Origin of the sequence: Chryseolinea sp. H1M3-3, assembly GCF_029360725.1 — a bacterium.
In the GTDB taxonomy this organism is placed as follows: Bacteria; Bacteroidota; Bacteroidia; order Cytophagales; family Cyclobacteriaceae; genus Chryseolinea.
The window spans coordinates 115,343-173,013 of record NZ_JARKMY010000019.1 but is presented as its reverse complement, the minus strand read 5'-3'; the positions used below and the strand labels follow the sequence as shown (position 1 = coordinate 173,013).

Here is a 57,671-nt window from a genome sequence, read left to right as displayed (position 1 = left end):
CTTCGACAGCATGGGATGAACTTTCTCTATCTTTTGAATCGCATTGCGAATCCTCCAGGTCACGGCCGACCGCGTTTTATCAAGCGTGTCGTTTGATTTTCTGATTTTGCCCTTGAGGCCTAATGATGACGTGAGATGATCGACAATGTCGTCGTACTCCTTGTGCAAGTTTGCCGTTCGTTGAAGATCATTATTATTCTCCGACCATTGGATTTCTTCTTTTAATTCAAGGATTTTCTTTTGGTACGATCGTTTGGCTTTTTCATCGAATACCAGTTCTGCTTTCGTTTCGAGCCCACCGCCCATGAGTTCGGTACAATGAAACTGTTGCTCGGGATGTGCTAATAACTTCGCCAGATCGAAAAAGCCTTTTATCTCTGTCATCAAAACAACTTTTCCATCGTAAGAAATTTGCCAGATTTCGTCTTCTTTAAAAAAGAAATTATTTTCCGGAGGCGTTGTCTTCAAAAATTTACGCTCCGGAGCTATAATTTTCTTTCCGGCGATAAACTCCCAGAAGGGTAACAAGCGTGTTTTATTTTTAAATGGACTTACATTGATGATCCACTGTAATCCTTTTGCCGAATCTGCATTCCCTTCTTTCAAAATTTTCCTTTGAAATTCCTGAAGAAACTTTTGCCACCACCCGTGCATATTATCAAAATCCTGAAGCTCATAATAAGCGGCGGCCATCATTGCCGTAAAATCAACCCAGGTAACGTTGGCCACCAATCCTAGCGCAATTGATTTTTCGAACTCGCCTTTTTCAAAAGCAATCAAAGCGCCAACTTGGTTATAACAATGTGAATTTGTTGGGTTCAATTCCAATACTCTCCGGTAAAGTTCTTCGGCTTCCTTTAAATTGCCCAGGAATACGAAACAAGATGCTATCTGAATTAAATTTTCGGTATCATTTGGATTGAGTCGAAGCGCCAGCCTCAAAAAGTGCTCCGCGATCTCGTACTCGGCTTCATACAAGTAAATCCTCCCCAACACCAATGCTGCCACATTATCCTGATCGTTCAACTCGATAGCCTTTTTTGCCCATTCGAATGCTCCTTGCTGGCAGACGTCCCATCGTTCCCATAACTGACAACTCCACTCATTGAAGTAAGTGAGCGACATACCCGAATAAGCCAATGAATATGAAGGGTCAATTTCAATAGCTTGTTGAAAATGAGCGCGTGCTTTTTCGTCTGCTTCTAAAGTTCCTTTTTTTAACTCCTCCATTCCATACAGCCAATGTTCATAAGCCGTGAGGTTAACGGGTGATTTTTTTCGAAGCCGGACAAGCAGATCACGATTAAGCTGTAATTGCAATGTTGAAACAATCTGTTTCAACATATCTTCCTGAATAGAAAAAATCGCTTCTTTATTGCCTTCAAATCGTTCTGCCCAGGCTATATGATTATTTTGATTGCAAGTAAGTTGGGCGTTGATCTTGAGAATATCATTTTGATAACGAAAAGATCCTTTGATACTATAGTCTGTATCCTGGTTTCGAATAGCCTCATTCGCAATGATTCTGAATTGCTGAAAGCGTGATAACTCAGTCACCAGGTCGATGTAAAACGATTTACAAAAAACCTCCATCCCATTGTGGTCGGTCAGGTTCTCAAAGGGGAAAATCGCAAGACTTATTTCACTCCGCCGGGTATCTTCCACAACTCAACGTTTCTACAAAGGTGCTAAAAAACTGATATACGTTTCATCATACCAGGAAGTTATGCCTAATGTGGAACCAGTTAGGTTACGCGGGCGGAGGTACTTTTGCTGCCAGCGATTTTTTTTGAGTGAGTAATCCTGACCAGTTCAAACAACGCGGAGTGGCCCAGAAATTCATCAGATATATTTTGGGCCGTGTCGTTTTGCCCTGGGAACGTGTACAGTTGCGTTTATCACACCTTTTTGATGTGACCGGCAATGGCGAAGAAAACAGTCGTTAACGCTTACTGTATCATTTCGAAGGTGTCGAATTTTTGTTGATCATCAACCGGAGCCCCGAGTGTATCGCCAAAGGTCATTAAATGCAGCGGTAGCCAGACGATGAACTTTGCGTAATTGCCCACCTCCGATTCGACTTCTATCTTTCCGTTCAATGCTTGCACAGACTTCTGAACGATGTAAAGACCAAGCCCGTTGCCTTTGGAATTTACATGCCCTTTAAAGAACATATCAAAAAGCCTGCTGTTAATCGTTTCTTCCACCCCAATACCATTGTCATAAACACTGATCTCCACTCCATTATCTTTTATGGAAGCAGATAGCGCCACCGTGGCATTCTTAGGATCTTTCATTACTGCATAAAACAAAGCATTCTCCACAAGATTGGCCAAAATCGTCTCCACTAAATTTGGATAGGAAAACATCACTAAATCAGCCGGACAATTTACAGTGAACGTTACTTTATGTTCATCGATGACCTTACCAAAATTTGCCCGGACGTTCTCCAGTAAATCCAATAGGGTGATGGAAGAAAAATTGGTAGGTTGATTGATTTCACTGATAATACTAAGTTTTTTGAGGAGCTTGTCCATAGAAGAGGTAGTGAGCACAACCCTTTCAACCAACTCCTTGGATTCGCCATTCGATAAATGCAAAGCAATGTTACAAAGGCCAATGATGGAACAAACAGGCGAACGCAAATCGTGTGAAGCTCTGTACAAGAATGTGTCGAGCTCTTTATTTGCTTCCTCAAGCAAACGTGTCCGCTCAGCTACCAGGCTTTCCAGGTTTTCGTTGATCCTGTTGATCTCACCATTCACGCGGACCAGTTCTTTCTTCTGTTTCCTAAGTTTATCACTAAAGTATACCAACATCAAACTAAGTATGGTGAAAAAGAACAATACCCCAAGGGTGATGAATAATTTCTGTCTAAACGCCTTTTGCTCTTCCAGGCGTTGCGCTTCACTGACGAAGAGTTTATTTTCCAAGTCTGTAACATCAAAATACTTTTCCTTTAATGAATTGATGAGACTTTTATAGTCATTCTGATTTTTGTAAAATTTCCCTTCATTTTGTATCAGCAGACTTTCTAGTCTGGTTAAGTCTGATAAAACATTCATGCGCGTTGTTTCATCAAGATTTGAAATACCCGAAGCAAGTTTTTCCTGAATGATCTGGATCTTTTGATCAAACTCAGATCTTTGTAATTCCAGCGTCTGGTTTTCTTCCTCCGCGCGCGATAATAGATTTTTAATATCATCACTTACATAAGAGGAGTCGGATATTTTTCCCATGAACTTAAGGTCACTGGGTTTTCCGGAGTTCTGCAACTGCGCCACCAATTGATTGAACTTTGCGTCGATTTTTTGCCTGGCCTCTTCGCTCATATCTTTGATCTGATAGTTTTTGAAGATGGCATAGAAGACGGTAAGCGATTGAATTGAGTCAAGCTTTGACAGATCAAAGTCATTAAAATAAGATACCTTTTTCTGTTGTTTCGCTTCTTCGTTTGCATTCTTTGCATTTGCTACCTGGAGGGTCAAGATATGTTTACCGTCTACCATGTCTAGTTTCACAACTTTAAAATCCGGAACTGAAAATTGGTTCAACGAATTTATTTTTTCATCCAGTGCCAGTGGAATTTCAAGTGCACCTGAACTGTTGGTAGTAAGCGAAATGGTCTTCCGCCCCTGGTATGTCACGTTTACATTGGGCAGCGGTTTGTTTTTTTGATCCTGAACGATGACGGCGCTAAGGTGATAACTTTTATTCCGGATAATTATTTCCAATATACCTTTGCTGTAATTCCATGAGGCGGCTTCCATTTTCTCGTCTTTTACTGTAATTGACTTGATTGGAAAGTCATCATCAAGCAGTTCAGCAAATGCCGATCCTTTATTCCCGATTGTGATGTATCCTTTGCCATTGATCGAGACATCAAGATTTTTAAAAGGTGCAAGACTTTGGTCAAATGTTTTAATTTGCACCATCTGCTTCTTCTGCGCGTGCGAAGGCATTGCGACGACAAAAGAAATAATTCCGATCACAAACAACGTCGCTCTCAACGGGTTTACGTTCTTGCCTTCTTCTGATTTGCTCATCTTCATATCAACTTCAGTTTGTGTTCAACTTAAAAGCATCTTTTACAATAACGATCTCATATTCGTGATTAGATCTTTTGTGCTTGGGCAACTCCAAACTGACAAAATTCTCATCGTTATCCTCTCCGGCGACCTTGAGTTTGTACTTGCTGTAATAGGGAATTTCTATCGTGAAATTACCATCTGCATCACAGGTCGTTTCCTTTATCGTTAAATTTCGCACGTTGTCAATGAGTGAAATTTTTGCATTTGATATTATTTTCAAATCCAGCGAATCGCTCCAACTATGCTCTTTATATTTTACTGATCCGGAAATCGTTATCGGATAGGTTTGTAAGTCCATATCAAATTCGTAGAGGTCATCGTTAAATCCACCGTTGCTTCGGTTCGAAGAGAAGTATCCATGGTTGTTCAAGGAGTCAAAAACAATTCCAAAGTCGTCAAAACTTGAATTTAGCGGATATCCAAGGTTTTGCGGCTCATCCGAATTTGCTGCCAATTCCATTTTAAAAATATCAAGGCCACCTAATCCAGCCTGGCCGTTGGAAGAGAAATAAAGCGTACCATTATGCACGAACGGAAAGACTTCGTCATACGGGGTGTTAATTATCTCACCAAGATTCGCCGGCTTTGTCCACTGATTGTTTATGAGTTCAGTTTTATAAAGATCCTTTCCTCCATAACCGCCTTTCATATCGGATGAAAAAAACAACACTTTGCCATCATCGCTAATAGCGGGGTCGCTGACGGAATACTGCTCGCTATTATAAGGAAATGTTGAAGTTATCTTCCAGTCATTGTTTGTGTATTCCGCGAAATAAAGTTTTAACGTCTGGGGTGCTCCTTTTGCTTTTCTTCCTGCGGTCGAGGTGAACACCATTTTTTTCTCACCGTTATAGAAATCAAGTGGTCCCGCCTGGAAGCCTGTATACTTGGCCTTGTTAAAATTGCTAGGTGTTTCAAAGTAAACGCTGTCATAATTTGTTGTGTCCTGTTTGACTTTGGAGAAATACATTTTATACAATGGCGTGTGTCGTGAGGCATTGAGCTTCTCAACAGGGTTAACACCTTTACGATTGGAAAGAAATACAATGCCGTTTTTATAAGGCACGGCACAAAGTTCACCAAACTGGGAGTTTACCGTCAAGGGTTTTACAGCGTAGTGAGCGGAGTCCTCGAACAAGAATTGAACATTATTTAGCCGCCATATCTTTTTAATAATGAAAGGATCATCCGGAGTGTTGGAGAGATAGTGTTGGTAGGATTCGATGGCCTTTTCGTAATTTGAAATACCTGATTGAGCCTCGGCATAATAAAACAAATCAGCAGCGACGAGCGACGGAAGATGTTTCTCATAAACGCTTATGGCTAAACTATACTGCTTAAGAAAATGATATGACCGGGCAATTTTCAAATCAATCTCCCTGGAAGGAGATTTGCGCGCAATTATCGAATACAGCTCCAACGCTTTGCCATAATTCTCATTTTCAAAATATTCGTTAGCAAGTACCAAATCATTTTTTAACAACGCGAAGACCGTCTCCTGGCAGTGCGATTCGATCGCACTACTTACGACAATCAACACGACGAAATATAATGATCTGCCTTTCATTCGTTATCTCCTACCTTGGTGAGCTTATGTTAGATTGAATGTACCTGAAAACATAACTTACCATCAACTCATGAGAACCGTTGCTCATCTTTGAAATCTCACCAATGGGATGATCGTATGCGTAACCAAACTGAAGCTGGGGTGTGACCTGCGCTTTCATCATAAAATCAATCGACTCACTTTTTCGATACGATAAACCGAGGGTAAGAACCTTCCTATAAATAAAATTTAGATTCAAATCAAAAGACAAGGGAACGCCTTTGAGAAATTTAAAAAGCATGCTAGGTTCCAAATCAATGAATTCCGTAACCTCGAAATTATATTTACTGAAGAGAAAGAAATTCACTTCACGCAGATTGATTTCCATCGTGTCATTAAGGGAATATCTTTCCGGAAGAATTTCTGGCGCGGAAAAACCAACGTGAAGCCTGGGACTTCGGTAATAAATGCCCATGCCTAAATCAAAGGCCGTATATGAGACAGTGGCATCATATAACTTTGGATCTATATTGGAATTACCAGCGAGCGAGCCATAATTGGATTTTCTATTATGGATTCCCGCCTGAATACCCATCGACAAATACGAATTTTTGCTCACCCTCAGATGATAGGCAAAGTTTGAAAGAACGTTAAGGTTTTTGTGTACCCCAATTTTATCGTTGATCAACGTGAAGCCTAAGCCCATGTTCTTTTTCTTGAAGAGCGTATGTGCCGATAAACTTTGCGTGGTTGGCGAATGCTCAATGTTCGCCCATTGCTTGCGTTGAATGAAGGTCAGGTTTAACGCTTCGTCTGCACCTGCGTACGCTGGATTAATTACCAGCCCATTGAACATGTATTGTGTAAACTGCACTTTCTGTTGGGCGGTACATGGAAATACAACTATGAGCAAGATCACCGCTGTCCGCAAAAAATGAGGGATCATATATTTTGGGGATCTGTCCATTACCTTATTAATTCGATGAAACCGGTTTTCTCAAAAACCGACGGGCCGTATCTTACTGAAATCGTGTAAAAGTAGGTCCCGGTTGGCGCCATGTTTCCGTTCTGGTTATACCCTTTCCACACTACACTCTCATTGTTGTAACCTGAGGCTGTAAATATCACGCTGCCCCAACGGTCGACGATAAGAATTTTATTGTTAGAAAACTTTTCAATGTTTGTTACCACCCATTCGTCGTTCACACCATTTCCATCAGGTGTAACCACTTTACCGATATCAAGAATGATTTCTTGACGCGTAACCACTACGTTAAATTTGCATATCGAAATGTTACCAGAGATGTCTTTTGCCTGATATTGGACCTCTGTCGTTCCGACGCTAAAAATATCTCCCGGTTGATGCGAGCTTGTTAACGTTAAGTCCCCACAGGTTGTAGTGGCCGTGGGTGGGTTCCACGATGCTTGCGCTTCACCAACTTCGTTACCTTTCAAATGTATCTCTTCTGGGCAGTTGGCAAGAACAGGCGGTGCTGCGATCTTTACGATTACATTGAATTTACATATAGAAGCGTTTCCGTGCTGGTCCAATGCCGTATACTTGACTTCTGTTGTACCAATTGGAAAGCTTTCACCAGGCGTGTGAGATCTTGTTAATTGCACGGCCCCGCAGTTATCGGTTGCTGTAGGCGCTGTCCATTGAACAATAGCGGAACAATTATCAGATGCTGTCGCTATCACATCTGCATTACAAGAATTAAAGACAGGTGGTAGTTTATCCTCTACGATTACCTTGAATTTACAGGTTGAAGTGTTGCCTCTCCCATCTGAGGCCGAATAAGTGACTTCCGTTGTGCCTATAGGAAAAGTGTCTCCTGAATTATGCGAGCGTGAAATCGTCACTGTACTGCAGTCTGTAACAGTTGGTGGTGTCCAGGTAGCCTTCGCCTGACATGTTTGTCCTGCCTGTACAACCACATCTGCACATCCGGCGAATATGGGCACCGTTACGTCAGAGACAGTAACATTAAAAGTACAAGTAGAAAAGTTTCCGGCGGCGTCAGTCGCGGTATAAGTCACCGGCGTTATTCCGATCGGAAACTTGTCGCCGGGCTTATGGGTGCTCGTCATAGTGACCGATACGCAATTGTCGACAGCCGTCGGTGCGGTCCAATTCACCGTTGCCATACAAGAGCCATCGGCGATCGCGTTAATTCCGGAAGGAGAACAACCTGATATGACTGGTTTGGTATTATCGACAACGGTTACGTTAAACGAACAGGTTGAAGTTCTTCCAATCTCATCGGTAGCGGTATATGTAACGACAGTTGTTCCGACTAAAAAAATGCTGCCCGGACTATGGGTCCTGTTCAAAGAAACAACGCCGCAGTTTCCTGCTATACTTGGGGCGGTCCAGTTTACTGTTGCCCTGCATGAGGCGTTAGCTGGAACAGTGATATTGGTTGGACAACCCGTAATGACTGGGTTTGAATTGTTCGTAACGGTTACCGTAAAAGAGCAGGTCGTGGTGTTACCGTAATCATCGGTCGCCGTGTATACAACCGGTGTAATACCCGTTGTGAAGCTCGCGCCCGGATTATGAGTAGAAGTCAGAACGACCTCCCCGCAATTATCATTAGCAGTCGGTGGTGTCCAATTGACGGGGACGGAGCAGCCAGGCGGATTGAGCACAACCTGAATGTTGGTTGGGCAGCCTGAAATAGTCGGTCGAATATTATCCGTGTCTGCAGGTGAACAACATAACGTTCCACCATTTTTACTTTCACCATTTACGATGGTAAAATTTCCAAAGATGGAGTTTATATATACACTGGCCCCGCAAGTAGTGGGAATCGTTGTTACAGGGAATCCTACAACGTGAATGTCTAAATCATTACCTTGAAATTTTCCATCCCACAGGGAGCCCGTTACTGTGAATGAATTGCCTGTGTTAACCCATCCAAAATAGCGAAGATCCCCGCCGTCATACGCGCTGACGAGAGCCAATGGACCATTATTGCGCAAGGTCAGTTCAATTATTCCACCCTGACAGGTCCCACAAGTATTCACCGGGGGGCAATTACATCCCTGGCTGTAGCCTTGAACAGCTACCAGCATCAGGGAGGATCCGATAATAATCCCTTGAATCAGTCTGGTGAAAAAAGTACGCAACCTCATTATCTGCGATGGAAACAATATTCTTATCTTCTACTAATCAAAGGTGTTTTCACCGAGGGTCAAAAAGTGGAATTAAACCTTCAAATTTTGCCTAATTCCGTTACAATTGCTGGTGTATTTTGAATGCAACAATACATCCGCACAGGGCTGCGATAGTAACTCATTATCCCATTTGCATAGAATCATAATTATCACAAAATCAGACTATTACATCATGAGTGTCGCAGCTCAGTCTAAAATTTAAAAAAGACTAATCCTCCAACGAGCGCGTACCACAACACCACCGATTATTGCCTTTTAGCCATCAAATAGTAACTTCTATTTGGCTAAATGACCTTTCATCGCTGTTTGGAATACATTCACTACTTTACAGTAATCATTCAGGCAAGTCAACTATGTCCCATAAAAATGAAGTCTGAGTAAAGAATGGTACATGGGCCAAGTGTGAAAGCAATATGATTTTGAATACATTGATGCTGTTGAACGAGCAAATAAACCGCACCAAGGCATTTTTTATTTAACGCACACCGAACACAATTTTACCAGCCTTTATGAAAAAACGTACTTTTCTTAAACTTACCTCTACCCTTATGACCGGCACTGTATTGGCAAATATCACTTCGTGCAACCAGGACAAACCTACTGAACAATTAAAAAATTGGGCGGGCAATCTGACCTATAGCACTACGAAAATTGCTGAACCTAAAACGGTAGAAGAAGTACAGGAAATTGTCAGGAAATGCACACGCCTTCGAACGTTGGGCACACGTCATTGCTTCAACCAGATTGCTGACTCAAGGGATAACCTGTTATCAACAAAATATCTCAACTCCCTCGTAACTTTAGATTCTCAGGGGAAAACAGTTACTACCGGAGGCGGTATGCGCTACGGTGAATTTTGTAAACAGCTACATGAGAAAGGGTTTGCCGTTCACAATCTGGCTTCCCTTCCGCACATTTCAGTAGCTGGTGCATGTGCGACGGCAACCCATGGGTCAGGTGTGGGCAATGGTAATCTAGCGACCTCCATTTCCGCGATCGAATTTGTAAGAGCCGATGGCGATGTGGTTTTACTTTCAAAAGAAAAAGATGGTGATCAGTTCCTGGGTGCGGTAGTTGGATTAGGATGTCTTGGGGTTGTCACCAAAGTTACGTTGGATTTAGTTCCGACTTTTTCCATGCAGCAAGAAGTCTATTTGAACTTGCCTATACTACAACTCGAAACCCATTTTGATGAAATTATGTCTGCAGGGTATAGTGTGAGTTTATTTACAGACTGGCAAACTTCTAACATCAACCAGGTCTGGGTCAAACGGTCTTTGAAAGATGGTGAAACGTATGCAGCGCCAAAGGAATTTTTCGGAGCAACATTAGCAACTCGCAATGTCCATCCCATCATTGAGATATCAGCGGAAAACTGCACCGAACAAATGAGTGTACCCGGACCGTGGTATGAGAGGCTACCACATTTCAAAATGGGCTTTACACCCAGCAGCGGAGAAGAACTGCAGGCAGAATATTTCGTGCCCAGGAAAAATGCCGTCGAAGCCATCAAAGCTGTTCAAGCATTAAAGGATGAAATCAAACCTCTCTTGATGATTACGGAAATACGCACCATTGCAGCAGATGATCTCTGGATGAGCCCATGCTACCACCAAGATAGTGTTGCGATACATTTTACATTGAATCAAAACACGGCGGGCGTAATGCGTTTATTACCGAAGATTGAAGAAAAGCTGTCGCCGTTTGACGTGCGGCCCCATTGGGGAAAATTGTTTACCCTGGATCCTAAAGTGCTGCAATCACGGTATGAAAAACTGAATGATTTCAGAGCGTTAATATCAAAATATGATCCTGATGGAAAGTTCCGGAACGAGTTTGTTAACCGAAATATCTTTGGTGTAGCTTGAGCGTTACTTCAACCTTATTGGTTTACTCGTAATGACGGGTAAACCAGGCCTTACGATAGACTTCTAACAACATTGCCACAAAATTTTCACGCATATATTTCTGTAAGGCTGTCCGCTTGTGGACAACGTTTTCTCGGAAGTGATCAAATCATTTGTTCAAAAATGTCTTTACGCTTCTTATTCCATATGGCTTAATGTTTGTAATCCGCACGACGTACGCTTATCTTTTTATTCGACATGTTTAAAAACTTCCTCAAAACAATTCTTAGAAGTCTGTTACGCGAAAAGGGCAACACATTGATCAACATTGCCGGGTTAACCTTAGGCATCACAGGCAGTCTTGTGTTATTTCTAATTATAAAAGAGGGAAACAGTTTTGATAAATATCACTCCAAAAAAGATCGGATTTATCGAATCATTTCAAAGTCTAACGGCAATGATGGCACTAATTTCACGCAAGCGATCCCCCCGCCTCTGCCTGAAGCCTTCAAAGATGAGTTTAATGAGACTGAAGAAGTAGTTTTTATGTCGTATCGCCGAGGGAGTCTGATCACAATTCCCCAGCATGATGGTGATGTGAAAAAATACGAAGAACCTAAAGGCGTCGTATTTACCGAACCTACATTCTTTAAAATTTTCGATAGAAAAATTATTGCAGGCACTGCTGAAAAAGGATTGGATGATCCAAACGAAGCGATCATTTCAAAAGCATTTGCCCGGAAATATTTCCAAACGGAAAATGTTCTTGGTAAAACCGTCGTGCATGATAACATTGAATATAAGATCACCGCTGTAATGGAAGACTTTCCTTCAAATACAGATCTCCCGTTCGAACTTATGTTATCCTACAATACGATTCGAAAATCTTATGAAGAACGTGGATGGCATAACTTGGCGGACACTGACAATTGCTATTTTTTATTAAAGGAAAATTCAACAATTGCACAAGTGGAACAAAAGATTCCTCAGTTCGCAACGAAATATTTTGGCGATGGAGACAGAAATCCGACCGCCAAAACATTTGTGATACAACCGTTATCCTCAATTCATAGTGACATGCGCGGAGGCAATTACAATACAAGAATGCCAAAAGAGGCTTTTTATGTTTTTAGTATAATTGCAATTTTTTTGATCGTTACAGCGTGTATTAATTTTATCAATCTCACAACTGCAGAGGCAATTAAAAAAACAAAAGAGGTAGGTATTCGAAAGATTCTCGGAGGTACAAGGAGTCAGCTGATTCTGCAATTTCTCGGCGAGGCGTTTATTGTTACCTGCATCGCTGCTTCGATTTCGCTCGGTGCAGCACAAGTATTTCTTGTCTTCATCAATACCCTTTTAGAATCTTCGTTAACCTTGAATCTGCTGGAAGATGTGACACTGTGGCTCTTCCTAATTATTTTGATTAGCGCCATAACACTTTTTTCAGGATTGTATCCTGCTTTTGTTGTTTCAGGTTTTAAGCCGGTATCAGCTTTAAAGACGCAGCTTAACAATAAAAATTCTTCGGGCTATATGTTGCGTCGCAGTCTTGTCGTATTGCAGTTTTTTATTTCCCAGTTCTTTATCATCGGTACGCTTGTTCTTTCGAAGCAATTAAATTTCTTTCAGCAACAAGATGTCGGGTTTAATAAAGATGCAATTATTGTTGTACCTATCCCCAGGTCTGAGGAGGCTTCAGGTCCAAATAAAATGCGCTCTTTAAAAAATGAACTACTTCGTTTGCCAAGAGTTGAAAAAGCAAGTTTAAACTATGCGCCCCCTTCATTCCGCGCAGTTAAAAGTTCTTCCATTACGGTCAACGGTGAGCCCATGGAAGTTCAAGTAAAAGAGGTAGACGGTGATTACATTGATTTGTATTCAATTGACATTATCGCTGGAGCAAAACTCGGAGATATCGATAGTGTTACTGCCGCCGTGGTAAACGAAAAATTTGTTCAGCAAGCAGGATTTAAGAGCAATGATGACATCTTGGGAAAAGAGTTTGATTTCTGGGGTAACAATTTACCCATAAAGGGAGTCGTTAAAAATTTCAACACCACATCGCTGGAGCGTGCCATTGAGCCAGTGGTGCTTTTAAATAACATTAACGAATATCAAAGTTTGTCCATCAAAATAAATCCAGTTGATATGCAAGGCACCATAGACGAGGTGAAATCACGCTGGGAAGAGGCCTATCCAGAATATATTTTCAAGTACGAATTTTTAGACGAACAGATACAAAACTTATACAAAGGAGAACGTCGTATATCAACCCTGTTGACAATATTTTCAAGCATTGCCATTATTATCGGTTGCCTGGGTTTATTTGGTCTTGTCTCCTTTATGGCGAACCAAAAAGTAAAAGAAATAGGTGTTAGAAAAGTATTAGGGGCTTCTGTAGAGAGTATTTTGATTCTCTTTTCAAAAGAATTTGTGAAACTCATCCTGATTGGATTTCTCCTGGCTGCACCTATCGCAGGAATACTCATGCACAAGTTGTTGCAAGAGTTTGCCTACAAAATAACCATAGGGCCCTCCATATTCTTGTCGGGAATAGGGATCACGCTGTTGATCGCTTTTATTACAGTAGGCTACCGATCCGCGAAAGCCGCAATGGCAAATCCCGCAGAATCATTGCGAAGCGAATGAGCGTTATTCTTCTTTCAATGCTTTGACAGGATTCGGTATGCAGCTTGTACCCTCTGCGATCGAATACAAAGTAACGACAGCCAAAAATCGAGGCAGATAGTGCTGAACGTATTCTAACGCATACTCCCAAACCGAGTCTCCTATCAGGATTATTTTCATTACTGACAGAATTACAGGTTGCAAACAAAACCTGACGCTAGCTTCGCCTTAACTCCGCCTTAGCTCCGCTGTCAGTATACCTTGGTAGCCGTCATTGCGAAGCAACCAACTTTCCAGCCTACTACTATTCGAGTCGCACGCTTTCAATGGCGAAGGCATGGCTATTCCCCAGTTCATTTTCAGGGATTCCCGGACCGATAGAAATTTGCAGAGACTCTATGTCGTTCAGGTTAAATTTTGTATCGACATCCGGTTCAAAAAAATACGGCAGGAAGGTAGGATACGGCCGCGGCAAGGTAACCAGGTTGACTTTTTTCAGTTCGGATAAGGCAAGCGAATAATCTGCCGAATTTGAGTCGATCTTTATAACGCCACCATACGCCAGTCCTTGCCTGGTAACGAGTGCCAATTGTACCCAACAAGGTTTTGATGTAAGGGATCTTCCATGGAAGACAATTTCATTTTTATCTGCGATGCCGGATCGGCGCCCCACAATCTTATTGCCGAAATAATATCGCATCGAATAATCATGTACACGCTTCGCTTTCGGATTTTCAGGATCAACATCAAATAATTTTTCCAGGTTCATCCTGATCTCCGCTTTACCTGGCTCGGCTTTCGGCACGAATGAAGTGTTTTTATTCCAAGGCCTTGATAACTCATCATTATCAGAGAATGCATTGAAAATATAAATCGGAGCTGATGCCGGAACTACGATTACTTCGTAGGGATGCATGGCGCTAAAATTCCAATCTCCAGGATTTCCATTTTTTGCGCCCGGAAATGTGATGGCCTTTTTATTTTCTTTAACAGTGATAAAATATCTTAAAAACCCTTCCTTCACTTCTTCCGCTGGAATAGTGGTAATGTAGGTATAGCCAGAAACTTTTTTCATATGGAATATTTTAGGCCTCAGCCCGGAGAGAACAGTTATCTCGACGGCTTCTGGTTCATTCGGAGTAGCGATGGTTGCTTCGATCGTCAACGAAGATCCCTCATGAATTTGTGTTGCGGGGGTATGAAGCACATAGGTGGATTCAAGTGTTGACTTGGGTGCGGTGAATTCTTTCAAAAGAATATTCTTCCATTTCGTATTCCCGTTAACACCAGTGTTTAAACCTTTGCGTGTTAGCAGATAAGTACCGGGGGACACATTAAAAGTCTGACCTTGTACTTTAGTATCGGATGCGTTATTATTATTCAATGCACGAATAACAAAATCATTTCCCACATCGGGTAGGTTGATCGTCATCGGCCACGTTCTCCAATTCACGACTGCAACCTTCTTATCCAAGCTGTTTTTCCCAAAGGGATCTTGTATCCATATTGCGTCGGGCATAATCTCCAGGCGCCAGACACCGCTTTCTATTTTATCGACAAAATAAGCACCGGCACCTTCATACATGACAACGGGGGAATTTCCAAAGCCGGCAATTTCCTCTAGTTTATTCAATGAAGAAGGAGCTGATCTTGTATTGTTGGTGTAGATTAATTTTTTGTCCGAAACCATTTCAGCAAGATCTTCTTCATAACTTACCCTGAAAGCGTCAAACTTAGTGTTGGCAGGATATTTCCCAAAATCTTTGTACATCGGAATGGTATGAAACACCTCCGATGCTAATTTCAAACTCAATGCTTTTTGAGGCGTATAGACAAGGTTCATAAAATGGGTATTGTATTCTGTGTTTGCATACGCCATATAGGTAGGATCGTAGGCGAAATGCGTGGCCCACTGCATTCCAGCCTGTCTGAAACTTCGGGCCATAGCCGGATAGATATAAGAACGGCCTACATCTGCCGCATCAAATTCATAAACGATCTTTGCGCCCTTCCTGTATTTTGGATTGTCAGCGAATGCAACGGTATATCTATCTACATTAGGAAGTAAGTTACCACCCAACTCTTTCTGAGCTCCAAGTCCCGTAGGATACCATTGAAAAGTTCCTCCTTGTATACCCGCATTGAAGTATGCGTCAACCAGGTGGATACGGTGACTTATATTATAAAGGATTGGTTTTTTACAATTGGTTTTTCGCATCGAACTAACCATCCGATTGATGTATGTCGTAACCTTTTCAGGTGGATCATTGTGGTGCGGTTCATTGCTGATCTCAAAGGCGATGATGTCGGGATCATCCTTATATGCAATACCTGTATGCGGATTTACGTGATTTAAAAATTGAAATAAGAATTTCTCCTGCGCTTGAATAGCGTCTTCATTGGTAAGACAATCCGCTTTCCCATACTTTCGTGCAAAACCGGGTGTTTTTTCATCTTGCTCCGGATATCCATTTCCCCAAAACGCGATGGGTGTAATAATGAATTTCATGCCTCTCTCTTTCATTTTTTTTAGCATGTAGTCAAACAGTTGCAAATGATCATTGTCCAGGAGATTCCCTACTGTATCGCTAATTTCAGTATCCCAAACGTGCACGCGATAAGCATCAAACCCAAGCCGTGCGAAATGATACACATCATTATCAATCGCTTCTTTATGCGAAATATTTAGTTTTTTCGCTGCGCGATATGCATGCGCAAAGGGTACGGTGTAATTGATTCCGAAACCCTGTACTTCTGCTTTTGATTTGCTCCAACGCATCACGCCTTTGTCATCGACATACACATTACTCCCCGTACCGGAACGTTGTGCCGAACAAGAAATGTAAAAAGAAAATAAAATCAGAACGAAAAATAATGGTCTGCTATTTCGAATAAATGGCTGCATCGTTTCTTTACTTGAAATCATGTTTCATAAAATCAATTCCCTGGATGGTATTCCCATCAAAATCAAAAAAGGTGTTGTTTTCCCATGATGAACCGGTTCCCCAGAGATCTTTCATGTCAGAAGAAATCCATGCCGGTTCCCAGTAGATTACCCCTTGTCCTCCCCCATCCTTGACTTCCTGTGTGATCTTTACCATAAGATCATGTTGTCCCTGTATGGTGTAAGGATAACCGTTTATAGCGGCCTGACTTCCAAACTGATTACTATAGTTATCGTCAAATCCGGTCGTCCAGGGATAAGCTGTTTCCAGAATCATAACGGATTTGCCGTATTTGGTTTTGAACTTGGAGACATTATCCGAAATCAGATCCAGCGAAACCGTTGTGTGCCATATCGGGTAATATGAAAAACCGATCATATCAAAATCCTTAACATTACCCTTTGTCGCATCGGTCATGTTATCAAACCACCATTCAACGTTTTTTGGATCTGCAACATGCAGCAGTACTTTTGTATTAACGGACGTTGATGCGGTAGCATCCTTTACTGCCTTGATTGCACTATTAACGACAATACCCATACGCTGCCATTCACCGTTACAAACATTGCAGGCTGGAAAGCCCGCCGGCGCGTTGGTGTAAAGCATTCCGCAATTGGTTTCGTTTCCGATTTGTACAAGCTCCGGCGCTAAGTTTTTCCCAATAAGATATTGGAATACTTTGAAGGTGTAGTTGTACACGGAATCTTTCAAAACATTGATATCTTTAATCTCCCTCCAGGTTGCCGGGATTTCTTGTTTACCGGGATCAGCCCATGTATCTGAATAATGTAAATCGAGAAGAACCGAAAGTCCTTGCTCCTTCGATAAGGCAATTGATTTGGCAACATCAGCGAGATCGTTGTACAACTGCGTACCTGCTGCTCCGTAGACTTGTTGCGTCCAGATGGGATTATGCCATAATCTCAATCGAACAAGATTCGACCCATGGTCTTTAAAAATCTTATATGGACTTTGTATGACACCTCCGTCTTTATATACGCCTCCATGATCGAGTATCTGATTGACGTACGATAAGTCGGCGCCAAAATAAAATATCGAAGTATCAGGCGTTTCGTCTATCGGAACGACATCCTCCGGGTCGTCTTTGCATGAAAGCGTGAGTATTGCCCAAATCATCAACCCAACTATTGTCTGCATTTTCAATTTCATACTTTTTTAAGAAGCGTGAGGCTATTAGATCAAGCTTTATAAACATTCACTGTTAGGCTTTGATCTACTCCATCCCAACTTTCAAATTATACAAGTCAACCGACATCGTATAGCTGCCCGTCGTTCCGACGAACCTGAAATTTTGATCACCATCGTTGGCATTTTCGAACAGCGCGCTCACCTCGCCATCGTCACCAAAGTGGGGATAGTTTCCAAATCCATTGGGCCAATCCGATTTGTCGAATAGGCGAAAGGTTGCATTGTTTGTGAAATTCGTTGTACCCTCGTACTTGCCTCCACCTAACCAGGTTAATTTGAAAGCGTTGGCAAGATTCCATCCCTGATCCTCACCGATGATATACAAGGTTGGTTCCGTAGCTGATTCAACTGAAATTGTCTTATCATTAATGGATACCATCATCTTATAAATTCCACTGGCTGCCGTAAACAAGAAGTTTGAATCACCATCAGCGCCATCAGCTAATTCTGTGTCAATGGTGCCACCACTAAATGAACTATACCGGAATTGATCGGCGCCCCAATCAGGGTTACTGAAGAATCTGAATTTTCCATTTTGTTGAAATTGTCCGATTACTTCGAATTGACCACCACCAAGACTATGCATTTCCAGCGCACTGTTAAGATCCCATCCTTGCGCATCACCGATGATGAATAGCGTCGGCGCCGATGACGCCTCCAATGCAATGGTTTTGTCCTTTAGAGAAACAGATATCTTATAATAACCCGAAGGCAAACCGAAAAGGAAGTTTGAGTCACCATCCGCCCCATCACCTAACCCCGTGGCTACAGTTCCACCGCTAAAGAAGCTGTATCCCCATTGCTGAGCGTCCCAAGATGGCGTGGCAAAGAACCTGAATTTTCCATTTTCCTGGAAAGTTCCGATGGCCTCATAGGTACCCGGTCCCGTGCTCTGCAATTCGAACGCATTTGCCAAGTTCCAACCCTGTGCATCCCCGATAATGTAGATCGGTGGAAAGGTGGTAGCATAAGGTGTAATCGTGATATTTAGGGGCGATGAGTAAACGGGGTCAATTGCATTGCTGACGACAGAACGAATCCTGAGTTGAACATCAGCTGCTTCCTCGGGTAAGAACCCCATGCCCAATAAAGCCTCGTTGATCTCGCCTACCGTGAGCGTCACAGCGTTGGAGGAGGTCGTCGCCAATTCAACCGAATTGGCAAAATTTTCTCCAGCTTTAGCTATTTCAACGGTCGCGCTGACGGAAGCCGGAAATCCAAAATCAAGCTCCGACCAACTTATCTCTTCAAAGTTTTCATCGCTGTCATCAAACAATAGCGTGAATGAGTTGCCAGACAAATTCTGTATTGAATTAGGTGCAACATTGCTTTTAATGATTGCCTTTTCGCCTTCTTCCTCGCAGGCGAAAAGCGTACAGCATAGAAGCAAGTAGATTGAATGTAATATCTTGTTTTTCATTTGAAGCAGTTTTATTTCTTTTGATTCATCATCTATATGTCGCGGCAACAGTATGGTTGGAATTTTCACCATGCGATCCGCGACTCAGAGAGATTTAATTAATCACCACCACTATAACCAGGGTTTTGTTTTAACGAAGGATTAGCTGCCAAGTCGAAAGCAGGAATAGGAAAGAGATTTCTATAATCTTCAGTCGCACTGCCAGCTTGCGTGTTTCCTTTCCAAGACCATAGATAACCTCCACTCGTTAAAAATCCATATCGGATCAAATCAGTTCTTCTATGGCATTCCCAATACAACTCACGTCCGCGTTCATCCAGGATGAACTGAAGGGTGAGTTGGCCAGCATTAATGTTTCCCGACGCATTTCCATAGGCGCGCTCGCGAATCATATTTACATAATTCAACGCTTGGGCTGATGTACCGCCAGCGCCGCCCCGCAAAACAGCTTCCGCATACATCAGCATAGCATCAGCCAGCCGGAAAATGGGAAAGTCGGTATCTACAAATTCGTTGCTGCCGCCACTGGGAGCATTTCCACCAGCAAGTGTTTTATTGGTGAATTTCCTGACGGCATATCCATCGGTAAAAGTGCCCACGTCTTCAATTTCCAATGTTTGTCCATCGGTATGGAACAGTGCGCGAGAATCTGGCGTACCACTGGGATCAGGAAAAAGGCTTACGAATTCTGGTGTAACGCGATTTTGTGCCCAGCCGCTGGAAACACCAAAATCCGAAGCAACCATATTTCCCCCAATTTGACCATGAATGATGAAACCCATACCGCCATACGTTTGTGTATGGGCTGCATCATGATTGATTGTAAATATTAATTCAGGACTTGTATTATTATCGGCCACGAAATTGTGACGATAGTTGTTGGCAAGTGAGTATGCATTTGTATTGAACAGTTTATTTAATGCTGTTACGCACTCGGTATATTTACTCTGCCCGATATACGTTTCGGCATTCAGATAAAGTTTAGCCTGGAGCATCCAAAGTGCTCCTTTGTCAGCCCGGCCGTATTCAAATTTCGGATCACCCAATTCAGTTTCAATCGCTGCGAGCTCTGTTTCTACATAGGCAAACAATTCCTCCCGATTTGTTTGTCGTGGAAAAAAGGAACCAGGTTTATCGGCGTCGGTTACGAACGGGGGATTTCCGAAAAGGTCTAAGGCATGATAATACGCCAATGCACGAAGGAATCTGGCCTCAGCATTAAATCTCTTTACCTCTGCATCGTCGGAGGCACTGGATGCGCGAATAAATTCGTTGCAATAAGATATGGTCAGCATCATCCTGCTATACAAGGCCCCGATGAAAGAGTTCGTTGGTGTCCAGGTCTGCCAGTGCAATGGTCGTATGCCTCCATCCTCCGCCCAGGAATACACTGCTTCATCTGTCGTTAGTTGCTGCAGGTTCCAGTAGCCCCGAAGATAAACACCAAACCCGACGTCCAGGTTGGAAATATCTGGATCAGTACCGGGGCCGGATTGTCCTGCAACGACAAAACTTGAGTACAATTTCGCCAATCCAATCTTAAAGTCTTCAGGTGTTTTATATGCGTCCACGGAAGTCACGGAATTAGCTCCTAAAGATTTTGGATCCAAGTCATTTATGCATGCGGTCACGAGTGTTAGCATAACTAACGCAGTGACTATTGTTGTGATCGATTTACGTTTCATCTTTAAAGTGTTGAAGTGTTGAGGTTCGAAGTGTTGAAGTAGAAGGCGTTAATACGTGAGGTTGACACCTAGCATAAATACTCTTGCTCTTGGGTAGATGTTGTTATCGATACCGCTACTGGACTGATTCGTGGCTGTGTTCACATTGTTTACTTCCGGATCAAGGCCGCTATAGTCCGTGATGAAGAATGCATTTTGTACGGTAAAGCTCAGGCGCGCTTTTACTTTATCATTGAAAAGCGATTTAACATTATACCCAAGGCTTATATTATCCATTTTAAAAAATGAGGCATTTTCCAGGTAGTAATCTGAAAAGGGTTGAAGCGTTGTAAACTTCGTATCATTAACAGCGCGTGGCAGATTGTTAAAGTATCCTGTGGAGTAATAGAAATTTGCGTAGTTTGCACCGGTCATGATGTTGTTATAGACGTAGTTGCCAATGCTTGCACGTCCTGAGAAATAAAGATCCCAATTGCCGTAATTGATGCGTGAGTTAATACCAATCAAATAATCAGGCTGCGGCTTTTGATAACGGAATTTATTGTTTTCGCTCGCAGTTACTTCGCCACCCAAACCAGTCCTGTCAACATATAGGCCTTCGACAGGAACCCCTTGTTCGGTGTATACTTGCTTGTACACCAGGAACGTATTTACCGGATAGCCGACCTGTATGTTTTGAATAAACCGCTGCAATCCAATTCCACCCACCTGGATTCCAGGATAATTTGGATCCTCTGTTTTCAACAGCTTAGTGATCTCATTTTCATTGTAAGTGAAGTTGAACCCAAGGTTCCATTCAAATTTTTCTTTTCGAACAGGAACTGTGTTGATCGTGATTTCATAACCTTTATTTACCAAGCTTCCCACATTGGTGAGCAGGAAATTCGAAAAGTTGCTACCTGCCGGCACGGGAATGCTGTTGATTAAATCCTCCGTATCCTTTCTATAGAAATCTATAGTACCCGTAATCCTATCATTAAACAAACCAAAGTCGATCCCAACGTCTACCTGGCTCGTTGTTTCCCATCGGATGTTTGCATCGTAGGGTTGAGGGCGGAAAGTATTGTAGAATGTATTTCCAAATTGGTATTGTGAGGTAGAAGAACTCAACTGATAAGTTGATAAATACGGATAAGGAACATTGGTTACATCCTGATTACCTGTAACTCCATAACTCGCCCGCAGCTTTAAGTTGGTAATGGCTTTAACCGGCAGCAGAAATGATTCTTTGCTAATATTCCAGCCAATGGCAGCAGCCGGAAAAATTTTCCATCGGTTATCTTCTGAGAAGCGAGACGATGCATCGTCTCTAAAAGAAACGGTGAGCAAATACTTGTCATTGAAGGAATAATTCAATCTGCCAAAAAAGGAAAGCAAGTAGTTTGGATTTGAAACAAATTTTCTAGGAACTTCGACACTGTCACCGTTGACTACTGCCGTTTGATAATCTGTATAAATGATGGATTCGCCTGTCGGAGCATTGCGTCCGAAGTTGGAGCCATCGCGTTCAAAACTTTGATAAGAATAGCCGGCTGTAATATCAAATCTGCTTTTGCCAATCTCTTTAGTATAGTTGGCATACAGATCCAGCAGCTTAGACTTGTTTTCTCCGGTATAATCAATTCGTTGCCCTCCCCCATTTTCAAATATCCAGGCAGCATTTACAGGAGCGTTGTTATGACCTTTGGACGTTGTGTAGTCCATGCCGGCGTTTAAAGTCAATTTTATCTCGGGCAAAAATCGCAGACGATAATCCAGTTGAAGGTTTGCAAGTCCACGCCACACATACGACCTGTTGTCATTTTGTTCTAACAATGCAACCGGGTTACTGGTAGCAAGTGTCAATGGTTCGCCGTTAGGGTCCAACGTGGTGGCTGAAGCCGGGGCAACCCAGGTAAAGAATCCACCCCAACGTGTGCTTCCATTGCGAACCGGCTGTGTGGGATCAAACGCAACGGCTGCGCCGATGGCTTCGGTGTTGCCAAAGTTTTGCGTGGTGTAACTGCCTTTCATGGTGGCTGTCACCTTCAGATCACCATCAAAGAATGAAGGTGTCAGATTGATGTTAAGGGAGTTTCTGGTAAAATCGGTTGTACGAAGTATCCCCTGCTGATCAGTGTAACCGTATGAAATCCTGTAAGGAAATGATTTGTGGGTTCCTGCAATACCAATATTGTGATCATGTGAAATTGCGTTGCGATAAATCTCGCGTTGCCAATCCGTATTTTCATCACCCATGCGTTGAAGTGCATCGGCTGTTAGTCCTGGAAGATTCTGTGCTAGCAGTGTGTTGCCCAAAGCTCTCATTTCGTCGCCTGTTAGTACGTCAACATATTTCATGGGAGCACTGACGGAGACATTCCCGTTGTAGGTAATCTGTGGTTTACCTTCTTTACCTTTTTTTGTGGTAATGATGATGACCCCATTCGATGCTCTTAATCCATAGATGGCAGTAGCGGACGCGTCCTTCAATACGGTGAAGCTTTCAATATCGTTGGGATTGATTGACGCCAGCTTGTTATCAAGACCTCCGATATTATTGTTGTCGATCGGGAAGCCGTCGATCACAATCAACGGATCCTGGCTTCCACCAATGGATCCGTTACCACGAATACGGATGATGGCACCGCTTCCAGGCGCGCCACTGTTTGTTGAGACTTGTACTCCCGCGATTTTACCAATCATCAGGTCCTGAGGGGAAGACATGATTCCTTTATTGAAGTCCTGCGAGCCAAGCGCCATCACAGAACCTGTAACATCCTTCTTTTCCTGCTCGCCGTAGCCAATGACGACCACCTCCTGCAAAGCACTGACACTGATCTCCATGTTAATATCAATGGATGAGCGTCCACTCACCTGCACTTCCTGCGTCGTATATCCAATAAATGAATAAACTAAAGTAGCATTTTCGTTTACGGTGATGGTGTAATTGCCATTGGTATCGGTAACCGTGCCATTGGTCGTACCTTTTTCTAGAATGCTGACACCGGGTAAAGCGTTGCCATCATCGATGGAGATCACTTTGCCACTAATACGGGCTTGCGAAAAGGCATGCATACTGAAAAAAATGAACAGTACGGTCACGCACATTTTTGTTTTCGGGTAGAGTTTCGCCATATTATTTGGGTTAAGGTTTAGCGCTGATTCAAACGATTTAAAGGTAGTCTCAATCGATTGTGTTTGAGGGCAACAAATCGTACAGAAATGGATAAAAATCCACCATTCGGGGAACGGAATCTTGCTTTTTATAACAAAACAGGGAAAGTGCGGGGGTTGTGAAGTTTCGAAGAGTTGAAGTTGGAGTTCAGATCGTTTAATTTGTTATTTCTTCGGGAATTGAAAGACATTATTATGCGTGTGGCGCCATCAAAAATTTTACCTTAAGTCGCTGACAGATATGCGGTGCCTGGTTTTTATATCGATTTTCCTTGTTACGCTGACCTATAGTTTTGTCGCTGTAGCGGCTGACTCGCTTTTCTTTTCATCCCTGTCCATACGCGATGGATTACCCTCTAATATTATCAGTGCGATAACGCAGGATAAAAATGATTTCATATGGATTGGCACCGCTAACGGACTCGCACGCTACGATGGTTACCGGTTTATCACCTTTAAGAAAGGCGATCCACATTCATTGCCGGCGAATGAAATCAGCTCATTATTAGTAGACGGCGATTTTATTTGGGTTGGTACCTGGAAAGGATTGTGCAAAATCAATACGTTAACGTTCAAAATTGAACCTATCGATATAGGTAGAAATAATGTTATCCGAACACTATACAAAGACAGGGCCAATGCAGTCTGGATTGGAACAGCTACGGGGCTAATCCGATATTCTGCCGGGGAACGACGCGAGTACAATACACAAAACAGCAACTTAAGTCACAACACCATACGCGCGATTCACGAAGATGCGGCAGGAAATTTATGGGTAGGTACTTACGATAAGCTAAATAAACTTGCGCCAGGTAAGCAGACTTTCGTTGCTTTAGATCTGAAAGGAAACTATAAACCGTCTTTGAAAAACAATCTGATCCAGGATATCAAACCTGTGATGTCCGACGATTCCCTTCTTTGGGTTGGGACGGAAACCGGCCTTTGTCTTTTAAATGTATTCACGGGAAATTATCAGCATTTCACGGAGAAAAATACGCCCTTCAGTAATGAGGTGATTAAAAATATTTACACGGACGAACGAGGTGATTTGTGGTTAGGTACGGATTTCGGCCTGAATATTTTCAATCCGGAAAAAGGCACCAACAAAGTTTTATTTCACAATCCACAATTGCCGTACTCCATTGGCAATAATGTTATTTGGCAGATCCGAGAAGATGTAGGTGGCGTTATTTGGTTTGTGACTTCAAACGGACTGAGCAGGTTAAACAAATTCCGAAATTATTATAGCTATCACGAGGTGTCCCATTCGATGGATGGGCAAACGATCGGCAATCAGGTAAAATCCGCGCTCATCTCCAGAAATGGCGCAACCTGGCTTGCTACCTTGCACGGCGTTATACGCATCGATCAGGCTACCGGACAAAAGACAATATTCAGCACACAATCACCGGGAGAAAAAAGAATTTTATTGAACAATGTGTACGCCCTGGAAGAAGATGACGATGGACGTATCTGGATCGGAACTGCAGGCGGCATAAATGTGTGGGATGAATCAGCCCAGAAAATGTATGCCATCACATCCAACGCAACGAATGGGCTAATCACAAACTACATTGCAAAATTCACAAAGGGCACTGATGGATCCTTTTGGGTTAGTGCTTGGGAAGGTGGATTATTTAAAGTCACAGGAAATTTTAAAAACATTTCTTCTCTTCGTTTTGAGTTGGTTGGTGATTTTGGATCAGAAAAAAATGTATCCGGTGGAAATGCCGTTTGGGCCATCAACTACAATGAACTTTATCGGATTGACCTTCAGTCCTATCGCAACAATCGCATTGATCAATTTACCAAAACCTCTGAAAAGCGTGATATAACCTGTTTATACTTTTCACAAAAAGGGAGTCTTTGGGCCGGTACATTGAATGGATTGATCGAATATAAACCTCAACGCGACACTGCAATTTTTCATCCTTTAACAACGGGTAATGACATAACCTTAGCCAGTATAACCGAAGATGCTCAAGGAAATATCTGGGGTGCAGCTGGTGGGTTCATCATAAAATTTGATGTTAAAGATCGTCATACAGAAGTGTTTCCCCTGGATAAAGACATTCCTTTAAAAAGTTTTTTTGACGGATGCGTGGCTACGGCCTCTAATGGTGAGATCATCTTCGGAGGTGATAATGGATATATCAGCATTTCTCCCCTGGTCAGACCGAACATGTATGAGCCGCCGGTGCGTATTACGTCTTTGGAAATCAATAACCGAAAAATTAATGCAGGCGATATCTTAAACGAGAATGTTGTTTTACGCCATGATATTGCCTACACATCCGACATCATTTTAAAGTATTCCCAACGGTCGATTGCTGTTGAATTTTCGGCATTGCACTATTGGCAACCGTCCATGAACATTTATGCATACAAGCTGGAAGGGTTTGACAACCAATGGAATTATGTATCGGGCACGAAAAACTTCGCCGTGTATTCAAATCTTTCTCCGGGCACCTACAAATTAATGGTTCGCGCCACAAACAACTATGGAATATGGAGTGAGAATCAAGCTGAACTTGTCGTACAAATAATGCCCCCGTTATTTCTGAGTCCTGCATTTCTGATTTTATACGGTGTGATTGTAGTCTGTATGATTTTTCTGGCTTTAAGATTTTATTCCACCAAGCTTCATTGGAGGAATGAAGTGAAAATCATGAGAATGGAAAAAGAACATGCCGAAGAAATTTCATTAACGAAACAACAGTTCTTCACCAATATTTCACATGAGTTAAGAACGCCTATTAGTCTAATACTCCCTCCTATTCAGCAAACATTAAAACGTGAAAATCTAGATGAAGAAAGCAGAAGCCTGCTGAAACTAGCCGAAAAAAACTCTTATCGCCTGCTTCGCGTTGTGAACCAAATATTAGATTACAGAAAACTGGAGCACGACAGTCTTGAATTAAAAATTACATGTTTTGATATCACTGCTTTCGCACGCGATCTTTACACCTTGTTTTCCGATAAGGCAACGCGTAAACGAATTCATTTTACATTTAATCCTCGTATAGAAGAATGTAAAATCTGGGCGGACACGGATAAAATCGAAACCATCCTTTATAATCTGCTGTCGAACGCATTCAAATTTACCCCTGCTGAAGGCGCTATAGATTTATCCTTAAAAATTCATCCTGCCGACCCGGAATTTACAAAAGGCTTTGTTGAGATCAAGGTAACAGATACCGGTATGGGCATTACGCCAGAAGATCAGCCTAAAATATTCGATCGTTTTTATCAGGCTACACAAACAAAAAATATTGAAGCTGGTTCAGGAATTGGATTAACATTGGTTTCGGAATACACGAAACTTCATCATGGCAAGGTTAGGGTTGAAAGTGTTGTCGGGAAGGGCTCAACATTTAGTGTATACCTACCGTTAGGAAGCATCCACTTTCCGGTGGACAAAGACGAACAGACGATGTCGGTAAACCTCCTGGCGACTAAAACCAATACTGATGACGAGGGTGATTCAAAATCATATTTATACAATCTTGATTCCGACAAGCCGCTCATTCTGATAGTTGAAGATAATCACGATATGATTGACTTTCTCCGGATAAACCTGAAGGATCACTACAACCTGGTGATGGCAGAAAACGGTGAAGAAGCGCTAACAAAGGCAACCAATTTCTTACCGGAGATTATCATCAGCGATATCATGATGCCCGTCATGGATGGGCTTACATTATGCAGCAGGATAAAAGGAAATCCAAAAACATCACATATTGGAATCATTCTGCTTACTGCAAAAAGTCTGACCTCTCAAAAAATTGAAGGTATTCGCGTAGGCGCCGATGTGTACCTGACAAAGCCATTTGATGTGGAATTATTACAGGCAAGCATTGAACATTTGTTGAAGCGAAAAGAGGAGTTGTCTAACTATTTTAAATCTGAAATTGTAACCCAACCGGCTCCGGGAACAAAAGAAAATGTAGACGATAAGTTCATCAGAAAAGTAGTGAACATTATTGAAGCGAACATTTCGAATCCAGCGTTGAGCGTGGAAATGATCAGCGAAGAGATTGGCATGAGTCCAACACATTTGTATCGTAAGTTGAAATCACTTACGCACTTTTCACCGAAAGACATTATCAAAAAATATCGCATTAAGAAGGCCTCTCTTTTACTGAAAAACAAAGAAGGAAATATTTCCGAAATCATGTACGAAGTGGGCTTCTCCAATTTGTCGTACTTCGCTAAATGTTTTAAAACCGAATTTGGTGTTACACCAAAAGAATATCAGCAAAAGGAAAGCAAGCATAATTTTGATATCCCCGAAAATCTTCAATCTTAATCTCCCCCGGAAAGCAGGGGTACAATTTTAATGCTACTCCCTGACTTCCGGTGTCTCCCGGGCGTTTCTTAAAAAGAAGAGCGCCTTTTGTTAAAATTTTGTGATTTTGACTACGTTTTAAAAGATGAAAATTCAGAAAATAGCGTAGTTTCGCCGCCAGATTCTTTGAAGTACTAACGAGAGAGTGGTGCCGAAATGCACCATTCTTTTTTACACTTTTTACCGGCGTACCACGTTGCTTAAATTATTGATCGTTTCATGAAAATCGTAAAAAGTTTTATAAAGCTAATTTTTGGTATCCCGAGTAGTGATCCAATTCCGCCATTTCAGGCGATCATATTTTTCGTATTGATGACCATTGTGTTGATACTGTTTGTTACGTTCGGATACGCATAAAACAAAAAAAGGAGTTATCTCAATCGTCTATTGTGATTCTCCTTTTTTAATTAAACAACGTTGATTAAAGATAACTTTTCGTCACTCTTTCAATAAATATTCCAGGAACCAAAAAGGCTACGCATACATATTTTACTGATCATGTAAAGGTGCATCGAACCCGCATTCAGGTAAATTCAACGAAATATTACATGTAGGCAAATGCGACTTCTCAGCTAGCGTCTCTTTACACAAAAATCCAGACTTGCATTTTTACATTGCGTTCGATGACCACGAAGGAAAAGAGATCAGGGTATTCTCTGATAACATCAGCAAAACCCTTACGTACAAATCGCAAAAAGAATTTTCTAGTTATTCGTATTGAACGAATACATACGAAATTATCACCCAAGCGATAAATGGATACTTAACACTACCGTGGAGAAGACTATGTACCGCTAATTTTGTGAAGCTAGATATGGACGCGTGCAGACAATGAATGGTGATACAAAAGACTTTAAACTTTCGACGGAAGCAACAAAAAAGATTCTCCGGTCCATGCAAGAGGGACTCATTGTATGCAATTCAGACGATACCATTCAAACCATCAATGAGGCTGCCTTGAAAATATTCGGATTTACTGACGAACTGCAGGTCGTTGATAAGCCCATTACAATATTCTTCGAAAACAATGAGTCGGCATTTTCATTCTTATCAGAACTAGAAAAAGAAAAACAAATAAATCACCGGGAAATAAGCCTGAAGAAGAAGAACCAAACCATTATCTGTGCGCTGTCTGCAACTATCATTTACGATACGGAAGTTGGTGATAAGTTAAAAGCCATTATCCTTCACGATATTTCTGAAAGAAAAAAAACAGAGAAGAAACTTGAGGAGTATGCGGCAAAGCTAGAGAGAAGCAATAAAGAACTGGATCAATTTGCCTATATCGTTTCGCATGATCTCAAAGCACCGTTGCGTGCAATTATCAACCTTTCACAATGGCTTCAAGAAGACCTTGATTCTGTAATAACGGAGGACAGCCGAAAAAACCTGGATATGTTGAAAAACAGAACTTTCCGAATGGAAGCTTTGATCAGCGGTATCCTTGAGTACTCAAAAATAGGCCGGACAAAAGTCGCTCCTGAACTTGTAGACCTCGATGACCTGGTAGCTGACGTCTTAGATTCTTTACTCCCGCCACAGCATTTCACTTTCGAGGTATCGAAGATGCCTACGTTGGTAACACAACGCATATTGTTGTTCCAAGTGTTTTCGAACTTAATAAGCAATGCCATTAAGTATCACGATAAAGAAAAAGGACTTGTTAGAATAAGTTCGTCCGAAACACAAAATGAATACCTGTTTTCCATTGAAGACAACGGTCCAGGTATCAGCAAGGAATTTCATGAAAAAATATTTGTCATTTTCCAAACGTTACAATCACGGGACAAGGTTGAGAGCACAGGAATTGGGTTAACGATCGTTAAAAGAATCATTGAAGAACAAGGTGGAAAAATTTGGCTTGACTCCGAAGTAGGTCAAGGAACCAAGTTTACTTTTCAATTACCCAAAGCAAAAGCAAGCCAAATAATTTTATGAACGAAGTAATAAAATTATTAGTCATTGATGATGACGAGGTCGATCGCCTTCAGTTAAAGCGCTCTTTAACAAAATCTGGCCTACGTTGCGAAATCACTGAGTGTGATGATTTACAAAAAGTGAGTAGCGCAGTCTTGGCTTTTAATTTTGATTGCATTTTTTTGGATTATCTTCTCCCTGGCGAGAACGGCCTTTCTCTCTTAAGGAAGATCAGAAATCTGGGAGTAAATACACCTATTGTTATTATAACATCCCAGGGAAGCGAACGAATAGCTGTTGAGTTAATGAAAGCCGGAGCTTCTGATTACATCGTCAAAGATCAGATTAATGAAACATCCATTGGAAAAATCATTACTACCATACTTCGCGCAAGCATAGCAGAGCGTGAAAAGGAAAAAGCCGTACAAGCCCTTAAAATCAGTGAAGCCAGACTCGCCGAAGCACAACGTATTGCTAAAATAGGAAGCTGGGAAATAGATGTAAGCTCTAGTGCCGTGTATTGGTCGGACGAGACATATATAATTTTTGAGCAATCAAAAGAAGCGTTTGTTCCGACGTTAAGTAACTACGACAAATTTCTCGACCCTGCTGAAATCGCTATCTGCAAGTCAGAACTGGCGCGGGCTCTCCAAGGTAATAACATCAATATCGATCTGACCATTTACGTACCATCGGGGAGCAAGTCAATTAACGTACAAGGCTATGCGGTACAGAATGATAATAATACAGATCTGAAAGTTTTTGGAACCATACAGGATATTACAGAACGAAAGCGCACCGAGCTTGAGCTTTTAAATGCTCGAAAGCTTGCCGAAAATTCTTTAAATGTTAAAGAATTATTTCTCGCTAACATGAGCCACGAGATCCGCACTCCCATGAATGCGGTTATCGGTTTTACCCAGCTACTTTACGAAACTCCGTTGACTAATGAGCAAAAGGGATTTGTTGATGCAATCCGATTCTCCGGTGATAACTTGTTGGTGATTATAAATGACATCCTTGATTTGTCAAAGATTCAGTCCGGCAAAATGAAATTCGAAAAAATCGAGTTCGACTTAATCCGGTTACTGAAAAGTGTTAACACTGCCTTGACCAGTAAGGCTGAGTCAAAAGGGCTCCGGCTTAACCTGGACCTTGACCAAGATGTACCGTCATTTATAATCGGCGACCCCGTTCGACTCAATCAAATTTTAACGAACTTAATAAATAATGCGGTAAAGTTCACTGAGCGGGGTTATGTCGCTTTACAAGTACATGTGAAAGAACAATATGATGAAAGCGTTTCTATCGCATTCAACGTTAAGGATACAGGCATCGGAATTCCACCCGATAAACAAGGTCATATCTTTGAGAGTTTTGTACAAGGCTCAAACGAAACATCCCGCAAATATGGTGGCACGGGACTAGGTCTTACCATAGTTAAAAATTTAATCGAACTTCAAGGCGGAACCATTACCTTGAACAGTACCTCTGGCGTCGGCTCCACATTTACTGTCATACTGTCTTTTGAGAAGGCCAACAATGATAACATCCATGTAAAAGAAGATGTTGATCTCTTCAGCATGGAATCGTTACAAGAGATCGAAAATGCGAACATCCTTGTAGTGGAAGACAATCATGTAAATCAGCTGTTAGTAAAACGTGTGTTGGACAAGACAGGATGCGTTGTGGATATCGTCTCCAACGGACTCGAAAGCATTACGAGTATAAAAACCGGGAAGTATGATCTGGTTTTGATGGATCTTCAAATGCCCGAAATGGATGGCTACGCCGCCACCAAATATATACGAACAAATCTACCGGCGCCGCTATGCGACATACCGATCATTGCAATGACCGCTCACGCGCTCACTTCTGAAATTGATCGGTGTATTGCGATCGGCATGAACGATTACATTTCAAAACCATTTAAGCAAGAAGTCCTGTTTTCAAAAATTGCCAAAATCATTAATAAGGGTTTACATCGAATTCACTTTAATAGAAACAAAATAGCAGGATAGTTTCTAAGCAGGGTCCTCCTATACAGTTATGACGATATCGATACGAACAAAAATCGCAATTGCTCAGATGATACTTATCGTACTGGTGTCAGTATTCATCTATTCGTATTACCCAGACCAGCAGAAGCAATTGGCACTTCGGGCAATTGATGGAAAGATTAAAGGCATAACCAATATGTTTTCTATCGGCGTGGGTATCGGTATGGGTGAAACGGATTTCGTTGCGGTGACAGAAGCGCTGAATTGGGCAAACAGCGATAGCGCTGTAGTTTACATTTCAGTAAGAAGTGAAGGTAATCATTCCATCGCGCTCTTTAATCCAGAAGGAATTAGCATCCCTGAGCAAGTCCAAGAAGCAACGAAAGGAAATCAATTGGTGGAGCAGGACCAAATCATCTATTACAAGACCGATATTATGTATCAACAATTGCCTTTCGGTTCGCTTGTAATAGGCTACTCTCTTAAGCCGCTATACGCCAACCTTACAGAACTTAAAAAAACTACGCTCTACTTTTGCATGTCCCTGCTGATCTGTGGTGTATTGATTTCTTTAGTAGTTGCCCACAAGATCACACAAAATATTACGAAGTTAGATAACGCCGTAAAAGCAATTTCAACAGGCGCGGAAAACGTTCGTGTACAAGTAAATAGCAACGACGAAATTGAAGCTTTAGGCAGGGCATTCAATCAAATGCTTGATAATCTCACAGCGTCGAAAACAGCCTTGGTGGCGTACTCTGCACAGCTTAAAAAACAGAACGAGGAATTAAATCAGTTCTCCTATGTAGTATCTCACGACTTAAAGGCGCCGTTGCGTGCAATCTTCAAGTTATCCGAATGGCTTGAGGAAGACCTCGGCGACAACTTAGATGAGGAACCAAAAAAACATCTTCAAACGCTAAGATCAAGAGTTTTTCGTATGGAAGGACTGATCAATGGGCTTCTGGAATATTCGAAGATTGGCAAGCAAACCTTCCACTTAGAAAAGACGGATACACGTCAAATGATCATGGAGATAATCGAACTTCTCAATCCCTCCCATTGCACTCAAATTATGGTTGCTCCGAACCTGCCGTTGTTCAAAACGAAGAAATTATTATTGAATCAAGTATTTAGTAATCTTATCTCAAACGCTATCAAGTATAATGATAAAAATATCCCAGTTATCACCATTGCCGTCGAGGAAAGGGAAAACGTCTACGAGTTTTCGGTAGCTGACAACGGAATGGGTATTGAGCCCAAGTACCATGAAAAAGTGTTTACGATCTTTCAGACACTTGCCGCACGCGACAAAGTAGAAAGCACCGGTGTGGGATTATCGATTGCTAAAAAATGTGTTGAAGATGTCGGCGGAACAATTCGCGTAGAATCTGAACTTGGCAAGGGTGCCCGATTCATTTTTACATGGCCAAAAAAAATTGAAGCAATAAGAAACAATTTCAACGTACATAAACTTGCGTCATGACAAACTTAATTAATATACTTCTTGTGGAAGACGATGAGGTTGACATCATGAATGTTCAACGCGCATTTCGAAAGAATAAAATAAGTAACCCATTGTATGTGGTGAACAATGGTCTGGAAGCTCTTGATGCTTTGCTAGGACGGCAACCGGGCGCAGAGATTCCTTCACCTGGCATCATTTTGCTGGATATCAATATGCCAAAAATGGGAGGTATTGAATTTCTCGTCGAACTTCGAAAGCAACCAGCTTTGAAAAGCATTAGTGTTTTCGTAATGACCACTTCCAACGAAGAAAGTGATAAAGTGGCAGCATACAATTTAAACGTGGCGGGTTATATTTTAAAACCGCTATCGTTCGAGGGATTCGCCAATGCAGTGGCTACGCTGAGCGCCTACTGGCATCTCTGCGAAATGCCTGTACGTATGCCGAACGACCAGCATGTATAAACCTGTATGGGTATAAGACAGCTTTATTTTTGTGCACTAGTTTTTTTAGCTTCTTCGATTCAGAATCTGCACGCCCAAAATTCTGAATCAGAACTCCGCGCAGCCTATATTTTTAATTTCGCAAAATATATTAAATGGCCCACTGACCATCAGACTTTTGTTATCGGGGTTTATGGCACTGATACAGAAGCTTTCGACGCACTGGAAAGAACGTTAAAAGGAAAAAAAATTGCCGGCAAAGAAATTCAGATTAAAATATTTGAAACTTTTATTGACATCGCTTCTTGCCAAATTCTCTATTGTCCTGATATAGAAAATAAGCGGCTCACTACCCTTCTCGAAATGCTCGTTGGAAAAAGTGTATTGCTTGTCACTAAAGAAGATTTAGTGAAGCGAGGGGCCATGATAAGCTTCATCGTTGAAAACGACAAACTAAGGTTTAAAATAAAAAAAGATGCATTGGACCGAGCAGGTTTGGTGCCGACTGAAGGATTATTGCGCTTAGCTATTTTATTATGACACTATTGAAACAAAAGAATAACAGGCTCACATTAACCATGGATCGCAAAGCGAATTGCAAGAGATTAAAGCTATTGGCCAATAACACTTTCGGTATCAGACGGAACTTTTTGATACTATGGCTCTTTCTATCTTTTATTTGCATAAACGCGCACTCCCAGCCCCAATCAGACTCAGTTGATATTACTAGCCTGAGCTTTGAGGATTTGATGAACGTTACAATCGTATCGGCGTCTAAAAAAGCAGAAACACTATTCAACGCACCGTTGTCGGCATCAGTATTGACCAAAGAGGAAATCAGCCTTTCAGGCGCTACGTCCATTATGGAAGCATTAAGGTTAATTCCAGGCCTTATCGTTCGGCAATTAACCAACGGAAATTATGATATTCATATTCGTGGGCTCGACAACGTACCTCCAAATTCATTACGCCTTAGTTCAACCAATACTACTGCACTGGTCATGATCGATAATCGACCCGTGTACAACTATTTACAAGGAGGTATTATTTGGGAATCACTTCCTATCGACTTAAATGACATTCAAAAGATCGAGGTAATTCGCGGCCCCTCTTCGACCTTGTACGGTCCAAATGCTGTTTCAGGTGTAATCAATATTATTACTAACAAGGTTGAGAAGTATGGATTGCATACCCAGGTAGAAACGCAGATCGGAACGTTACGCACTTCTGTTATAAATGGTGCTGTTGGTTATAGGTTTAATAAAAAACTAACCGCCATCATGTCAGCTAATTTTCAATCACGCGGTCGAGAAATAGTTTACCAGGATCTTCAGAAACAGAGATGGTTTAATACCATCGACTCCTTGTCAACACTTGATCCGCTCCAAGTATATCCACACCCTGATCGTTCATTAATAAAGCATGGCGCAAATGCTTTCATTAACTATACGCCAACCAGCAAAGTTGAATTGAATTTGTCCGCTGGCCTACAAAAGTCGGAAGCACAAACTTGCACCTTCGACAGTTTTGTTTCTAATATCAATACCTTCACTTCAACATCCCAATACGTAGATATAAGGGCCGCAATCTCCAGACTCACCACTCAATTTTCTTTCAACACCGGCAATCAACAGACTGTTTTGGGATTCAAGACGAGTTTTGACTATTACAACACGGATTTATCGTTTGAATATGAATTCAAAATAAAACGCCTTTCCATCAAACCCGCAATTGCATATCGAAGCGCCATTTATGATGACACCAAACGAGGTGACGCTTCAAAAAGAGAAGGAACTATCAATGGAAGGAGGCACATGGAAACCTATGGCGCAACGCTGCGTGGTGAATATAGCTTTTGGAAGGAAAGCGTTCGGCTAACGGGCGGCATACGGGCCGATCAATTCACGTATCCAGGTGATTTATACTGGTCGTACCAAGCTGCATCCAGTATCAGCGCAAATAAGAATAATTTGTTCAGGATTGTTTATTCCAAAGCATTTCGATCTCCATTCATTTATGATACTTACCAGGACCTGTTTCTGACGCTGCCGTTGGGCACTGAGCCTGAAACGTATATGCTAAATAATATGCTTGGAAATAAAAACCTGAATCTCTTAAGTTCCACTATGTTCGAAGTCGGTTACCGGGGTAAAGTATCAGAGAAAATTACGCTTGACATTGAAGGTTATTCTACAAAAACAAAAAACTTCTCAGCGAATATCATCGATACCCCCACAAGTGTAATACCTGATAATTATCCTTTCCTGCTAATTTATGATTCCCATACCTTAAATACACCATTGTCGGTGCGCCAAATGGGCATCACCACATCTATACACATTCAATTAAAAAAATTGACGATAAAACCATTTGTTACCATTCAAAAGACCACCTTACACGACTATACACACTTTACGAATACAAGTGATGCTTCCCCTAGTCCGCTCAATAATTTTGATCCTTTAAACAACAACATATATTCCGGCATGGGTACTGAGATGGACCACAAGTTCACACCAAAAGCTTACGGTGGAATTTATGTTAATTATCAATTCAGCAAGTTTAACGTAAATGTGAACGGATACTATTTTTCCAAACACACTTTTTATCATATCTCGAACTTATTTACTACCGATGGCAGTGGGCAAGGTGAAGTAGAATCGAAAGCAATTATAAATGCCAAAATATCATTCACGCCTATCAAAGCCCTGTCACTTTTTGTCAATGCGAAAAACATTCTCAACAAACAATCGCGTGAATATTATTTGAGTGATATGACACCGGCCATGATATTCGGTGGGCTGTCCTTCAAAATGTAACACGATTATTTAAAAACCACAGCCATCGCAAAACCTGCGACGGCTTTTTTTTCTTGACCCAAAAATATTTTGCGACCTCTTAGGCCTAGCTACAGGCTTGCAGACATACTTCTATGGAGGAAATCCAAAGTAAAGTGTATCTTCATACTTGACATTGTACAGGGTGGTGTAGGCGGATGTTTAATTACCTTTTGAATACTAAAACAGATTATTGTGTTTCCAACAAAACTCTCACTCTTGTTTTTCTTTGCCACCTCTATTGCACTTTATGGACAAACCGATTCGCTATTTCTCTGGCCCAATAAAGTCCCGGGAGAAACCAAGCCTAAAAGCGCGCCTGTACCTACCACGTTAGAGGATGGAAGTATACGCGTGGTAGAAGTGACCAATCCTTTTCTCGCTGTTTTTGAACCAAAAGCGAGTGACAAAAATGGTAAAGCTGTGGTCGTATGCCCCGGAGGCGGCTATGTCCGGCTTGCCGTCCACAAGGAAGGTTACGCCATCGCTGACTGGCTGACAAAATTAGGATACACTGTTTTTGTGTTACACTATCGGGTACCGGACAAGCGAGACGGAGCCCTTCAAGATCTTCAGCGCTCATTGAAATTGATTAGACAAAACGCAGCGCTATATGGTATAGATGCAAAAAGAATTGGCGCTATGGGATTCTCTGCCGGTGCACACGTTGTGGCGCGCGCCGGGATGACTTCAACAACGCAACGTTATCCTACGCAAGACGATTCCGACGAACAATCGGGCACGCCTGATCGAATGATTATCATTTATCCGGGATACCTTTCCGGAGGGCCTAATCGTTCGTTAACGCCAGAACTTCAAGCCACTGGCGAGACCGTTGATACTTTCATTTTTCAAACGATGGACGATGCAAGCGCCCCAAGCGCGCTTGCCTTGGCAACGGCATTACAAAATGCAAAGGCAAACGTGGAATTGCACATGCTTCCAAAAGGTGGCCATGGGTATGGAATGTACCCGGGAAACATCGCTGCCGAGACATGGCCAAAGTTACTGGAGGTATGGTTGAAAGAACACCTTTAAAAGTGTAGAAGTGTTGAGGTGTTGGAGTATTAAAGTTCTTCCTATCGACGTGGGAATCCGCACGTTTGAATAGCGTTACCTGTTATTTTAAGTAGGAATTTGACTTAAGCATTAGAATACCGTATATCGGAGCACGTATACTTTCAAATCTATGTTCATTGGTCACTTCGCCGCTGGGATGATTGCAAAAAAAATTCAACCTGCTACATCGCTTGGAACGTTTTTTCTTGCGGCACAATTTCTTGATTTACTTTGGCCCACATTGTTGGTGTTAGGCGTTGAACATGTTGTGATTTCTCCGGGCATATCGGCGGTCACACCTCTGGATTTTGTCGACTATCCTATTTCGCATAGTCTGCTAGTTGTGCTTGGGTGGTCACTTATTTTGGGAGTTATTTATTATCTAATTACAAAAAATAAAAATAGCGCTTTGTTGTTGGGGGCTCTGGTACTGAGTCATTGGGTACTCGATTTAATCGTTCATATTCCAGACCTACCATTGTACCCTGGTACATCTCCAAAGGTGGGATTCGGATTATGGAATTCACCCGTGCTTACGATATTGCTCGAGGGTCTGATTTTTATCACAGGGATCATTGTTTACAAAAACGCGAAGAAAAGCCAAGGAGAACCAGTGACCTGGAAGTTTTGGAGTTTGATTGGATTTCTTCTTGTTATTCACATTATGAATCTCGTTGGTCCACCTCCACCTGACGTAACGGCGATTGCTTGGGCAGGACACTTACAATGGCTGTTTGTATGGTGGGCATGGTGGGCTGATAAAAGAAGTTGAGATATTTTATTTAGAATAATGATCGTATACCAACTTGGAAATCTTTGCCATGACTCCCTCTAGTTTTTCAACGCTTTCTTTTGTGTTTGATATAAAGAGCGCGATGGCAATGTGACTGCCGTTCGGAAGTGTAATGATGCCAACATCGTTGATGGCAGAGATAAGGCCCGCATCATTGCCGCCCATACCAGTTTTGTGCGCTACCGGGGTGCCAACGGGTAGAAGTCCTTTTATACGTTTGTTGCCAGTAATGGTCTGCTCCATGGTTTCCATCAAAAAATTATGTGTAACAGGTGTAAGAATCTTCCTTTGCGTAAACAGTCCCAATAGATGCGCCGTTGCTGTCGGAGTTGTCCAATTATTGAATTGCATATCCCAAGCCGTATGCATTTCTGCTTCAGTATTTACAATTGCCACGTCCCCTATTCCTTGTCGATGAATATATTCGTTCACTTTAGCAGGACCACCAGCCAAACGGAATAATATATCGCACCCGACGTTATCACTTTGCGATACAGTGTATTGCAACAATTCTCTGATCGTCAATTCGACATCACCCTCCGGATACTTTTTTGCTATCGGGCTCCACGTATCCGGAAAATATTCGGATTGTTTTACCATAATTTTTTGATCAGTCGAGAGATTTCCTTTGTCGACTTGATCGAGAACGGCCAACGCAAGGTGAAATTTATAAACACTCTGCATCGGGAAGTGATCGCCCCCATGAATGGAAAGGGTATCGCCGCTTTCAACATTTTTAATTCCTACTCCCATTTTTCCGTCGACAGAATTAACCAGGTCCAATATATTTTCCCTCAAATCCTTTTGAGCTAAAGCATCACCTCCAAAAATGAATAATGACAGAAACAGGAGTTGGACGGTAAGAAGGCAATTCATGTTTAATTATGTTTTAAAGAATGAGATGGATTTATAAAGAAAGTCCGCAAGCAGTTGTAGCTGATCGTTATGAGAACAATGCCTGTGATGAAGATGAAAGGAATCAAAAAATCAAAGAAGTCTAAGGCGGTAGCGAAAGCAAAATTTTGAAGCCATTCATTCATCAAGTAGAATGTGAACGATGAACCGACAACACCGCTGATTACAGTAATCTTCAGATAGCTTTTTGACAGCAACAACAGGATATCAAAACTTCTGGCTCCGAAAACTTTTCTTACCGCTATTTCCATAAGTCTCTTTTGTACGGCATAATAGGAAAGTGCAAACAGTCCCAGGCAAGATATTGTGATGGCAAGGAGCGAAAAATATTTTGCCAATGATTCAAATTGTTGCACAGGCTGATATTGACGATTATAAGTGGATTCTAAAAAACTATATTCAAAAGGCGTTGACGGAAAAAGGGACTGCAGTTGTTGTTTTGCTATCGCCAAAGCTTCTTCAGTATGTCCTTCCTGAATTTTAAGGGTGAGATACCCTGGCGTAGACGGACGAAAGCTTAACATGATAGGTTCAAACGTTTCTTTGAGAAACAAATGATTGTAATTAGCGAAAACTCCAATCACCACATATTCCTTCAATTGCCAATGAATCCTATGGTTTAAAGCCTCCTCCGGAGAATTAAACTTCAATGTTTGAAGGGCAGCTTCATTTAAAATTACCGTTGGTAGTCCTGAAGGCTTATCAGAAAAATTCCTTCCCGCTATCAGCCGGATATCATAAGTGCTCAAAAAATTTTCGTCAACCTGAAGAAAGAATACATTATTCCCATCAAGTTCAGGACCGACAACCCTTTGTACCCCTCCTGACTTGCTAATTCGTACTCCAGGAATAGTCGAAGAAGAACACACATTTTTAATGAAAGGAGAAGTAAGGAGCCGGGCTTTAAATGCTTCAAGTCGGTCATGATAGGTGGAATCTACCGTACCGGGACTACGGATTGCAACGCACCCGCTAAGCTCCATGCCCAAGTTGGCTTTTTTCATAAATTCAATTTGTTTGTCAATAATTAACGTACTCGAGACCAGAATGAATGACATAATGAACTGGAAATACAAAAGCCCTTTTTTAAAAAAAATACCCTGTGCGGATGACTGATATTTATGAGCCAACAAGCCAACGGGCGGGCGAGATGCTAAAAGCAAAGAGGGGTACAATCCAGCTGCTATACTACCTGCCAGAATGCATGATAAGACTGTTGCTACGTATGGAGTATCCGTTAGCAAAACCTCGGAAACCGGTTTACCTAACCAATTTTCAAAAGGATGCTGAAACAATAATACTAACAAAATACTAAGGCCAAAACTAAAAACATTCATCAATATGGACTCGGCAAAAAATTGTACAACTAAATGACTCCTTGTTGAACCCAACACCTTCTTTACGGCGATTTCATTTAATCTTTCCATCGATCTCGCCAAAAACATATTTATGTAGTTGATCCATTCCATTAGCAATATTGTGTACGCGATGATGGTCAGAAACATGAGTTGTTGGGAAGAGCCGGAAGGTCCAACCTCTTCACGCAATTTCGATTCTAAGTAAATTTGCCTCAGAGGTTGGAGAAAAATGACGATGTGCGAGTCGTTTCCATAGAGCTTTTCTACAAGACCTTGAAATCTGGGCTCCATCCATTCATCCGACAAAACCTGGTTGCTTACTATGTACGTATAGAATTGGCTCCATCCTAAGTTTCCCTCCAGTTGGCTGGAGTTAATGGTTGCATACGAAATCAAATAATCAAAATGGATATGTGAATTGGCCGGCGGATCGGCGACGATTGCCGTGATAACATGATCTTCCTTACGTTGTGCATCTACCTCAATGGACGAACCTAAAATATTACTGTAAGGTAGCGTCCCAAATATCTTTTCCGCGTAAGATTGCGTTATGGCTATTGAGTACGGTTTTGAAAGCGGCTCCGTATGGCCCGCCACGATGGGGAAGGAAAAAATTTTCAAAAAAGCCGAGTCGGCATAAAAACCATTATCGGCATTGCCGGTATATTTGAGTCGCCCCTTTTGAAAAACATTAAACACGCAATAGGGCTTAACAGTAAGCACAGGGACGAAACGGGTGTAGGCGTCAATTTCAGGAAAAGCTTCGGCAACGGCTGGCCCCAGCGCAGGAACGCTCGATGCATAAATACTGGAGTTTTCTCCTTTATAATCAGTCTCGCCCCAATTGAATGCGACGCGGTATATGCTGTCTCCCTTATGGTGAAAAGAATCATAGCTGCGTTCAAACGCCACGTATTCCATAATCAACAGGAAGCTCACCAATCCAACGCTTAACCCACTAACATTGATAACACTAAAAACCTTTCTTTTCGCCAAAGTACGAAAGGCTAATTTCAAAAAAATCCAATGAACAATTTCGTGGGCGACAGGACTCGATTTTCTTTTTGGTTGGTATGGACGAATAGCCCTTAGCACATCTAAAAAGTAATGAAGTCGCGCCTTAAACAGGCTTTGATAAGTTAAACGTTCATAAAAAACTTCTTCCAGGTCACCTTCTATTTCCTCAACAAATTCCGCATTGACAAACCAGTGAAGTAATTTCCGTGCTAGTCGTGGTGGTGAATGCTGCATTGGAATTCAGTTGCGTTGAAGAATAATTTTCGGAAGTTGGGACCACATGTGATTGCGTAGCTCCTGGGCTTCCCGCAAAGCTTTTACACCGTAAGGTGTAAGTGCGAAAATTCTTTTTCGCTTTCCTCCCCTAACTTCTGTGGCTTCTCCAAACTTCGATTTTAGAAATCCTTTTTCTTCCAGCCGGTGGAGCGCAGTATGAACAGCGCCAATATTCACAGACCGCCCTGTTTGGTTCTCGATCTCCTTACAAATACCGACGCCATAGGCCGTGTCTTGCAGTATGCCGACAGCAAGCAATACGATTTCTTCAAATTCTCCGAGGTATGTGCCCTTCATTGGAGGTGTTTAAGTGTTTAGGTGTTTAGGTGTTTCTGTTGGAAGTTTTTTAACTAAGGCTTAATGTCCTAGTAGTCTGATATTATTTATAAATGTATATAATATAATTAAAAGTCAAAGTATCCTCCTTCATTTTTTTTAAGACTGCGAGCCGTTCGTATGCTTTCCTATATATGATTCAAGGCTATCCATTATATTGTATATCGGAAATCATGTACCTAACCCACCATACCTATGAAAAGTATTCTCAACAAAATTATTCAGGAAAACAAACAGCTCGAACAGGATGAAGCAGAAGCCGCGCAACGAGAAATTGATAGCCCCACGACTTGCGACAGCCGAAGAAATTTTTTAAAAAGAACGGCACTGGGTGGGATGACCTTAACGGGTTTAATGAGCCTTCCTATAGAAGATACCGTTGCCCAGACTACATCTAAAGTGCAACGTACATCCTATCCTTCAGATCTTAAAATTACCGATATGCGTTGCGTCACCATTGACAATGGCACATCATTCACGAACGCTCGAAATGTTATTATCCGTATTGACACCAATCAGGGCATTTATGGCCTTGGTGAAGTAAGAGATGGTGCTGACAAGCGATATGCACTTTTTCTGAAAAGCAGAATATTGGGGAAAAATCCATGTAACGTCGAGATGATTTTCAAGATCATTAAGCAACATGGAGGTCACGGACGCAAAGGCGGTGGCGTTAGCGCGGTAGAAATGGCGATGTGGGACTTGTTAGGGAAAGCTTACAATGTACCGACTTGGCAATTATTAGGAGGCAGATACAGAGATAAGATAAGACTCTATGCGTATGTTCCCGCGCATAACAGCGCTGAAATTGATATTGAAAAATTTAAGAGCGATTGCAAAGTCCGTATGGAAGATCAAGGCTTCACTTGGATGAAAATGCACCCTGGCGTCCACGCTTATTATAAAGTTCCTGGTGCAATAGTAAACTCTAAATATGTGATCGGTTTTAATGAACCCAATCTGGATGACTACTTATCCTATCAGAATACACGTCATGGCTTATCGGCTATCCAAATTACAGATAAAGGCCTGGACATTCTTTCCAAATACGTCGGAACAATACGAGATGTAATCGGCTACGACATCCCGCTGTCCGGCGATCATTTCGGACATTTTGATTTAAACAACTGCATACGTGTGGCCAATGCGTTGGAAAAGTACCGGCTTGCTTCTATGGAAGATTTTGTACCGTGGGATTGTACAGAGCAATTGAAAATAATTACAGACTCCATCAATTCCCCTACTATTACTGGTGAGGATATTTATTTGAAAGAAGCATTTAAAAAATTATGCGATGTGCATGCGGTAGATATTGTTCACCCGGACATGGGCACTTCAGGAGGCATACTCGAGACCAAAAAGATTGGAGATTATGCAGAGGAGCATGATATGGGAATGAAAATGCATTTTGCAGGAACTCCCGTTTCGTTTATGGCAAATGTTCATTGTGCGGCAGCAACTCAAAACGTGTTAGCCCTGGAGGTACCTAATCAGGTTGTCGATAACCCATGGTGGCCCAAGTTGGTAAACATGGTAGGTAAACAACCGCTGTATACAAAAGGATTTGCAAACGTACCCCTGGATGCACCTGGACTTGGAGTAGAGTTAAACGAAGATGAAATCAAGAAACATCTTCATGCGGAAGATAAAAGTTATTTTGTTCCGACACCGGAGTGGAATGAGAAGCGCTCTCATGACAGACTGTGGAGTTAGTAGAGAAGATTCGATAAAGTTATTGGTTGAAGACCAATCAACGGTTTGTAACCAATAACTTTTAATTATTAAAATAGGACCAGGATAAATATATCTGTAACGTCCGAGCAAAATGCTCAATCCCTTTTCAGAACATGGATGATAGCAACATTTGACTTTCCGAAAATTAAATCTCAAGTTAATTTTGTATTGAGCAAACACGTAAGAAGCTATTGACCATATAAAACAAACGCACCTTGAAGAGGTTCTTACAAAACGCCTCATTGTTCAGCGAATAGTTGAATAATTTTAAGAGCATATTTGAGTAAAACAATTCCGCGCGGCGTCGCAATTCACCCTGCGTCAAAGCCTAACTGGTACATTAATTGTCGATTCCTGATAAAAAAAAGAAAGTTATGGGAAAAGACAGAGAAGGAAAATATCATCCGCCGAAAGGCAAACCATCAGGGACCACCACGCAAAAAGGTGTTACCACTACTAATTCTAGTACACTTGATCAGCAATTAGAGGTTGAAGACAAGTACGACATTCAGGCCGATGCGGACGAAATCGCCGCGAATGTTCGTGTCCGGCATCCTAATAGAAATGTCGACAAAGGGAACGGCCGAAAAACGCCGGAGAAAAAAAGTCAATCGAATAAAAATAAATCTGTCACGGAAACATTCAAAGCCGAATCAAGCAATGTTTCGATAGACGAATTATCACCATTCTTATCCAAAGAAGGGCTGCAGGAAATTGCAAATTACACGTCAAATTGTTGCATCAGCGTTTATATTCCAACGCATCAGTCAGGTGTAGCGGTAAATGAACAAATGGATCCGATTGCTTTTAAGAATGCACTTCAACAAATTGAAAGTACATTGAAACAGCGACAGTTCGATCAACCTACCATTGCACGCATCCTCAAGCCAGGATATGACCTGTTGCGTGACGAAGCGTTTTGGTACGCCTTATCACCTGGACTCGGCTTGTTCATTGCTGATGGATATTTTAAATTCATGAAGCTGCCGGCAACCACAGCAGAAAAAATATTGATTAATACTTCATTTTATTTAACGCCGCTCGTACCGTTTTTTCTGAGTAAGGAATATTTCTATTTGTTGGTTATCAGTAAGAAACAAGCCAAACTTTTCAGAGCTGACAATTTTGGAATGAAATATATAGCGGTAAAAGAATTACCCAATGGTGTGGACGATGTTGTACACTTTGAGGAAAAAGATGATCAAAAACTTTTCCGCACCGGCAGCAGTGGCGCTGGTGAGGGTGCCAATTATCATGGTATTGGCGGAGGAAAACCTGATGAAAAAGAAAACATTTCGATGTATCTGGAAGAGGTAGACGAAACGTTGTGGAAAGAGATTCTACATAACGAGCATGTTCCACTACTTTTGGCTGGTGTTGAATATTTGATACCACTTTTTAAAAAAGTTTCCCACTATCAATATATCTGGGATAAAAACATCACCGGTAATCTCGAGTATTCTGACGAACAACAGCTATACCGGCAAGCACGCGAATTGATGGAACCCTATTTCCGGGAACGGTTAAACAAGGCAAAGGAAACATATGGCAATCAGTCTGCGACAGCGCTAACTTCTTCGGTGGTAGAAGACGTGATTCCTGCAGCATACTACGCGCGCATATCACAATTATTTGTTGACAAGGATGCGCAGATATGGGGAACGTTCGATGAACAAGCAAATCAACTTACAGTTCACGAACAACAAGAAGAAAACAATGACAGTTTAATGGACAAGGCAGTTATGAAAACTATTTTAAACGGCGGTGAAGTATTCATTGTCGATAAGGAAGACATGCCTGCGCAGAGCAGCATAGCAGCCTTAATGAGATATTAAATTATAAACACAGACAAGAACAAAAGATATTATGGAAACGACGACAGTAAAAATGCCTAAAAAAATTCCACCTCAAGAGCAGGATCAACAGCCAGGTATTGAGCAGGAAATGAACCCTAAACCAATTTATGATAACGATGAACCTGGTTTGGGTCGATTAAAAGGAAAAGTTGCCATTATTACCGGAGGTGATAGTGGCATCGGCCGGGCCGTAGCCGTACAGTTTGCTAAAGAAGGGGCTGATGTAGTAATTGCCTATTTAAACGAGCATGGCGATGCCAAAGAAACGGCCTCTGAAATTCGAAAATATGGCAAAGAGCCATTGCTTATACCCATTGATGTTTCGGAAGAAAAAAATTGCGAAACAATTGTAGAGAAGACGCTTGAAAAATTTAGTAAGATAGATATTGTGGTCAATAATGCAGCTGTACAGTATGAACAGCATTCGATCGAAGATATCAGTGCTGAACAATTGGAGAAAACGTTTAAGACTAACATTTTTTCTTATTTCTATCTGACAAAATTTGCGACCCCACATTTAAAAGAAGGTAGCAGCATTATTAACACGGCCTCGGTGACAGCATACAAAGGTAATCCGGCGCTAATGGATTATGCTTCTACGAAGGGTGCCATCATCGCCTTTACTAGAAGTCTGTCTCAATCCCTTGCTGAAAAGAAAATTCGAGTTAACGCAGTAGCGCCCGGCCCGGTATGGACTCCTCTTATCCCCGCTTCTTTTCCTGCGGAGAAGGTGGCAAAATTTGGTCAGGATATTCCCTTGGGTCGCCCCGCTCAACCTGTTGAAATTTCCCCGTGTTATGTCTTTCTGGCATCAAAGGAAAGTGTATTTATTACAGGGCAAGTATTGCATCCAAACGGCGGAACAGTCGTTAATTCATAATGCTATGAAATACTTAGCGGAGCCATGAACGTATCCGTTCGTGGTTCTGCTATTTTATAATGGGACTTTCTGTTTTTCCTGGGTAGTCAATCCGTTGGTTATCTCATTGAAGACTGATGGCAAGCCTGATATGCCGATGCCTTCAATACGACAACGGCCTTTCATTCTCTAAAAGAAATCACAAATGTTGTTCCCTCGTTAACATTACTCTCAACATCGATATGGCCTCCGAGGCTCGTAACATGTGCATGAACCAGATATAGGCCAATGCCCTTGCTGTCTCCATGATCATGAAACTTCTGATGCAGTCCAAAAATTTTACCCTTTACTTTCTCCATATCGAAACCAATACCGTTGTCAGCAATTCTTAATCGATTAAACCCACTCCCTCGTTCTGAAGAAATGGATATTATTGGAATATTACCGGGTCTGGAATATTTGATAGAATTGGTAATCAAGTTTAGAATGATACTTTCCAGGTATCCGGTATTGCATCTTATATTTTCAAGTTTAGAAAAATCAGTATGAATTTCAGCTCTTGATGTTTGAATAAGAGAGCCAATGGAATGAAGAACACGGTTCACCGTTTGGTGTAAATTCACCGTTTCTTCTTCAATCCTATGTTTGGCACTGATGTTATCTACATACTCATTCAACGTCTTCTTTAGGTTTGCGCCGGCAAGTTTGATGACCTCAATTATTTCAATTGTCTGCGGGTCAGTAATCTTCGAAACCTCAATGAGACTTAACAACGACAAAAATCCATTTACTGGCGAACGTAGGTCATGTGAGGTAGTAAACGTTAACTGCGTGAGGTCTTTATTGATTTTTGTAAGGTTAGCCAGCATAGCGTTGCGCTCAGCCTCCTGCCTTTTTTTATGCGTGATGTTTTTTGCAATGGCAAAAATTAAGTCGTCACTTGGTATCGGTAGCGAAGTCCACGACAACCAGACAATTTCTCCCGTTTTTGTTACGTATCTGTTTTCAAAATTCAAAAGGGGTTTAGACTTTGTCAATTCTGTACGGGCATTGGATGTGGCAGCTTTATCATCAGGATGCACGAAATCATTAATTGGCCTTGCATATAACTCCTCCAAAGAATACCCTAGCGCGTTTGCAACTGCGGGGTTAATTTTTTTGAAGTAGCCATCAAAACCGGCAATACATAAAAGGTCAGGCGACAACTCAAATAACAGGTCGTATTTAAAATAATTGTCACTCATGGGAAGGACACTTCCTTAAACCGGTTAAGAAGAGATTATGAAAATTTCCGAAAGATACGTCCCTTTTTGCAAAAAATGAGCCTTGAAGGCGTCGCTGTTAAGTCGGAAAACTATAAAAAACTTACGTGTCGTTTTTAATGTTGGCATTCTGCCAAAGACAACAGACGAAAAAATCAAAGGAGGACTTTTCTATTTTTTTTCTGGCAATCGCGCAGCCTGCCGAGCTAAAAGTTTCCACTGTCCATTTTCTTTTTTCCAAACCATCAAGATAATGATGTCAATGACAGCAGGATAGCCTGGGTTATGAGCATCGGCAATTAGACGGTGTCTCACAATAGCATTATCGCCAACGATCTTTATAGTTTGATTTGAAATTTTTGGGTTTGACATTTTTGTCCATCCTTTCATGAATTCATCAATGAAACCCTGCTTATTTCTTACAGTACCGCTCGAATGAACATATTCCAATGCATCGCAGGCAAGTGAGGCTAAGATCGCACTATCTGGTTTGACCATAACTTCTGTTAATTGTTCTATTGCTTGTGCAACGAGCTTCTCATCTGGCGATTGTGCTGACACTTCATTTGATATCATTACTAGTACCAAGACACAACAGAAAAAATATTTTATTAAACCAGGCGATATATTTTTCATGCATGTAATTATTCAAACGGTTAATATATACACAATTTATCATTTCATGCTTTCCGCTTATCACTAATTACCAGCCAATTTGAGCGGTTATCGGACTGAACCTCCAATAAATAACGTAATGAATATACGCAACTGTGCCTTATTTAGTACTTATCAAAAAATGATTCCAATTTTCTTGTGATACCCGGCGAAATATTATGCTTATTTTGCAGGAGTCCTCAATGAAGCAAACATTGATTTAACCCGTCTTAGTCGCTCTTTAAAGCTTATGGAGTTATATTATTCATTTTCAGTATTGATCGTATTAGCCTCGCTGTTTGCATACATTAATCATCGATTTATCAAATTACCTTCTGCCATCGGTATCATGCTCATGGCCATCGTGGCATCGATAATTATCAGGTTTGCCGGAAGCAGTATTTTTCCTGACGCGACCACAAAGATCTTTAAACTAATTTCCGAGCTCGACTTTACTGAAGTGTTAATGGGTGCAATGTTGAATTTCCTGTTGTTCGCTGGAGCCATCCACGTCAACTTTGCGGATCTTCGAAAACAACGTTTACCTGTTCTCACTTTCTCTACCATCAGCGTTGTTATTTCAACCTTTGTGATTGGAGTCATTCTTTACTATGTAGCTCCCCTATTTACGATTAACCTTCCATTTTTGTATTGTTTACTTTTTGGCGCATTGATTTCGCCCACCGATCCCATCGCCGTTTTAGGAATTCTAAAAAAGGCAAACGTCAGCAAATCATTAGAAACAAAAATTACTGGTGAGTCATTATTTAATGATGGGGTCGCGGTTGTTTTATTTGCCGTTATTTTACAACTAACGCATACAGACGATGCTCAGATTTCAATTGGTTCTATTTCATTATTATTGGCCAAGGAGGCATTGGGTGGATTAATATTGGGAGTCCTGTTGGGGTATACAGCTTCAAAAGCTCTTAAAAGTATTGACGATTATGTCGTGTCCGTTCTTATTACGCTTTCAGTGGTGATGGGAGGATATCTTATTGCCCGCGCCTTCCACATTTCTGGGCCGCTTACGATGGTGGCTGCAGGGCTTCTCATTGGAACCTATGGAAAAAGGGTTTCAATGTCATCCTTAACAAAGGACTACCTTACCAAATTCTGGGAACTGATTGATGAAATCTTAAATGCAATCTTATTTTTATTCATCGGATTCGAATTGTTATTAATTCCCGATTTTGAAACCTATTGGCTGTTGTCGCTCGCCACTATTTTGGTCGTTTTATTCGCGCGATTTATATCTATCTGGATTCCATCGTTAATTGTTCCCTTTCAGCCAAAGCTAAGTCGCGGTTCGTTGACCATGCTTGTATGGGGAGGGTTGCGCGGCGGGGTGTCAATTGCTTTGGTAATATCGGTTTCGCATGGTCTCTACAAAGAGGTACTGTTAGAAATGACGTATTTTGTCGTTGTTTTTTCTATCGTTATACAAGGTCTTACGGTTGGTAAAGTTTCTGAAAAAGTGCTAACGAAGCCGGTTAGGAAGGTGAAGCTATCAGAAGGTCAAGATAAAAGATAACAACACGCTACCATGTTTCTTGGGAAAGGTATCCGTCTTATATCAGTTTCATGTTTGCGTAGTAATGTTATTGATGTACCTCCCCTGTTCGTGCGCTCACCACTCGATAAACTTTTCCATCGGGCTTCGTCATCACATATAACTCACCCTTATGATCTCTCCCGAATCGCATATCTACTTTCTGAGCACCACTTAATTCGATCATAGTCGTTATTTTTCCATTGATAGAAACTTTCATTTCCTGGATGGTCGCTTGTTTTCCAATTTTCAATTCATCCGCCTTTACAAAAAATACACGGCCCTTTACAATGTCACCGAAGATGCATTTGCCTTGCAGCTCAGGCACAGCAGTCCCCCAATATTCGAAGCCTCCTGAGATCGCATTGCCTTCATCGTGATCGTACTGCGCAACTGGGTATGTAATATTATAAGAAGCGTCGTTAGCCGGAAGGGAAAAGATGTTACTCATGTTTTCATCGTACTTCATCAAAAATGTTCCCTCGCGTATAGGCCATCCGTAATCTCTGCCCGGTAGAATCATGTATAAGGCCTCGATGTTGTGATGGCCAATATTCGAAGCTAACATTTGTCCACGTTTAGTCCACGTAATGCGGTGCGGGTTTCGAAACCCATATGCAAATCGCTCGCGCACAGCATCCGGATTTTTACTTTTTGCAAAGGGATTGGCAGCCGGAATGCCATACTTTCCGTTCTTACTGTTATTTCCAGACGGATCAATACGCAGAATACTTCCCCAGATTTTATCTTCGCTACGAACCAAGAAAGGGAAACCAAATTCCACACTTGCACCGTCGCCAATACCGATGTAAAGCAAACCGTAATCTTCGTCACCCGGCTTGGATAAAGGATTAAAAGTAATTTCTTGTACGCCATGATAAGCGCCCACCATGTTTACCCGAAAAAGTTCTCTGCTTTTTCCCCTAAAAGGAAACGCATCTGGACTTTCCGTTTTCCACTCGGACAAAACCCACTGCAACGTTACTTTGATGGAATCATCATAAGCAAAGTCAGCCTTTCCTGACCCTGGGCTTTCAACATGAGTTGTATACAATAAACCATTGTTTTTAAATTCCGGGTGAAACGCGAAACTCCCAAAACCGGTAGCTAAACCAGGCTTGTCAATGAACTTGGGTTTTTCTTTCGCCATATCGAGATATAGTTTCGGCTGATTGTTTAACAATTGATATAGTTTACCGCGTAAATCAACGACAAACAATTCCTTTGTGTCCGGGCGAAAATCCATTTTACAAATTCGAGTTAATTGTCCTTCAGTGCTGCTGGCCGGAATAGTTGTAATTAACTCGATACCTATGGTCAAGTCCGACATGGCGATCGGTTCAGGTATGGGGTTCTTAAGTGCATCGGGATCGACTTTCGTTCTTTTCGGGTCTGGTGCTGCTTTGGTATTTAAGAAGGCCACCACACAATTCAATTCGTCCTCTGTGAAGCTGCTAAATGATGGCATAATCGTTTTGAACTTCTCATGCAACTGCTGAGCACGCTCGTCACCCGAGTGAATTAGTCCTTGCGGATTTTTAATAAATGTTTTTATCCAATCAATAGATACTACCGAAGTAACACCGCCGAGTTGAGGACCAATACCATCTTGCCGGAAGTTATGACACGCACCACATTGTTGTGCGAAAATGGTTTGACCCTTTTGAATGGATGCCGTATCCGAAACTACAGCTTCAACTTTGTCTGATGATTTTGAATGTGTACAGGAAGAAACCATCCCTATAACACAGACCAGGACTGGAATGGCAATGACAAATTGTTTAAAATACATGCGTAGCCTTATCTATTAATCGCAAAGATTGATTTTATATTTAGTGTGAAGATAAGAAAGCGAAAAGACTATTTTTAAGATCGGTAAGTTATTCGTTAAAACTACCCTTCCAACGAAAGCTGCCACGCCATCTAGAACAATAAAAAAGGCTCCTGGAAAAAATCCAGAGGCCTTTTTACTACCCAGGAGACAGCCTGATGGTTACTGCTTATCTTTCAATTCAGATTTTTTAATTTTCTTTTTTTCACCAGCCTCGTTCATGTAATAATATTTTCCATTTTCCATAAAGACTGCTTCACCATTTGGGCCTTGCTTTCCTTCTACAGGCGTCATTTCACTTGGACGTTCCATAGACTGATCTGTTTGCGACTCGGTAGGCTGACCTGATTCACGTGATTGACCTTGTTGAATGGCGTTATTTCCATCCTGAACAGGTTGATCAGTTGACTGGTCCTGAGTCGGTCCTACTGGAGGGGTCGGTGTGGTTGGAGATGGTTGGGTTGTAGGATCCTGCGTTGGCGCCGTTTGATCCTGTGTTGGTGCAGACTGATCTTGCGTTGGCGCAGGTGTAGACTGATCTAAATTCGGGCTAGGCTGTGGATCTTGAGATTGTTCAACGGGACTATTGCTATTATAGTTTGTTGAAGTTGAATCTTGTGCCTGGGCAAGAGAAGCAATACTGATCATTGCTGCTCCGCATACTGTCATTATTATTTTTTTCATGATTAAACATTTTTAAGTAAGACATTAATTTGTTTCTACCGCTATCAGTGTAAATTCCATACCATCTATGCCATCCGTTGTTAAACACCTTTTACGGAGGTTCTTTAATAACTATTACTGCTGAATTATTCTACAACGGGAAAAATATTCATCGATTATAACCTTCAATATTCCCGAACTTTTTTTGGCGTTACCAAATTTAACTGTGACGCTAAACGGGCCATTCGGAATTTGAGATATATGAGATATAATAGATACGACGCTGGAGAAATTTAACGTTCAATCATCGCTGCTCAATATTGAGATTCGTTGACCTCATTTACGGAAAGAATTTTGTCGCCTTCTACACGGGCAGGTAAACCCTTGCCTTTATCCACGTCAAAAAAAGCCAGAACAATAGTTACGGATTTTTTCGTGTATCAAAGTTGGGGGCATCTTATCCGCAGGTGAGAATAAAATTCACCACTTATAATATTATTATAACCCCGCAAAAGCAACACTGACAATGAATGTAAGCGACTTTATTATCAAACGACTCGGTGCCTGGGGTATCAGTCGTATTTTCGGTTATTCAGGCGATGGTATTAATGGTATCCTCGGCGCGTTAAGCAGGTCTATGGAGTCCATAAAATTTACACAGGTACGCCATGAAGAAATGGCTGCGTTTATGGCATGTGCGCATGCAAAGTTCACAGGTGAAGTTGGAGTTTGTTTGGCGACGTCCGGCCCCGGCGCAATTCATTTATTAAATGGTTTATATGATGCTAAACTCGATCATCAGCCTGTGGTTGCCATTATTGGCCAATCAGCACGAATGGCCATCGGTGGAAGCTATCAACAAGAAATTGATCTTGTTTCTCTATTTAAAGATGTTGCGCATGAATACGTTCATATGGCATCTGATCCGACCCAGATTCGCCATCTTATCGATAGGGCTATCCGCATTGCGAAAGCGGAGAGAACTGTTACATGCGTAATTATACCTAATGATGTACAAACGATGGAGGCAGTTGAGATACCTCCGCACGAGCATTTTTCGATTCATACAGGCGTAGGTCACCCTGATTCATATAGTATCCCTACTCAGAAGGCACTGGAAGAAGCTGCACACATACTAAATGTAGGCAACAAAGTGAGTATACTCATTGGAGCGGGCGCTGCGAATGCCTCGGACGAAGTCATCACGCTTGCAAACCTGCTGGATGCTGGTGTGGCTAAAGCGCTGCTCGGAAAATCTGTGCTGCCCGATGACCTTCCGTTTGTTACCGGATCTATTGGCTTCTTTGGAACAAGAGCCACCGTAAATATGATGAACAATTGCGACACACTGATACTCATCGGAACAAGTTTCCCGTATGCCGAATTTCTTCCTAAAGAGGGGCAGGCACGCGCGGTGCAAATTGATCTTGATGGTCGCATGCTTAGCCTTCGCTATCCCGTAGAAACAAATCTTCTTGGAGACAGTAAGGAAACACTGAAACGATTAATTCCGCTTTTGCACCAAAAAAATGCAAAAGATTGGCGCAATAAAATAATGGACGACGTACAAATTTGGAATCGAGAGCAGGAACAATTAGCACTGCGAGAATCGGAACTGCTAAACCCACAACGTGTATTCACGACGTTATCACCATTGCTTCCCGATAATTGTATTTTGACATCAGACTCGGGTTCGTGCGCGAGCTGGTATGCGCGGGAACTGAAAACAAGGGAGGGCATGATGGCCTCATTGTCGGGCAATCTTGCAACCATGGGTTGTGCCGTGCCTTATGCCATTGCAGCAAAGTTTGCATATCCTGATCGCACCGTCATTGCTTTTGCCGGCGACGGCGCCATGCAGATGAATGGAAACGAGGAACTTCTAACCATTGGCAAATACTGGCAGTCGTGGAAGACGCCTAATATTATTGTATGTGTTTTAAACAATCGCGACTTGAATATGGTAACGTGGGAACAGCGTATGATGGAAGGTGATGCCAAACTTGAAACGACCCAGGTGATCCCGGACTTTAATTATGCCGCATATGCAGAAAGCATTGGATTTTTAGGATTAAGGGTAGATGCACCAGACCAACTGGAGGACGCGTGGAAAAAGGCGCTTTCATCCGACCGACCTGTTCTTCTCGAGGCTATTACTGATCCTGATGTCTCTCCTTTCCCAGATCATGTCATGATGAAAAAAGCAGATAAACTTGCAATAGCTGTTGCCCAGGGTGATGATGCTGTTTTTAAAAACACCGGTCACATTTTACAACAAAAAGTTGAGAGCCTGATGTGATGGACCCTTCCCGAATTTAACAGAATGGAAAAAAATAAAGGACGCAAACATAAGCTTCGTCCTTTATTTCATTGTAGTATAACTGAATTATAAAATTATCGTTATTGAACGCCGTCCTTTGACTTATCTCTCACTTCCGACTTCTTCACTTTTACTTTTTTTCCTTCATCGTTCATATAGTAATATTTTCCGCGTTCCATAAAAAGCTTCTCGCCGTTCGGGCCGACCTTGTCAATTGTCGCACCTTCAAAATTCTCTTTCATCTCATCGGCATCATTTTGCAATTGGTCATCGGTCGATTGAAGTCGTTCAGCCTCCTGGGTTTTAGCATCATCACTTTGCGTATCGTCTCCCTGCTCTACGGCAGGTTGTCCACTAATATTGGTTGAAGCAGTGTCCTGATTTTGCGCATTTACCAGTGAGCATAGTCCCATCAATGCAACACCGAAAACTATTGTGAGTAACTTTTTCATATGGATCTTTTTTGGTTAATGTTTTTTATTAAGGCTATCTAAAAAACATCATACCAGAAATGAGATCTTGTTATTATTGTCTTGAACCAACTTTTTTTGATAATGACAATGACGAAAAAATCTACAGCGTGAATTTTTTTCTTCGCCTTGCCGCGTTACATAATAAAAAAGAGAAAGTTACTCGGAACGTTCCTTTGGCTTTCTCTTTAGCAATCAACCTATCGCTACTCTCCTATGAGTTTTTTTATTCTCCCATGATCCGCTGCAGTTCAATTCGGGCAGATAAATAATCATAGACCGCTTCTAGGTAGTTGGACTGCGCGGCAGAAAGTTCATACTCAGCGTCTGTTAATTCCAGCCGTGAAGCTACTCCACGTTTGTAACGGTATTGAATGATATTATAGCTCAACTGAGCGGTCTCTCTCACATCAACAGTGGTCTGTAGACGCGCCAATGACTCGTGACTGTTCGATACAACCTCATGCACCTTCGACCGGAGTTGTTCATATTCATATTGAGACCGAAGATGGGTTTGATCTTTCGATATTCGGGCTTGCCTTACCTTAGCTTGATTGCTTAGGCCAGTAAACAGCGGTACAGATATTTGCAACCCTACAAATGATGACGAAGGATAGTACGCGTTATTATATTCAAAGTTGTTCGTTTGCGACTGTATTTGATACTGTGCCACTGCATTCACTACTGGCATTCTTGCTGAGGATGCAATTTTTATCTCCTGGCTATTCAACTCCTTTTGCAATTCAATAGCACGATACAACGGATTATTATTTTTCGCCACTGCATAGACTGTATCTTCTGACGGTATGCTGCCAGCATCCGGGAGAAAAAGCGAATCTGTAAGTTGGATATCCTGAAGGGAGTCGATTCCAATAAGCGCTTTCATTTGGAGCTTACTCGTCTCTACAGCAGAAGTTAATTTCAATAAATCCGGTTCCAGATTCTTTACGGCAGTGTACGCCCTAAGCGTGTCGACACGCAAACCCTTGCCCTGAAGGAACAACGACTTGGCGTCCTGTAATGCACGCTGATTTCGCTTAATGCTTTCATGCTGTAACTTGATTCGTTCATTCAACACAAGGATTTGCAAATAGACTTGCTTTACGGCGGCTTGAGTTTCGATCTTTGTCGAGCTCAGTGCCAATCTGCTCTCTTCCTCTTTTATGCGCGAATGTTGCACGGCAGGAAATGCCTGTGGGTTATACAACGGTTGAACAGCGGATAAAAATGCGCCTACCTGGTCCTCTCCCCCAAATCGCCCATAAGGAATTTTTCCATCAGCAGCTGACTCGCCAAACCCGAAAAAAGGATTTAATCGAAAATAATGGTTGGCTTGGGCTGACAAGTTTACCGAAGGCAGAAACAAGCTGCGGGAAACAATCTTTTGTTGCCTGGATTTTTCGATCTCCAGGTCGCGCGCCAATATCTCTGGATTTTGGTCAACAGCAAGATTAACCGCTTCCTGCAACGACAGTTTTTGTTGGGCTTTTACATTCGGAGTAAAAGCTCCGAATGCAAGTGCCAATAAAATATATTTAGAAATTGATTTCATATCTATATAAATATAATTAAGAAGCTATAACAACGTCTGATGTACGTTCGGGAAACGCTTTATCGCTTTCCTCTTTTCTCGGGACATAAGCACGTGAGAAGTAAGAATACACTGCAGGAATCACATATAATGTAAGTACTCCCGCAAAGATTAACCCGCCGACTACTGCTATGCCTAATGAAGTCCGGCTACCGGATGATGTTCCAAGCGACAATGCAATAGGAAGTGTTCCGAAAATCATGGCCAGTGTTGTCATCAATATTGGCCGGAACCGTGACGAAGCTGCCGTCAAAACTGCGTCCTTAACCGACAGCCCTTCTTCCTTCCGTTGATTAGCAAATTCCACAATAAGGATCCCGTTTTTAGTAATCAGACCGATCAACATGATGATTCCAATTTCGCTAAATACATTGATGGAATGCCCGGTGATCCACAGACTCA

38 protein-coding genes (2 of these 38 running past the window's edge) are annotated in these 57,671 nt (G+C 41.8%); 17 read left to right on the top strand and 21 right to left on the bottom strand.

All coding sequences use genetic code 11. The features are described 5' to 3' along the window. The 5 genes from P2W71_RS27875 to P2W71_RS27855 all read right to left on the bottom strand — a co-directional run. On the bottom strand, window positions 1-1,665 hold the 5' portion of the coding sequence (locus tag P2W71_RS27875; RefSeq protein ID WP_276374842.1) for a hypothetical protein. Its footprint begins 93 nt before the window's first position; only the first 1,665 of its 1,758 coding nucleotides appear in the window; it begins with the start codon at window positions 1,663-1,665; its stop codon lies beyond the left edge, outside the window. 284 nt (window positions 1,666-1,949) lie between these two features. Continuing rightward, the gene (locus tag P2W71_RS27870; protein WP_276374841.1) at window positions 1,950-4,052 is read right to left on the bottom strand and encodes an ATP-binding protein; all 2,103 of its coding nucleotides are present in this window, start codon (window positions 4,050-4,052) and stop codon (window positions 1,950-1,952) included. Window positions 4,053-4,059: 7 nt separating this feature from the next. Beyond that, on the bottom strand, window positions 4,060-5,658 hold the full coding sequence (locus tag P2W71_RS27865; RefSeq protein ID WP_276374840.1) for a hypothetical protein: 1,599 nt from the start codon (window positions 5,656-5,658) through the stop codon (window positions 4,060-4,062). A 10-nt stretch (window positions 5,659-5,668) separates the two neighbouring features. After that, on the bottom strand, window positions 5,669-6,583 hold the full coding sequence (locus P2W71_RS27860) for a type IX secretion system membrane protein PorP/SprF (protein ID WP_276374839.1): 915 nt from the start codon (window positions 6,581-6,583) through the stop codon (window positions 5,669-5,671). Window positions 6,584-6,603: 20 nt separating this feature from the next. Further along, window positions 6,604-8,775, bottom strand: coding sequence for an HYR domain-containing protein (locus P2W71_RS27855; RefSeq protein WP_276374838.1), 2,172 nt, complete (start codon window positions 8,773-8,775; stop codon window positions 6,604-6,606). Between the two features lie 551 nt (window positions 8,776-9,326). Here P2W71_RS27855 and P2W71_RS27850 point away from each other — a divergent pair. Both P2W71_RS27850 and P2W71_RS27845 read left to right on the top strand, forming a co-directional pair. Beyond that, window positions 9,327-10,685 (top strand): D-arabinono-1,4-lactone oxidase, encoded by a 1,359-nt coding sequence (locus P2W71_RS27850; protein ID WP_276374837.1) that lies wholly within the window; start codon window positions 9,327-9,329, stop codon window positions 10,683-10,685. Between the two features lie 237 nt (window positions 10,686-10,922). Next, on the top strand, window positions 10,923-13,316 hold the full coding sequence (locus tag P2W71_RS27845) for an ABC transporter permease (protein WP_276374836.1): 2,394 nt from the start codon (window positions 10,923-10,925) through the stop codon (window positions 13,314-13,316). A gap of 3 nt (window positions 13,317-13,319) precedes the next feature. On the opposite strand, the gene P2W71_RS27840 is transcribed toward P2W71_RS27845, so the two are convergent. The 6 genes from P2W71_RS27840 to P2W71_RS27815 form a co-directional block, all read right to left on the bottom strand. Beyond that, a complete protein-coding gene (locus tag P2W71_RS27840; RefSeq protein ID WP_276374835.1) occupies window positions 13,320-13,475 on the bottom strand; it encodes a hypothetical protein in 156 nt (51 codons plus the stop codon). A 124-nt stretch (window positions 13,476-13,599) separates the two neighbouring features. Continuing rightward, complete coding sequence (locus tag P2W71_RS27835; protein WP_276374834.1) at window positions 13,600-16,221, bottom strand: cellulase family glycosylhydrolase; 2,622 nt, start codon at window positions 16,219-16,221, stop codon at window positions 13,600-13,602. Continuing rightward, window positions 16,208-17,410: a glycosyl hydrolase 53 family protein gene (locus tag P2W71_RS27830; protein ID WP_276374833.1), complete on the bottom strand. Its 1,203-nt coding sequence runs from the start codon at window positions 17,408-17,410 to the stop codon at window positions 16,208-16,210. The genes P2W71_RS27835 and P2W71_RS27830 overlap by 14 nt, the downstream gene beginning before the upstream one ends. Window positions 17,411-17,474: 64 nt before the next feature. Continuing rightward, window positions 17,475-18,869, bottom strand: coding sequence for a SusE domain-containing protein (locus P2W71_RS27825; RefSeq protein ID WP_276374832.1), 1,395 nt, complete (start codon window positions 18,867-18,869; stop codon window positions 17,475-17,477). A gap of 98 nt (window positions 18,870-18,967) precedes the next feature. Continuing rightward, entirely contained in the window at window positions 18,968-20,554 is a 1,587-nt protein-coding gene (locus tag P2W71_RS27820; protein WP_276374831.1) for a RagB/SusD family nutrient uptake outer membrane protein, read from the bottom strand. Between the two features lie 48 nt (window positions 20,555-20,602). Continuing rightward, on the bottom strand, window positions 20,603-23,671 hold the full coding sequence (locus tag P2W71_RS27815) for a TonB-dependent receptor (protein ID WP_276374830.1): 3,069 nt from the start codon (window positions 23,669-23,671) through the stop codon (window positions 20,603-20,605). A 280-nt stretch (window positions 23,672-23,951) separates the two neighbouring features. Between P2W71_RS27815 and P2W71_RS27810 the strand changes: the two genes are divergently transcribed. From P2W71_RS27810 to P2W71_RS27765, 10 genes are all read left to right on the top strand, one after another. After that, the gene (locus P2W71_RS27810) at window positions 23,952-28,019 is read left to right on the top strand and encodes a hybrid sensor histidine kinase/response regulator transcription factor (protein WP_276374829.1); all 4,068 of its coding nucleotides are present in this window, start codon (window positions 23,952-23,954) and stop codon (window positions 28,017-28,019) included. 258 nt (window positions 28,020-28,277) lie between these two features. Then, window positions 28,278-28,415 (top strand): hypothetical protein, encoded by a 138-nt coding sequence (locus P2W71_RS27805; RefSeq protein WP_276374828.1) that lies wholly within the window; start codon window positions 28,278-28,280, stop codon window positions 28,413-28,415. 474 nt (window positions 28,416-28,889) lie between these two features. Continuing rightward, window positions 28,890-29,996 carry an ATP-binding protein gene (locus tag P2W71_RS27800; RefSeq protein ID WP_276374998.1) on the top strand — a complete coding sequence of 369 codons (1,107 nt, stop codon included), beginning with the start codon at window positions 28,890-28,892 and terminating at the stop codon, window positions 29,994-29,996. Further along, window positions 29,993-31,996, top strand: coding sequence for a response regulator (locus P2W71_RS27795; RefSeq protein ID WP_276374827.1), 2,004 nt, complete (start codon window positions 29,993-29,995; stop codon window positions 31,994-31,996). The genes P2W71_RS27800 and P2W71_RS27795 overlap by 4 nt, the downstream gene beginning before the upstream one ends. Before the next feature lie 67 nt (window positions 31,997-32,063). Beyond that, window positions 32,064-33,461, top strand: a complete 1,398-nt coding sequence (locus P2W71_RS27790; RefSeq protein WP_276374826.1) for an ATP-binding protein — start codon at window positions 32,064-32,066, stop codon at window positions 33,459-33,461. Then, window positions 33,458-33,907, top strand: coding sequence for a response regulator (locus P2W71_RS27785; RefSeq protein WP_276374825.1), 450 nt, complete (start codon window positions 33,458-33,460; stop codon window positions 33,905-33,907). Before P2W71_RS27790 ends, P2W71_RS27785 begins: the two co-directional genes overlap by 4 nt. A gap of 6 nt (window positions 33,908-33,913) precedes the next feature. Continuing rightward, on the top strand, window positions 33,914-34,426 hold the full coding sequence (locus P2W71_RS27780; RefSeq protein WP_276374824.1) for a YfiR family protein: 513 nt from the start codon (window positions 33,914-33,916) through the stop codon (window positions 34,424-34,426). 209 nt (window positions 34,427-34,635) lie between these two features. Next, window positions 34,636-36,705, top strand: coding sequence for a TonB-dependent receptor plug domain-containing protein (locus P2W71_RS27775; protein WP_276374823.1), 2,070 nt, complete (start codon window positions 34,636-34,638; stop codon window positions 36,703-36,705). A 213-nt stretch (window positions 36,706-36,918) separates the two neighbouring features. Then, window positions 36,919-37,761, top strand: coding sequence for an alpha/beta hydrolase (locus tag P2W71_RS27770; RefSeq protein ID WP_276374822.1), 843 nt, complete (start codon window positions 36,919-36,921; stop codon window positions 37,759-37,761). A 151-nt stretch (window positions 37,762-37,912) separates the two neighbouring features. Then, the gene (locus tag P2W71_RS27765) at window positions 37,913-38,554 is read left to right on the top strand and encodes a hypothetical protein (RefSeq protein ID WP_276374821.1); all 642 of its coding nucleotides are present in this window, start codon (window positions 37,913-37,915) and stop codon (window positions 38,552-38,554) included. Between the two features lie 6 nt (window positions 38,555-38,560). Here the strand turns inward: P2W71_RS27765 and bla are convergent, their stop codons facing one another. From bla to P2W71_RS27750, 3 genes are read right to left on the bottom strand one after another with little or no spacing between them, the layout of a single operon-like run. Then, a complete protein-coding gene (gene bla / locus P2W71_RS27760; RefSeq protein WP_276374820.1) occupies window positions 38,561-39,451 on the bottom strand; it encodes a class A beta-lactamase, subclass A2 in 891 nt (296 codons plus the stop codon). A 2-nt stretch (window positions 39,452-39,453) separates the two neighbouring features. After that, on the bottom strand, window positions 39,454-42,099 hold the full coding sequence (locus tag P2W71_RS27755; RefSeq protein ID WP_276374819.1) for an ABC transporter permease: 2,646 nt from the start codon (window positions 42,097-42,099) through the stop codon (window positions 39,454-39,456). A gap of 6 nt (window positions 42,100-42,105) precedes the next feature. Next, on the bottom strand, window positions 42,106-42,438 hold the full coding sequence (locus P2W71_RS27750) for a helix-turn-helix transcriptional regulator (RefSeq protein WP_276374818.1): 333 nt from the start codon (window positions 42,436-42,438) through the stop codon (window positions 42,106-42,108). Window positions 42,439-42,672: 234 nt separating this feature from the next. On the opposite strand from P2W71_RS27750, the gene P2W71_RS27745 reads away from it, so the two are divergent. The 3 genes from P2W71_RS27745 (at window position 42,673) to P2W71_RS27735 (ending at window position 46,947) form a co-directional block, all read left to right on the top strand. Further along, window positions 42,673-44,190 (top strand): mandelate racemase/muconate lactonizing enzyme family protein, encoded by a 1,518-nt coding sequence (locus P2W71_RS27745; protein WP_276374817.1) that lies wholly within the window; start codon window positions 42,673-42,675, stop codon window positions 44,188-44,190. A 395-nt stretch (window positions 44,191-44,585) separates the two neighbouring features. Beyond that, complete coding sequence (locus P2W71_RS27740) at window positions 44,586-46,046, top strand: hypothetical protein (RefSeq protein ID WP_276374816.1); 1,461 nt, start codon at window positions 44,586-44,588, stop codon at window positions 46,044-46,046. Window positions 46,047-46,077: 31 nt separating this feature from the next. Continuing rightward, complete coding sequence (locus P2W71_RS27735; RefSeq protein WP_276374814.1) at window positions 46,078-46,947, top strand: SDR family oxidoreductase; 870 nt, start codon at window positions 46,078-46,080, stop codon at window positions 46,945-46,947. Between the two features lie 161 nt (window positions 46,948-47,108). On the opposite strand, the gene P2W71_RS27730 is transcribed toward P2W71_RS27735, so the two are convergent. Beyond that, complete coding sequence (locus P2W71_RS27730; RefSeq protein WP_276374811.1) at window positions 47,109-48,170, bottom strand: PAS domain-containing sensor histidine kinase; 1,062 nt, start codon at window positions 48,168-48,170, stop codon at window positions 47,109-47,111. Between the two features lie 189 nt (window positions 48,171-48,359). Then, window positions 48,360-48,824 (bottom strand): nuclear transport factor 2 family protein, encoded by a 465-nt coding sequence (locus P2W71_RS27725; protein WP_276374808.1) that lies wholly within the window; start codon window positions 48,822-48,824, stop codon window positions 48,360-48,362. A gap of 268 nt (window positions 48,825-49,092) precedes the next feature. Between P2W71_RS27725 and P2W71_RS27720 the strand changes: the two genes are divergently transcribed. Then, on the top strand, window positions 49,093-50,376 hold the full coding sequence (locus P2W71_RS27720) for a sodium:proton antiporter (RefSeq protein ID WP_276374806.1): 1,284 nt from the start codon (window positions 49,093-49,095) through the stop codon (window positions 50,374-50,376). A gap of 67 nt (window positions 50,377-50,443) precedes the next feature. On the opposite strand, the gene P2W71_RS27715 is transcribed toward P2W71_RS27720, so the two are convergent. Next, window positions 50,444-52,186 carry a PQQ-dependent sugar dehydrogenase gene (locus tag P2W71_RS27715; protein ID WP_276374803.1) on the bottom strand — a complete coding sequence of 581 codons (1,743 nt, stop codon included), beginning with the start codon at window positions 52,184-52,186 and terminating at the stop codon, window positions 50,444-50,446. A 201-nt stretch (window positions 52,187-52,387) separates the two neighbouring features. Beyond that, complete coding sequence (locus P2W71_RS27710) at window positions 52,388-52,909, bottom strand: hypothetical protein (protein ID WP_276374801.1); 522 nt, start codon at window positions 52,907-52,909, stop codon at window positions 52,388-52,390. Between the two features lie 505 nt (window positions 52,910-53,414). Here P2W71_RS27710 and P2W71_RS27705 point away from each other — a divergent pair. Beyond that, the gene (locus P2W71_RS27705; RefSeq protein ID WP_276374799.1) at window positions 53,415-55,187 is read left to right on the top strand and encodes a thiamine pyrophosphate-requiring protein; all 1,773 of its coding nucleotides are present in this window, start codon (window positions 53,415-53,417) and stop codon (window positions 55,185-55,187) included. 101 nt (window positions 55,188-55,288) lie between these two features. On the opposite strand, the gene P2W71_RS27700 is transcribed toward P2W71_RS27705, so the two are convergent. The 3 genes from P2W71_RS27700 to P2W71_RS27690 all read right to left on the bottom strand — a co-directional run. Beyond that, on the bottom strand, window positions 55,289-55,660 hold the full coding sequence (locus P2W71_RS27700; protein WP_276374796.1) for a hypothetical protein: 372 nt from the start codon (window positions 55,658-55,660) through the stop codon (window positions 55,289-55,291). A 244-nt stretch (window positions 55,661-55,904) separates the two neighbouring features. After that, the gene (locus tag P2W71_RS27695) at window positions 55,905-57,230 is read right to left on the bottom strand and encodes a TolC family protein (protein WP_276374794.1); all 1,326 of its coding nucleotides are present in this window, start codon (window positions 57,228-57,230) and stop codon (window positions 55,905-55,907) included. A 16-nt stretch (window positions 57,231-57,246) separates the two neighbouring features. Further along, window positions 57,247-57,671, bottom strand: partial view of an efflux RND transporter permease subunit gene (locus P2W71_RS27690; protein ID WP_276374792.1) — the final stretch only. The gene runs 2,707 nt beyond the window's last position; 425 of the gene's 3,132 nt are visible here — the last part of the coding sequence; its start codon lies off the right edge, out of view; the stop codon is at window positions 57,247-57,249.

Bases quoted from the DNA above. Each gene is read 5' to 3' on its own strand.
- P2W71_RS27870 (WP_276374841.1), bottom strand. From the start codon at position 4,052: ATGAAGATGAGCAAATCAGAAGAAGGCAAGAACGTAAACCCGTTGAGA.
- P2W71_RS27865 (WP_276374840.1), bottom strand. From the start codon at position 5,658: ATGAAAGGCAGATCATTATATTTCGTCGTGTTGATTGTCGTAAGTAGT.
- P2W71_RS27860 (WP_276374839.1), bottom strand. From the start codon at position 6,583: ATGATCCCTCATTTTTTGCGGACAGCGGTGATCTTGCTCATAGTTGTA.
- P2W71_RS27855 (WP_276374838.1), bottom strand. From the start codon at position 8,775: ATGAGGTTGCGTACTTTTTTCACCAGACTGATTCAAGGGATTATTATC.
- P2W71_RS27850 (WP_276374837.1), top strand. From the start codon at position 9,327: ATGAAAAAACGTACTTTTCTTAAACTTACCTCTACCCTTATGACCGGC.
- P2W71_RS27845 (WP_276374836.1), top strand. From the start codon at position 10,923: ATGTTTAAAAACTTCCTCAAAACAATTCTTAGAAGTCTGTTACGCGAA.
- P2W71_RS27840 (WP_276374835.1), bottom strand. From the start codon at position 13,475: ATGAAAATAATCCTGATAGGAGACTCGGTTTGGGAGTATGCGTTAGAA.
- P2W71_RS27835 (WP_276374834.1), bottom strand. From the start codon at position 16,221: ATGATTTCAAGTAAAGAAACGATGCAGCCATTTATTCGAAATAGCAGA.
- P2W71_RS27830 (WP_276374833.1), bottom strand. From the start codon at position 17,410: ATGAAATTGAAAATGCAGACAATAGTTGGGTTGATGATTTGGGCAATA.
- P2W71_RS27825 (WP_276374832.1), bottom strand. From the start codon at position 18,869: ATGAAAAACAAGATATTACATTCAATCTACTTGCTTCTATGCTGTACG.
- P2W71_RS27820 (WP_276374831.1), bottom strand. From the start codon at position 20,554: ATGAAACGTAAATCGATCACAACAATAGTCACTGCGTTAGTTATGCTA.
- P2W71_RS27815 (WP_276374830.1), bottom strand. From the start codon at position 23,671: ATGGCGAAACTCTACCCGAAAACAAAAATGTGCGTGACCGTACTGTTC.
- P2W71_RS27810 (WP_276374829.1), top strand. From the start codon at position 23,952: ATGCGGTGCCTGGTTTTTATATCGATTTTCCTTGTTACGCTGACCTAT.
- P2W71_RS27805 (WP_276374828.1), top strand. From the start codon at position 28,278: ATGAAAATCGTAAAAAGTTTTATAAAGCTAATTTTTGGTATCCCGAGT.
- P2W71_RS27800 (WP_276374998.1), top strand. From the start codon at position 28,890: ATGAATGGTGATACAAAAGACTTTAAACTTTCGACGGAAGCAACAAAA.
- P2W71_RS27795 (WP_276374827.1), top strand. From the start codon at position 29,993: ATGAACGAAGTAATAAAATTATTAGTCATTGATGATGACGAGGTCGAT.
- P2W71_RS27790 (WP_276374826.1), top strand. From the start codon at position 32,064: ATGATACTTATCGTACTGGTGTCAGTATTCATCTATTCGTATTACCCA.
- P2W71_RS27785 (WP_276374825.1), top strand. From the start codon at position 33,458: ATGACAAACTTAATTAATATACTTCTTGTGGAAGACGATGAGGTTGAC.
- P2W71_RS27780 (WP_276374824.1), top strand. From the start codon at position 33,914: ATGGGTATAAGACAGCTTTATTTTTGTGCACTAGTTTTTTTAGCTTCT.
- P2W71_RS27775 (WP_276374823.1), top strand. From the start codon at position 34,636: ATGAACGTTACAATCGTATCGGCGTCTAAAAAAGCAGAAACACTATTC.
- P2W71_RS27765 (WP_276374821.1), top strand. From the start codon at position 37,913: ATGTTCATTGGTCACTTCGCCGCTGGGATGATTGCAAAAAAAATTCAA.
- bla (WP_276374820.1), bottom strand. From the start codon at position 39,451: ATGAATTGCCTTCTTACCGTCCAACTCCTGTTTCTGTCATTATTCATT.
- P2W71_RS27755 (WP_276374819.1), bottom strand. From the start codon at position 42,099: ATGCAGCATTCACCACCACGACTAGCACGGAAATTACTTCACTGGTTT.
- P2W71_RS27750 (WP_276374818.1), bottom strand. From the start codon at position 42,438: ATGAAGGGCACATACCTCGGAGAATTTGAAGAAATCGTATTGCTTGCT.
- P2W71_RS27745 (WP_276374817.1), top strand. From the start codon at position 42,673: ATGAAAAGTATTCTCAACAAAATTATTCAGGAAAACAAACAGCTCGAA.
- P2W71_RS27740 (WP_276374816.1), top strand. From the start codon at position 44,586: ATGGGAAAAGACAGAGAAGGAAAATATCATCCGCCGAAAGGCAAACCA.
- P2W71_RS27735 (WP_276374814.1), top strand. From the start codon at position 46,078: ATGGAAACGACGACAGTAAAAATGCCTAAAAAAATTCCACCTCAAGAG.
- P2W71_RS27730 (WP_276374811.1), bottom strand. From the start codon at position 48,170: ATGAGTGACAATTATTTTAAATACGACCTGTTATTTGAGTTGTCGCCT.
- P2W71_RS27725 (WP_276374808.1), bottom strand. From the start codon at position 48,824: ATGAAAAATATATCGCCTGGTTTAATAAAATATTTTTTCTGTTGTGTC.
- P2W71_RS27720 (WP_276374806.1), top strand. From the start codon at position 49,093: ATGGAGTTATATTATTCATTTTCAGTATTGATCGTATTAGCCTCGCTG.
- P2W71_RS27715 (WP_276374803.1), bottom strand. From the start codon at position 52,186: ATGTATTTTAAACAATTTGTCATTGCCATTCCAGTCCTGGTCTGTGTT.
- P2W71_RS27710 (WP_276374801.1), bottom strand. From the start codon at position 52,909: ATGAAAAAAATAATAATGACAGTATGCGGAGCAGCAATGATCAGTATT.
- P2W71_RS27705 (WP_276374799.1), top strand. From the start codon at position 53,415: ATGAATGTAAGCGACTTTATTATCAAACGACTCGGTGCCTGGGGTATC.
- P2W71_RS27700 (WP_276374796.1), bottom strand. From the start codon at position 55,660: ATGAAAAAGTTACTCACAATAGTTTTCGGTGTTGCATTGATGGGACTA.
- P2W71_RS27695 (WP_276374794.1), bottom strand. From the start codon at position 57,230: ATGAAATCAATTTCTAAATATATTTTATTGGCACTTGCATTCGGAGCT.